The 51,903-nt window shown below is 40.3% G+C and carries 41 protein-coding genes, 1 other RNA gene and 1 pseudogene; 13 read left to right on the top strand and 30 right to left on the bottom strand.

The window, feature by feature from the left end; genetic code table 11:
* A pseudogene (locus RWP19_RS07765) lies at positions 1–542 on the top strand (hypothetical protein); the annotation flags it as partial.
* Positions 543–656: 114 nt separating this feature from the next.
* Here RWP19_RS07765 and RWP19_RS07770 read toward each other — a convergent pair.
* Complete coding sequence (locus tag RWP19_RS07770; protein WP_314357176.1) at positions 657–1,172, bottom strand: flavodoxin family protein; 516 nt, start codon at positions 1,170–1,172, stop codon at positions 657–659.
* 440 nt (positions 1,173–1,612) lie between these two features.
* Here RWP19_RS07770 and RWP19_RS07775 point away from each other — a divergent pair, with 440 nt between their 5' ends.
* Together RWP19_RS07775 and RWP19_RS07780 are read left to right on the top strand one after the other, a co-directional pair.
* Positions 1,613–3,895: a ribonucleoside-diphosphate reductase subunit alpha gene (locus RWP19_RS07775; protein WP_314357178.1), complete on the top strand. Its 2,283-nt coding sequence runs from the start codon at positions 1,613–1,615 to the stop codon at positions 3,893–3,895.
* Between the two features lie 74 nt (positions 3,896–3,969).
* Positions 3,970–4,998 (top strand): ribonucleotide-diphosphate reductase subunit beta, encoded by a 1,029-nt coding sequence (locus RWP19_RS07780; RefSeq protein WP_314357179.1) that lies wholly within the window; start codon positions 3,970–3,972, stop codon positions 4,996–4,998.
* Between the two features lie 82 nt (positions 4,999–5,080).
* Here RWP19_RS07780 and RWP19_RS07785 read toward each other — a convergent pair whose 3' ends face one another.
* The 3 genes from RWP19_RS07785 to RWP19_RS07790 all read right to left on the bottom strand — a co-directional run bounded on the left by RWP19_RS07785 (position 5,081) and on the right by RWP19_RS07790 (position 6,511).
* The gene (locus tag RWP19_RS07785; protein ID WP_314357180.1) at positions 5,081–5,719 is read right to left on the bottom strand and encodes a hypothetical protein; all 639 of its coding nucleotides are present in this window, start codon (positions 5,717–5,719) and stop codon (positions 5,081–5,083) included.
* A 113-nt stretch (positions 5,720–5,832) separates the two neighbouring features.
* Entirely contained in the window at positions 5,833–6,060 is a 228-nt protein-coding gene (locus RWP19_RS09440; RefSeq protein WP_399553582.1) for a hypothetical protein, read from the bottom strand.
* Between the two features lie 34 nt (positions 6,061–6,094).
* A complete protein-coding gene (locus RWP19_RS07790; RefSeq protein WP_314357182.1) occupies positions 6,095–6,511 on the bottom strand; it encodes a GNAT family N-acetyltransferase in 417 nt (138 codons plus the stop codon).
* A 478-nt stretch (positions 6,512–6,989) separates the two neighbouring features.
* Here RWP19_RS07790 and aroF point away from each other — a divergent pair, with 478 nt between their 5' ends.
* The 6 genes from aroF (at position 6,990) to RWP19_RS07820 (ending at position 14,157) form a co-directional block, all read left to right on the top strand.
* Entirely contained in the window at positions 6,990–8,003 is a 1,014-nt protein-coding gene (gene aroF / locus RWP19_RS07795; RefSeq protein ID WP_314357183.1) for a 3-deoxy-7-phosphoheptulonate synthase, read from the top strand.
* 74 nt (positions 8,004–8,077) lie between these two features.
* Complete coding sequence (gene aroB, locus RWP19_RS07800) at positions 8,078–9,130, top strand: 3-dehydroquinate synthase (protein ID WP_314357184.1); 1,053 nt, start codon at positions 8,078–8,080, stop codon at positions 9,128–9,130.
* Positions 9,131–9,236: 106 nt separating this feature from the next.
* Complete coding sequence (gene aroA, locus RWP19_RS07805) at positions 9,237–10,505, top strand: 3-phosphoshikimate 1-carboxyvinyltransferase (RefSeq protein ID WP_314357186.1); 1,269 nt, start codon at positions 9,237–9,239, stop codon at positions 10,503–10,505.
* A gap of 72 nt (positions 10,506–10,577) precedes the next feature.
* Complete coding sequence (aroC, locus tag RWP19_RS07810) at positions 10,578–11,672, top strand: chorismate synthase (RefSeq protein ID WP_314357188.1); 1,095 nt, start codon at positions 10,578–10,580, stop codon at positions 11,670–11,672.
* Complete coding sequence (locus RWP19_RS07815) at positions 11,659–12,798, top strand: prephenate dehydratase domain-containing protein (RefSeq protein ID WP_314357189.1); 1,140 nt, start codon at positions 11,659–11,661, stop codon at positions 12,796–12,798. Before aroC ends, RWP19_RS07815 begins: the two co-directional genes overlap by 14 nt.
* Positions 12,799–12,921: 123 nt before the next feature.
* Positions 12,922–14,157, top strand: a complete 1,236-nt coding sequence (locus RWP19_RS07820; protein ID WP_314357190.1) for a shikimate kinase — start codon at positions 12,922–12,924, stop codon at positions 14,155–14,157.
* A gap of 35 nt (positions 14,158–14,192) precedes the next feature.
* On the opposite strand, the gene aroD is transcribed toward RWP19_RS07820, so the two are convergent.
* The 3 genes from aroD to RWP19_RS07835 form a co-directional block, all read right to left on the bottom strand.
* Positions 14,193–14,987 (bottom strand): type I 3-dehydroquinate dehydratase, encoded by a 795-nt coding sequence (gene aroD, locus RWP19_RS07825; protein ID WP_314357192.1) that lies wholly within the window; start codon positions 14,985–14,987, stop codon positions 14,193–14,195.
* A gap of 319 nt (positions 14,988–15,306) precedes the next feature.
* A complete protein-coding gene (locus RWP19_RS07830; protein ID WP_314357194.1) occupies positions 15,307–16,539 on the bottom strand; it encodes an MFS transporter in 1,233 nt (410 codons plus the stop codon).
* A 93-nt stretch (positions 16,540–16,632) separates the two neighbouring features.
* Entirely contained in the window at positions 16,633–17,052 is a 420-nt protein-coding gene (locus RWP19_RS07835) for an Rrf2 family transcriptional regulator (RefSeq protein WP_024066769.1), read from the bottom strand.
* Between the two features lie 147 nt (positions 17,053–17,199).
* Between RWP19_RS07835 and RWP19_RS07840 the strand changes: the two genes are divergently transcribed.
* Positions 17,200–18,567: an NCS2 family permease gene (locus tag RWP19_RS07840; RefSeq protein ID WP_314357196.1), complete on the top strand. Its 1,368-nt coding sequence runs from the start codon at positions 17,200–17,202 to the stop codon at positions 18,565–18,567.
* Between the two features lie 158 nt (positions 18,568–18,725).
* Here RWP19_RS07840 and RWP19_RS07845 read toward each other — a convergent pair whose 3' ends face one another.
* Both RWP19_RS07845 and RWP19_RS07850 read right to left on the bottom strand, forming a co-directional pair.
* Positions 18,726–20,015: a hypothetical protein gene (locus RWP19_RS07845; protein WP_314357197.1), complete on the bottom strand. Its 1,290-nt coding sequence runs from the start codon at positions 20,013–20,015 to the stop codon at positions 18,726–18,728.
* Between the two features lie 240 nt (positions 20,016–20,255).
* Positions 20,256–20,768, bottom strand: coding sequence for a pyridoxamine 5'-phosphate oxidase family protein (locus tag RWP19_RS07850; RefSeq protein WP_314357198.1), 513 nt, complete (start codon positions 20,766–20,768; stop codon positions 20,256–20,258).
* A 281-nt stretch (positions 20,769–21,049) separates the two neighbouring features.
* On the opposite strand from RWP19_RS07850, the gene RWP19_RS07855 reads away from it, so the two are divergent.
* Positions 21,050–22,492, top strand: a complete 1,443-nt coding sequence (locus RWP19_RS07855) for an amino acid permease (protein WP_314357199.1) — start codon at positions 21,050–21,052, stop codon at positions 22,490–22,492.
* 33 nt (positions 22,493–22,525) lie between these two features.
* On the opposite strand, the gene RWP19_RS07860 is transcribed toward RWP19_RS07855, so the two are convergent.
* The 14 genes from RWP19_RS07860 to RWP19_RS07925 all read right to left on the bottom strand — a co-directional run bounded on the left by RWP19_RS07860 (position 22,526) and on the right by RWP19_RS07925 (position 42,211).
* A complete protein-coding gene (locus tag RWP19_RS07860; RefSeq protein WP_314357200.1) occupies positions 22,526–23,098 on the bottom strand; it encodes an immunity protein YezG family protein in 573 nt (190 codons plus the stop codon).
* Between the two features lie 253 nt (positions 23,099–23,351).
* Entirely contained in the window at positions 23,352–24,476 is a 1,125-nt protein-coding gene (locus tag RWP19_RS07865) for a cation diffusion facilitator family transporter (RefSeq protein WP_314357201.1), read from the bottom strand.
* A gap of 311 nt (positions 24,477–24,787) precedes the next feature.
* Complete coding sequence (locus RWP19_RS07870) at positions 24,788–25,792, bottom strand: RluA family pseudouridine synthase (RefSeq protein WP_314357203.1); 1,005 nt, start codon at positions 25,790–25,792, stop codon at positions 24,788–24,790.
* Positions 25,792–28,380 carry a 3'-5' exonuclease gene (locus tag RWP19_RS07875; protein WP_314357205.1) on the bottom strand — a complete coding sequence of 863 codons (2,589 nt, stop codon included), beginning with the start codon at positions 28,378–28,380 and terminating at the stop codon, positions 25,792–25,794. Before RWP19_RS07875 ends, RWP19_RS07870 begins: the two co-directional genes overlap by 1 nt.
* Positions 28,381–28,389: 9 nt before the next feature.
* A complete protein-coding gene (locus RWP19_RS07880; protein WP_314357207.1) occupies positions 28,390–28,644 on the bottom strand; it encodes a hypothetical protein in 255 nt (84 codons plus the stop codon).
* A gap of 1 nt (position 28,645) precedes the next feature.
* Positions 28,646–29,242 (bottom strand): recombination mediator RecR, encoded by a 597-nt coding sequence (recR, locus tag RWP19_RS07885; protein ID WP_004694915.1) that lies wholly within the window; start codon positions 29,240–29,242, stop codon positions 28,646–28,648.
* Positions 29,243–29,572, bottom strand: a complete 330-nt coding sequence (locus tag RWP19_RS07890) for a YbaB/EbfC family nucleoid-associated protein (RefSeq protein ID WP_008602262.1) — start codon at positions 29,570–29,572, stop codon at positions 29,243–29,245.
* 50 nt (positions 29,573–29,622) lie between these two features.
* On the bottom strand, positions 29,623–32,391 hold the full coding sequence (gene dnaX, locus RWP19_RS07895) for a DNA polymerase III subunit gamma/tau (RefSeq protein WP_314357209.1): 2,769 nt from the start codon (positions 32,389–32,391) through the stop codon (positions 29,623–29,625).
* A gap of 200 nt (positions 32,392–32,591) precedes the next feature.
* Positions 32,592–32,816, bottom strand: an RNA gene (gene ffs, locus RWP19_RS07900) — signal recognition particle sRNA large type.
* 20 nt (positions 32,817–32,836) lie between these two features.
* Positions 32,837–37,420 carry a glutamate synthase large subunit gene (gene gltB / locus RWP19_RS07905; RefSeq protein WP_314357211.1) on the bottom strand — a complete coding sequence of 1,528 codons (4,584 nt, stop codon included), beginning with the start codon at positions 37,418–37,420 and terminating at the stop codon, positions 32,837–32,839.
* A gap of 454 nt (positions 37,421–37,874) precedes the next feature.
* Positions 37,875–38,747, bottom strand: a complete 873-nt coding sequence (locus tag RWP19_RS07910) for an RluA family pseudouridine synthase (protein ID WP_314357213.1) — start codon at positions 38,745–38,747, stop codon at positions 37,875–37,877.
* Position 38,748: 1 nt separating this feature from the next.
* A complete protein-coding gene (gene eis / locus RWP19_RS07915; protein WP_314357214.1) occupies positions 38,749–39,942 on the bottom strand; it encodes a GNAT family N-acetyltransferase in 1,194 nt (397 codons plus the stop codon).
* A gap of 144 nt (positions 39,943–40,086) precedes the next feature.
* Positions 40,087–41,022 (bottom strand): DUF2156 domain-containing protein, encoded by a 936-nt coding sequence (locus RWP19_RS07920; protein WP_178885654.1) that lies wholly within the window; start codon positions 41,020–41,022, stop codon positions 40,087–40,089.
* Positions 41,023–41,074: 52 nt separating this feature from the next.
* Positions 41,075–42,211 carry an efflux RND transporter periplasmic adaptor subunit gene (locus RWP19_RS07925; RefSeq protein WP_399553583.1) on the bottom strand — a complete coding sequence of 379 codons (1,137 nt, stop codon included), beginning with the start codon at positions 42,209–42,211 and terminating at the stop codon, positions 41,075–41,077.
* A gap of 93 nt (positions 42,212–42,304) precedes the next feature.
* Between RWP19_RS07925 and RWP19_RS07930 the strand changes: the two genes are divergently transcribed.
* Positions 42,305–43,156 (top strand): aldo/keto reductase, encoded by an 852-nt coding sequence (locus tag RWP19_RS07930; RefSeq protein ID WP_296002656.1) that lies wholly within the window; start codon positions 42,305–42,307, stop codon positions 43,154–43,156.
* Positions 43,157–43,225: 69 nt separating this feature from the next.
* Here RWP19_RS07930 and RWP19_RS07935 read toward each other — a convergent pair whose 3' ends face one another.
* From RWP19_RS07935 to RWP19_RS07945, 3 genes are all read right to left on the bottom strand, one after another.
* On the bottom strand, positions 43,226–43,564 hold the full coding sequence (locus tag RWP19_RS07935) for a branched-chain amino acid transporter permease (protein ID WP_295209484.1): 339 nt from the start codon (positions 43,562–43,564) through the stop codon (positions 43,226–43,228).
* Positions 43,557–44,222: an AzlC family ABC transporter permease gene (locus tag RWP19_RS07940; RefSeq protein WP_314357216.1), complete on the bottom strand. Its 666-nt coding sequence runs from the start codon at positions 44,220–44,222 to the stop codon at positions 43,557–43,559. Before RWP19_RS07940 ends, RWP19_RS07935 begins: the two co-directional genes overlap by 8 nt.
* Before the next feature lie 100 nt (positions 44,223–44,322).
* Positions 44,323–45,489, bottom strand: a complete 1,167-nt coding sequence (locus RWP19_RS07945) for an iron-containing alcohol dehydrogenase (RefSeq protein WP_314357218.1) — start codon at positions 45,487–45,489, stop codon at positions 44,323–44,325.
* A gap of 261 nt (positions 45,490–45,750) precedes the next feature.
* Here RWP19_RS07945 and RWP19_RS07950 point away from each other — a divergent pair, with 261 nt between their 5' ends.
* On the top strand, positions 45,751–46,569 hold the full coding sequence (locus tag RWP19_RS07950) for a MetQ/NlpA family ABC transporter substrate-binding protein (protein ID WP_314357219.1): 819 nt from the start codon (positions 45,751–45,753) through the stop codon (positions 46,567–46,569).
* Between the two features lie 72 nt (positions 46,570–46,641).
* On the opposite strand, the gene RWP19_RS07955 is transcribed toward RWP19_RS07950, so the two are convergent.
* The 4 genes from RWP19_RS07955 to RWP19_RS07970 all read right to left on the bottom strand — a co-directional run.
* Positions 46,642–47,457 carry a nitroreductase family protein gene (locus tag RWP19_RS07955; protein ID WP_295209472.1) on the bottom strand — a complete coding sequence of 272 codons (816 nt, stop codon included), beginning with the start codon at positions 47,455–47,457 and terminating at the stop codon, positions 46,642–46,644.
* Between the two features lie 552 nt (positions 47,458–48,009).
* A complete protein-coding gene (locus RWP19_RS07960) occupies positions 48,010–49,563 on the bottom strand; it encodes a nitrite/sulfite reductase (protein ID WP_314357220.1) in 1,554 nt (517 codons plus the stop codon).
* Positions 49,564–49,845: 282 nt separating this feature from the next.
* Positions 49,846–51,237 (bottom strand): cation:dicarboxylate symporter family transporter, encoded by a 1,392-nt coding sequence (locus tag RWP19_RS07965; RefSeq protein WP_314357221.1) that lies wholly within the window; start codon positions 51,235–51,237, stop codon positions 49,846–49,848.
* A gap of 277 nt (positions 51,238–51,514) precedes the next feature.
* Positions 51,515–51,903, bottom strand: a 389-nt coding sequence (locus tag RWP19_RS07970) for a lactate utilization protein C (RefSeq protein ID WP_314357222.1), incomplete at its 5' end; no start/stop codon positions are given.

Raw genomic sequence — 51,903 nt, forward strand, 5'->3', positions numbered from 1 at the left:
CATTCATAGGCTATACAACGTATCGTGAATTTGTGACCTATACTAAAGTTGATGGCGAATGGCATGCAAGCCTACCAATAGTTGCTACCTTTGACCCTAACTTCACGGACTATGGCACACCATATTTTCCTGTAGATGATTTAAAACTGCCAGATACAAATCCAATAAACAGCAGACGAGTTGAATATATTAATTTTGATGCCATATCTGCACCAAAGGTTATTTCGATTGCAGGCTACGATAAATACATAGAAAATATCGAATTAATAGTCTACGAAAGAGACCTTAAGGAATACCAAGTAGAATCTGCCAACTTCGACTCCATCTCCTTCAAGTTCCTCAACAACGGCCTTGATTTAGAGGTATCTCTACCAAATGGTGTAACAGAGGTGCATCATATTTATGATAAGTTCCTTACAGTCGACAAAACAGCTGTCGATCCCGTTATTATAGAAGGCAATGGATATAAGCTATTGATTACGTCGTACTTCATAAACCAATTCGATACACGTAAACTTAAATTTAACGTACTATATAACTAAGATTCCATAATCATAAATATAATAAAGAAACAATATCTTATTGTAATAGTAGGCACAATATAATATTGTAATAGTACAAAAGCAGTACCCCGAAAGGGGTACTGCTTTTATTCATTATCCAAGTTTTGTAAGGATATCTTTAGCAAAGGCTTGGGCCTCTTTAAAATCGTCTTCATTTGGGTGTACTGCAGCTTGTTTGTGCCGTGCATCGCGATCAGCAGATTGGCCGTGGCTATGCCCTTTCGGGAACATCTTGTACATCATTTCGATAACCTTAGGATCTACCTTACCTTGGCAGATGAAGGTTCCTACAGGCTCTACGCCATCGGGTAAACAATTTGCTGCATTAAGTAAGCTCTCCTTAGCATGTGCCATTTGCGGTGGAACACCAGCCGTGGCAAACAGAGCAATGTGAGGGTTATGTAATGTGCCTAGTACATCACGAGCCTCTTTATTAGCGGTCCCTTTATCCACCCAAAATCCTACAAATACAAGATCATAGGATGATACATCGGGTGGCAACTCTTTCATAGATACGCAAAGTGTATCTGCTGGCAATACGCTAGTAATAGCCTCTGCCACTTGTTTAGTATTTCCCGTAAGGGATGAATATATAACAATAGACTTCATGTCTTACCTCCTATTTACTATATATCTATTATAGGACATGTATGACCTGCTTTTAATAAAATAAATCACAATAGTATATAGAATGATATAGAACGGAATTTTATATACTGCCACGTACTATTTTACTATTCTCAAAAGAGATACATCATTCAAAATCATCATATATGCTCTTTATATAATACTTTCTAGCATTTATAACTATATCGATAAATTTAAGCATTCTATATTTATAAATTTCTAAATGTCAATATTGAATGTATAGAATTTTTCCGCTATAATCGTAACATAATGTATAAGCTTAATAAGAAAACTACAACATATAGTAGTTTTCTTATTTTTCTGATTAGACTTAACTTAAAGATATTTTATACTTTTCAGTCTAATCTTATATATGCTTAGATTAACAGTTTTATTACTTTTAAGACTCAAGGGGAATAGTAATGGAGATTATGATCAAGAAACGGGATGGCCATTTCGAGCCGTTGTCCGTTGAAAAAACGAAACGTATGATTGCCTTCGCATGTTTGGGGTTAGATTCTTGTGATCCACTAGAATTGGAGTTGGATGCGAAGTTACAATTCGTTGATGGTATGACTACTAAAGAAATTCAAAAAACTTTAGTACAAACAGCTATCGAAAAGGTTATCTCTAAAAAAGACGACGGTTTTGGCAACCAAGTTAATAAAATGAACCAAGATTGGCAATTCGTAGCAGCCCGTCTCTTCTTGTTCGATCTCTATAAAGAAGCGGCTATCACTCGCCGTTACAAAGCATTCGGTTATGGTAACTTCCCAAATCTTGTACATATGCTTGTAGAAGAGAAAAAATACGCGGACTTCTTCATTACTGAATATACATCAGACGAATTGCAAGAGTTAGGTGATTACATCAAACCTAAACGCGACTATCTCTTCAACTACGAAGGTCTTAAATTATTGGCTGATCGTTACTTGGTAAAAGGCTTCAACAAAGAAATCTTTGAGTTACCTCAAGAACGTTTCATGGCTATCGCTATGCACTTGGCATTAGTGGAAGGCGAAAACAAAGTAAAATACGCTAAGAAATTCTACGATTTGATGAGCCAATTAAAAATGACAACAGCTACACCTACATTAGCAAATGCAGGTACACCATTCCATCAGTTGTCATCTTGCTTTATCTCCGGTGTAGATGATAACTTATGGTCTATTTACGATGTAAATAGCAAGTTCTCTCGCGTATCTAAGCACGGTGGCGCTCTTGGTATCTACCTGGGTAAAGTTCGTGCATTGAACTCCGATATTCGCGGTTTCAAAAACTCCTCTGGTGGTGTTATTCCTTGGATTCGTTTGTACAACGATACGGCAGTTGCAGTAGACCAATTAGGTAAACGTAAAGGCGGCGCTACAGTAACACTTGATATTTGGCACAAAGATTTCTACGAATTCGTAGAGCTTCGTACAAACAATGGTGATGACCGTCGTAAAGCACACGATATCTTCCCTGCTATCTCTGTTCCAAACATCTTCATGGAACGCATGATCGGCCGTGAAAACTTCACCCTCTTCGACCCTCATGAAATCTTGGCTGTAAAAGGCTATGCTCTAGAGGACTTCTACGACACAGACGATAACAAAGAGTTCACAAAACGTTACCTTGAATGTGAACAAGATCCTAACTTACACGGTATCGAAGTACCAGCATTAGACATGATGAAAAAAATCATGCGCTCCGCTGTTGAAACTGGTACACCGTTCATTTTCTTCCGCGACACTGTAAATGCTGCAAATCCTAACAAACATGCAGGTATGATTTACGCGTCTAACTTGTGCCATGAAATCGCACAAAACGTTGGCTTCACAAACCTTGCTGAAGAAATCATCAACGAAGATGGTACTATCACTACGAAAACAAATACAGGCGACATGGTTACATGTAACTTGAACTCCATCAGCCTTGGCCGTATTACTGACGAAGAATTGGAAGAAAACATTGCTCTTCAAATTCGTATGTTAGACAATGTTATTTCCATCAACCAAGCACCAGTACCAGAGTCTCGCATGACATCTGATAAATACCGCGCTATCGGTCTTGGCACTTCTGGTTATCACCACTACCTTGTAAACCACGATATCCAATGGGAATCCGATGAGCACATCGACGTAGCAGACAAATTGTTCGAAAACATCGCTTACTATGCCATCAAAGCTTCTATGGAATTGGCGAAAGAAAAAGGTGCATACCCTGCATTCAAAGGTTCCGAATGGGAAACTGGTGAATACTTCACACGTCGTGGCTACACATCCGATCGTTGGAAACAATTGGCTACAGACGTTGCAAAATACGGCATCCGCAATGGTTATTTGATGGCCGTAGCGCCTACAGGTTCTACTTCCAACATTGCGAACACAACGGCTGGTATCGACCCTATCTTCAAAAAATTCTTCATAGAAGAGAAGAAAGGTTCTTTCACACCAAAAACTGCACCAGATTTGAACAACAAAACATTCTGGCTCTACAAAGAAGCGCATACAATCGACCAACAATGGTCTATCAAAGCTTGTGGTGTACGTCAACGTCATATTGACCAAGCACAATCTTTCAACTTGTACATCACACCTCAAATGAAAGCGAAAGAAATTCTAGACCTTTATGTTGAGGCCTACAAACAAGGTATCAAAACAATCTACTACATCCGTAACCAATCCCTTGAAATGGATGAGTGCACAAGCTGCTCCTCCTAATACGAGATGTGTTTATAAATCTGATGACGACCTATAGTAGTATAGGTCGCATCGTTGTATAAAGGAGTCCTACTATGGAGAAAAAACTGATTTTCAACGAACATGGTGAACGTGGCACGCAATCTATGATTGGTGGCAACACAACAAACCTTCGCGAATGGAACCGTATCAAGTACGACTGGGCGAACCAAATGTACCGCACAATGCTCAACAACTTCTGGATTCCTGAGGAGATTTCCTTGAACGAAGACGTTAAGCAATTCCCATACTTAACAGATTATGAACGCCGTGCATTTGACAAAATTATTGCATTCTTGAACTTCCTTGATTCCATTCAATCTGAAAACTTGCCTAACTTGAGCCGTTATATTACAGCATCTGAAGTGGCATCTTTATTGAATATCCAAGCATTCCAAGAAGAAATTCACGCTCAAAGTTATTCCTACATTTTGGACACTGTAACAAATCCTATTACACGTGACAAAATTTATGACGAATGGCGTACAGATAAAACATTGCTTGAACGTAACCGTTTCATCGCCGATGCATACCAACGTTTCAGCGACGATCCTAGCGAAGCAAACCTTATCCACACAATCATCGCCAACTATATCTTAGAAGGTATTTACTTCTACTCTGGCTTTAGCTTCTTCTACACATTGGCACGCCAAGGTAAAATGACAGCTACATCCACTATTTTCAAATACATCAACCGCGACGAAGTAACTCACCTTGTATTGTTCCAAAACATCATCCGCGAGTTACGTCGTGAACGCCCTGACTTGTTCACGCCTGAACTTGAATCGAAAATTACTGACATGATTCGTCAAGGTGCGGAAAACGAAATCGCGTGGGGTCAATACATCACTGATGATAAAATCCTCGGCCTTAACAACCTTCTTATCGAACGCTACATCAAATACCTTGCCAATATCCGCTTAGAAGCTATCGGCTTGCCTCATCTATACCCTGAAATCAAGGACAATCCAATGGAATGGATTGAAAGCTTCTCCAACTTGAACAGCACAAAAACTGACTTCTTCGAAGCAAAAGTTACAAACTATACAAAAGCAGCGGCATTTGATTTCGATGATTTAGAATAATAAAAAAATGATAAAAGAAAAAGTGATTCTCACGGTGGGAGAATCACTTTTTTCATTATAAAGGTTATTCAGTTAATAACGATTAGCCAGCTGTATATGGGCTGAATCGACCTGCAAATAGATAGGAACCCATTTTACCAAGTTTGGCAGCAAAGATAGAAGCTACGATACCTAAAATAATCATAATCCATGCGTTATCAGCATTTACACCGTTAGTAATAGCGATGTAGGCTTGTACACAGGAAAGAATAAAGTAGATAACTGATAAGTAAATCTTTGTTTTAGGGATTTTAGATGTTCCTGTTTTGTAACGTAATTTACTACCAATATAACCAGAAATACCACCAATGATAACGAGAAGTGGTAAAATCATTGCTACTAATGTAATGGCAGGGAATAATACATTTGCAATAGATGGAATCAACAATGCAATAACAGGTACTAAGAAAGAAGCTGCTGTTGCTACGATTGGGAAATGTACCGCAATTGGATGTAAATGAAGATCTAGCAATTTTTCACGTTTTGGATCAATGCGACGTGGCTTGTAATCCATCCAAACTGTTGGAGGGAAACCACATGCTGGACAAGGTTGATCCCTGTACTTAGCTTCCTCAATATATCCGCATACACGGCAAATTATCCATTCGGTACCTTGTTCAGGTGTTGGTTTAGCTGCGGTAGAACTTGTTGCTGCCGTAGCTGCTTTTTGTTCTGCTGTCATAATGAAATCTCCTTACTTAAGAAATTCTATATAATTAAATAATGATTATTATTTAATTATATTATACCATAATTCACTAAGTAAAAAGTAAAATTTATATACTTATCAAAAAATTAAATATACCGTAGTACTAACGTACCTATAATCAAAGGTAGCGGTATTTGATTTCGATAAATTAGAATAATAAGAAAAAACATTATCATATAAAATATGAAATTTAGAGTTACACATTGATCTAATGTTTTTAAAAGCTCTTCAAGGTTCTCATTCGGTGCTTCCCCTTCTTGCACTAAACTATTTTTAGTCAAACGAAGCTCTAAATCGCTAATTTTATAATTCAAATCAGCTCACTCTTGTAATGATTCTGCTAGTTTCTTATAATACTTTTCGCATCATCACATGTGGACAGCCTTCATCAAGGTATTCTTCCCCTTCTGCTTTATAGCCAAGGGATTCGTAGAATGGTTTTGCCTGCACTTGTGCAGATAAGGAACACGTTTCATATCCATCACGACGAATAGCATTTTCAGCAGCCATCATAATCTTTGTTCCTAAATGTTGTCCTCGATATAACTTGCGTACCGCCATACGTCCAATATGCGCATCTCCAGCTACGTCACTAGGAAAATATCGGCAAGTCCCCGACGGTTTACCATCTATAGATAAGAGGACAAACTTTGCAGTCTCATCGATTTCATCGAACTCGTCTTCAAAACCTTGTTCCTTCATAAACACATCGATACGAATTTGTTTTATGTCATCAGTTATATGATCTAAGATTTGAATAATCATAGGTAATCCTTTCACAGAATAAGTATATTTATAAAAATCGATTCAAGCGTATTATGAAACATACTATAAACACTGAAAACTTTTTATTTTTATTATATCAAAAACATGCTTAATTCCAATAAACTTCTTAGACCCTATTAGTTTCCACAGCCAAAATATTTTAAAACTTCCATGAAATTCATTTTTAGGTATTGCATAATTTTATCATTTGGGTTTATACTATACCCATAATTTTTAGAAAGGAGCAACCAAAGATGACTAACCAAATTAGCACAGCTACAAAACAATACTTTTATTGGTTCTTTATCCAACGTACGGGTAAGGAACTATTTGTGGTACGCTAATTAAGATTTAGTCATTATTAGTTGCTTAGAATAGTAAAAGGGCTGCCCGTATTAAACTACGGGTAGCCCTTTTTTGTTTGCTATCCCGTATGGTGAGCCCTACTATTCACTGTAGTTTACAAGGAGGATTTATCATGATTATTACATTAAAACCAAACGCAGCAGAAGCAGAGGTATCTCGTTTACGAGGTGAATTAGAGGCAAAAGGGATCATCATCCATCCAGTAGAAGGTGCTCGCTACAATATCTTAGGTCTTATCGGTGATACTGCATCTCTTGATGCTCGTCAAATTGAATCCCTTGATTTCGTAGATAAAGTAACTCGCATTCAAGAACCATACAAAAAAGCAAACCGTAAATTCCATCCAGATGATTCTGTAATCAACGTAGGTGGTGCATTGATCGGTGGTGGTCACTTCGCAGTAATGGCTGGTCCTTGCTCCGTTGAAACACCTGAACAAGTATTAGAAACAGCAAAAGCTTGTAAAGAAGCTGGTGCCACAATCCTTCGCGGCGGCGCTTTCAAACCACGTACTTCTCCATACTCCTTCCAAGGCATGGGCCCTGAAGGTTTGGAATTGTTAGAGCTCGCAAAAAAAGAAACTGGTCTTCCTATCGTTTCCGAAGTTATGGATATTTCCCAATTACAATACTTCGATAATGTAGATATGCTTCAAATCGGCGCTCGTAATATGCAAAACTTCACACTTTTAAAAGAAGTAGGTAAATTAAACAAACCAATTCTTTTAAAACGTGGTTTATCTGCTACATACGAAGAATGGTTGATGGCGGCTGAATACATCATGTCCGAAGGCAATGAACAAGTTGTATTATGTGAACGTGGTATCCGCACATTCGAAACTAAAACTCGTAATACATTAGACGTAACAGCAATTCCTATAATGCACGAATTATCTCACTTACCAATCATCATGGACCCTAGCCACGCTGCAGGTATGAGCCGCATGGTTCGTCCACTTTCTCTTGCATCTGTAGGCGGCGGTGCAGACGGCCTTATGATCGAAGTTCATAATGATCCATCCAAAGCATTGTGCGACGGCCCTCAAGCATTACGTCCAGACCAATTCACTAGCCTTATGAAAGAAGTTATCGCATTGCGCCAAGCATTGGTAGAATGCACTAAATAATCTTAAATACCACACAAATAAGCTAGTATCCGTTATAATAGATACTAGCTTATTCTTTTATGAAAGGAACCGTTATGACTCGCATCCATATTAATGCGTCCACACCATACGATGTTGTCATCGAAGAGGGCGCTTTACAACGCATCACTGATTATATTAAACCATTAAAACCAAATTGTCGCGTAATCATCGTCAGCGACACCAATGTGGCACCGCATTATTTGGATTCTGTGAAAGCTAATATGGAACATGCGGGTTATACAGTTTGTGATTATGTATTCCCTGCTGGTGAAAGCTCAAAAAACGCTCACCAACTCATCGATTTAGTAGAATATATGGCAAGCCAATCGTTAACGCGTAAAGACCTTCTCATCGCCCTCGGCGGAGGCGTTGTGGGTGATATGGCAGGCTTTGCAGCAGCTACATACTTACGCGGTATCGACTATGTACAGGTTCCAACCTCTCTATTGGCAGCCGTAGATTCCTCTGTAGGTGGTAAAACAGCCGTAAACCTTGAGGCAGGTAAAAACTTATGGGGCGCTTTCAAACAACCAATCCTCGTTCTCTGCGATCCAACAACACTTAATACATTACCAGACATGGAATGGAAAAATGGATGTGGGGAAATTATTAAATACGGTTTCCTCGATGTACCCGGTTTATTAACTCAACTAGAAAAAAAGCCATTAATAAAACATCGTGATAGCGTGAGTACAGTCATCGCTCGCTGCGTTCAAGCAAAAGCGGATATCGTAGAGCAAGACGAACGTGAATCTGGTGTTCGTGCCCTCTTAAACCTCGGTCATACCTTTGGTCATGGCATCGAAAAGGCCAGCCACTTTGAAGTCCACCATGGCTACGCCGTTGCTATTGGCATGGTCCTTATGGCGCAAGGTGCTGTCAAACATGGAGAATTAGATGCAGAGGCGTTAGACAAATTAAAGGTCCTTATCGAAGCACACGATTTGCCAACCACTACGACCATAACAAAAGAAGAAATCCTAGCAGCTGCTAAACATGATAAAAAAAGCGAAGGCGCTACTATAAAAATCGTTGTACCTACTAGTTATGGTCATAGTGATCTCAAGATTGTTACCCACGAGGAGTTAGCAACCTATCTTGATTAAGATAACGTATCTATTACCATTAAGTTATCTAAGGTTTCTAGCACCTACAACCTGCATAATTGTTATTTGTAATATAAGGTTTACCTAATATTTAAAGGAGATTTATATGCATTCCGTAACAAACGCCATTCCTACAGGAACGATTGCGTCCATCCCAGCAAAGGCACATGCACACCGAGCTTTGATTTGTGCAGCCCTTGCTAACTCTCCATCTACTATACTACTAAGCCGTACCTCTAAAGATATCGATGCTACTATGGACTCCTTGCGAGGCTTAGGCGCTCACGTAGTATATGAAAATAAAGTTGTCACTGTTACACCAGGTCCTGTCCCAGCAAAGGGTAGTGTAGTTCCTCACGAATCAGGCACTACATTACGCCTTTTATTACCTGTAGCAGCATCTATCTGTAATAATGTAGATGTAGATGCCAAAGGTCGTTTACCAGATCGCCCTCTCGAACCTATGCTAGGCGAAATGAAAGCGCATGGCGTGACATTCTCCCAAGATAAACCGCCATTTGCTATGACAGGTCGTCTCCAAGGCGGTCAATTTAGTATGGTAGGCGATGTGAGCAGCCAATTCTTCTCTGGTTTATTGTTGGCAGCCCCTCAAATCGGCTTATCTACTATTACCTCTACTACACCACTACAATCTAGCGATTATGTAACACTAACTACTGAAACAATGCGAGATTTTGGTGTCGAAGTAGAACACACTTTACCAGACACAAACATCAATGAGGCTTTCACAGTACCATTTGGTGCGTCCTTCATAGGTCGTGATAATTACCAAATCGAAGGCGACTGGTCTAATGCAGCAATCTGGATGGTAGCCGCTGGTATGACGGGCAAACCAATTACGATTACAGGCATGAACAAAAATTCTGTACAAGCTGACCGCCGCATCATGCAAGTTATGATTGATGCTGGTTGTGATATTGTATGGGATGGTATGAATGTGACGGTCACAGGTCGTGCTTCCAAGCCAATCCATGCAGACCTAGAGCAAATGCCAGATATGTTGCCTGTTATGGCAGCTCTCGCATGCTCTATTTCTGGTGAAAGCGCCTTTATTAAGGGTGCCCGCCTACGCTTGAAGGAATCTGATCGTCTTGTAGCTGTTGCCAATCTCGTAAGAGATCTAGGCGGTACTGTTCGTGAAGAAGGCGATGACCTATATATCATCGGTAATGGTATACTTAAAGGCGGACACGGTGATTGCGTGAATGACCACCGCCTTGTTATGGCTGGTACATTGATGGCACTCATCAGTGAAAATCCAGTTACACTAAAAGATAGCGAAGCTATCACAAAATCCTATCCAGACTTCTTTGAGGACTGGAACTTACTGGGCGGTAATGTACAACCAGTTTAGATTTCTAATCGTATCTGGTTTAATCTAATAGATAATAGAAATAGTACGTACTATATAGTAGGAGTTAATATAATGGCATCTAATTTCGGTAAAACCATACAGGTATCTACCTTTGGCGCCTCTCATGGGTACGCTATCGGCGGTATTGTAGAGGGGCTGCCTTGTGGACATACCATCGATATCGATGAGTTAAAAGCCTTTTTAAAGCGCCGTGCGCCAGGGCAAAATCAATTAACAACACAACGTAAGGAAGCCGATACACCTGAATTTTTAGCAGGTTTGGTGTACGGCATGCTCAGTGGTTCCCCATTGGCATTTATGATTCGCAACACATCTCAACACTCTAGCGATTATAACAACTTACGCGATATCCCTCGCCCATCTCATGCGGACTTCACAGCTCGCATGCGCTACGGCGACAAGGTAGATATGCGCGGAGGTGGTCACTTCTCAGCACGCCTTACAGCACCACTTTGCGTAGCTGGTGGCATCGCTCTACAACTATTACGTGAAAAAGGCATCGAAATCCACGGACATTTAAAACAAGTGGGAACGATTCAAGATACTCCTATCAACATGGTTCACCCAGATATGAAAGCATTAGCTAGCATCGCTACAGAGCCAATTGCTATGGTTGATCCACAAAAACGTAGCGAAGTAGAAACCCTTGTTATGAACCTCAAAAAAGATGGGGACTCTACAGGTGGTATCGTTGAAGTCGTGGCTACAGGTCTACCAATTGGCCTTGGCAATCCAAATTTTGATGGCATTGAAAACCGCTTAGCTCGCGTAATCTTTGGGGTACCCGCCATTAAAGGCGTATCCTTCGGTGGAGGCTTTGACATGTGTGCTAAGCTTGGTTCCGAAGTGAATGATGCTTTCACCATGGACGGCGACAAGATTACAACAACCACCAATAATAGCGGTGGTATCCAGGGTGGTATTACCAATGGTTTACCACTCGTTATGCAAGTGGGCATCAAGCCAACACCATCCATTTATAAAGAACAACATTCTGTGTCACTTTCACAAAAAGAGGACACATTGCTCACAATCCAAGGTCGTCACGACCCATGCGTAGCGCTTCGTGCAGTACCTGTAATCGAAGCTGTTACGGCCCTTGTTATTCTTGATTTCTTAGGAGATATTGACCATGAACTTAGATGAAGTACGCGTTAAAATTAACGATATAAACGACCAAATGCTCGACCTCTTCAAGGAGCGCATGGAACTCTCCAAGGACGTAGCAGCAGCAAAAAAAGAAATGAACAAGGCTATTTACGATGCCAAACGAGAACGAGATATTCTCGACAAGGTCACAAAGGATGCAGGTCCAGATCTCGATTTATATGCACGCCGTTTCTTCGAAGCCTTATTCAGCTTAAGCCGTACCTATCAGTCAGAACAATTATTTCACGACAACGAGTTCACCGTAAAAATGAAAAAAGCTATCGAAAAATCGCCTACATTGCCACCACAACGTGGTAGCGTAGCTTGCGCAGGCGTATTTGGTAGCAATGCTCAAGTGGCATGTGATAAATTATTACCACTCAGCCAAATTCACTATGTAACAGGCTTCCGTGCCGTATTTGACGCTGTGGAGTCTGGTGAATGTCAATTTGGTGTATTACCTATCGAAAACAGCTCCAATGGTTCAGTAAAAGAAGTATATGATCTCTTAGAAGATCGCAAATGCTATATCGTGCGCGGTACACGTCTTTGGATTTCTCATGACTTACTCGTGAAAAAAGGAACGAAACTAGAAGATATTCACACTATCATCTCCCATCCTCAAGCGTTGGGCCAATGCAGCCACTTCCTAGAGAAATTAGAAGGCGTAGAATTACGCTCCTTCGATAACACGGCTCGTGCAGCACAGCTCGTAGCGGCTAGTGACGACCCAGGTGTGGCAGCTATTGCAGCTCCTCAATGTGCCGACTTATATAATTTATCTCCATTGATGCGCAATATCCAAAATAGCGATAACAACTATACGCGCTTTATCTGCATCAGCAAGGACTTCCATGTATACCCAGGGGCTAATAAAATCTCCGTGGTAACTACAGCAAGCCATGCTCCAGGTGGCCTTGGTACATTACTTACCAAGTTTGCAAACATCGGCGTAAATCTTACCAAACTCGAGTCTCGCCCGATTGTAGGCCATAACTTTGAGTTCTTATTCTACCTCGACTTAGAAGCATCCTTAGCAGATCCTAAGGTATTGTCTGTTCTAGCAGAGCTGCACACATCACAAGATAAATTCCGCTTACTAGGCAATTACCCTGAAAACTAATATACTTATATGTACTAGTCCCTATAAGAACATATATAGTACAATACATATAGTTATAAAACTTCAATGGCTAATAGGTACCAGCCTATTAGCCATTCTATGTATATTGACCTAGGAGGTCCTATGAAATTTGGTTTACTTGGCCGTACGTTAGGCCATAGCTTCTCCCCTCGCATTCACAGTGCACTAGGGAATACAAATTACGAATTATTTGAGCGCGAACCGAGCCAATTGCAAGAGTTCTTCGCGGATCCAGAATTACAAGGTATCAATATCACTATCCCATACAAGGTAAATGCCCTTGAAGCTTGTGATGTAGTAGACCCTCGAGCTGAACGCATTGGCTGCGTAAATACGATGGTTCGCAAAGATGGTAAATGGCACGGCTATAATACAGACTACGATGGTTTTGTATTTACTCTACAACATGCTGGCATTGATGTATCTGGCAAGGAATGTATTATCCTTGGCGATGGCGCTTCCTCCGCTACCGTTCACGTAGCTCTTGAAGACTTAGGAGCTAAGAACATAGTTCACCTCTCTCGTAAGACCGCACCATTCTATGGTGATGCGCCTAATTACTATGAAACAGCACAGATTATTATTAACTGTACACCTATCGGTATGTATCCTCATAATCCAGCTAACCTCATCGATATTACGCAATTCTCCAAATTGGAAGGCGTTGTAGATCTCATCTACAATCCACGCCGTACGATTTTACTGTTACAAGCAGAAATGATGGAAATTCCTCATTGTGATGGCTTGCCATTCCTCGTAGCTCAAGGCGTTGAGGCGGCAAACCATTTCCAAGGTGAAAGCTTTGGCACAAAGGAAGTTGAGCAAATCTTACGCGATATGCGCCGTGAAAAGGAAAACATTATCCTCATCGGCATGCCTGGCGTAGGAAAAACTACAGTCGGCAAAGCGCTCAGTGAAGAAATGGGCCGTACTTGCGTCGATGTTGATCAAGAGTTGGAAAAAGAAATTGGTGATATCTCTACCTATATTACAGAAAAAGGGGAACCAGCGTTCCGTGAAAAAGAAGCAGAAATGATTGCAAAGCTCGGCACGCAAACAGGCCTTATTATCTCTACTGGTGGCGGCTGTGTAACAGTGCCTAAAAACTACGCACACCTACGCCAAAACGGTCGCATCTACCAATTAACACAACCAGTAGAAAACCTATCTACCTCTGGTCGTGTTCTCTCCAGTGGTGGCATCGAACGATTACGCGAACTAGAAGCAACGCGTAAACCAATGTATGAAAGCTTCGCGCAATGCATCGTAGAACATAATCGTAATGCACCAGAAACAGTGGCGGCTATCCTAGAAGACTTCGAAGCAAACTTACTATAAACTACATAAAAAAAGTCGGCTCTCGCCGACTTTTTTTAATGCACTTTTACGCGTTTATGTTGTTGTTCATCGAATACGCCATCTACGTCAATGGTATCGAGGATTCGTTTTAGTTCATGTACATCGATTTGACCTGGTGCCGATGCTTTGCCAGCAGAGGCAAAAGTCATAGCATTACCAAATAATGCACCTGCTGCGCGTGTAACAACCCCCAATGGCCCCATGGCCATCGTAATGATTGGATCAGATGGATACAAGGCTTTAACTTCAGCTGTTGCTTCAAGGAGGGTTAATACATCCCCCGTTGTATGAGGCATAACGGACATCTTTGGTACATCGGCTAAGAATTCTTTCATTTGAATAAGACGATTTACAATAACCTCGCGACTAGGTGTGCCATGAAAATCATGATTACTCATAACTATAGTTACACCATGTACTTTAGCAAACTCAATGGTCTTGAGCATCCGATCTTGATCGAAGAATAACTCAATATCGATAGCATCTACCAATCCAGTTGGTATGAGCCGCTCTAGCATTGTAAAGTACTCTTTAGTAGAAATAGATTTTTCACCACCCTCACCTTTCGTGCGCCATGTAAATAACAAGGCCCGACCTTTTAATTGAGGCTTGATGAGCATTAATAATTCAATAATAGCGTCAATGGAGTGGGCCCGCTCGTAATAATCAATGCGTAGCTCCACTACATGACAGGGTGTATTACATGCAATCGCAGTGGCATCTAAAATTTCTTTCATTGTTGTGCCCACAATAGGAACACATATCTTTGTACCCTTTTCGCCGAGTACAGCATTACCGATACGGACCATAATAACTTCTTTCCGTCCCACAGGGTGAGACAAATGACTTACCTTAAACTAACTATATACCAATATTTTGGTAAAAGCAATCAATCTGCCTATATTGGATTGCTATTCACAAAAAATGTATGAAAGGCCGCTATTATGCACTAAAAACGTATTCTTAGATTAACGATTAACATTACTTTTTGTAATATCCTACTATCTTGCTTTTATGCAAGTTGTATATATTATTCAGACTATATAATGTTAGACCTGTAAAAAAAGATACCTTGTTTAACTACTAAAGCAGTTAACAAAGTATCTTTTAAATCACCATCTAAATATATTAATCATGTTGTACAGATAGCTTTCGAGATTGAAAGCCCATATAGAGTAATAACAAGCCTGTAATACTAAACACATAGGATATGCCAACATAGGTAGATACAATACTTGCAAATACAGGCCCTACCATAGAGCCAAATTGCTGTGCTGTAGTAGTCATACCGAACATGCGGCCTCTAAAACTTGGGTCTGTATTAAGAGTTACCGCTGCACTTAAGGATGGGTTAATACCTACAATGCAGGATCCAATTAATACTTGTAACACGCCAAACCACCATATACCAACAGGTAAGCTTTGAAGTAAGAGGACGATTCCACTCCCCATCATACAGTAGGAGATGGTCTTAAAATAACCACGGTGCTCTCCAAGTCGAACCCATAAGTTCGTCGTTAAGGAACCTGCTAAGCCGCCGATACTGAGAATGGTGCCAGAAATAATGGCCACCCCTTCCATGGTCCCTTGCATATCCCCTACATAGAGTGCCAAAATAGGTTGCAACATCATAATAGCGCATTGCATAAAGAAGAATATCCAGAGTAATCGTACTAATATAGGCTGTTGTTGAACCGCTTTAAAATCTTCACGTAAGGATGTAGATTTAGTATGATGAGCAGCTTGTTCTTTTCCATCAGCACCCACAGTATGTAATTTTGGTTCTTTCACAAAGAATAATACGGCCAAAGTCGCAATAAATACGGCAATACCAGATACATAAAATACAGGTCGCATCCCTACAACACTTTCAACGGCGCCACCTAGAAACGGACCAATGACATTGCCTAAGATAAGACCAGTTTGAAATATACCTAGTGCTCTACCAACCTGTTTTTCATCAACACTAAGGGACACCATAGTCATTGCCGCTGGATAGAATCCATTAGCAAAGCCAACAAGCGCCCGTCCCATAAGTAATTGATATTGGTCTGTAACTAAGCCAATTAATACATAACAGATAGCAATGGCAAAGCCAGCACGCAAGGCCATCCGTTTTTTACCTTTATTATCGGCAAGCTTGCCCCATATAGGAGCCATAATGCCTGCAATGAGAAAGGTAATACCGAAAACGAGACCCGACCAAAGAGCTACATCAGCCTTTGGAACACCTAATTCTAAGAGATAAATAGGCAAAAACGGAATGATCATGGTGTAACATATGGCTAGCACTGTCATGGCTGCCGTAATAATCCATACATTGCGCATACCGCCACGAGCATCATATGTAGTTGTACTCATTCGGTCCCTCCTTTCATATATAAAAGTATATATAGCAATATACTTTTACATTCTATATAAATAAGAGCCGCATATAATACGCGACTCTCTCATTTATTCCGTTGGAAACTTGTGATCCATTACATCCTGTAAGGATACGCGTTCCATAACGTGACGGAATTCATCTTGCAAGTACTGCCACAATGGAGCAGTCAAGCAATCGTTAAACATCGGACATGGCTCTACATCGTCTTCTAAACAAGATACAAGAGCAATAGAGTCCTCTGCAGCATATAAAATTTCATATACATTGTATTCAGCAGGTAATTTCACCAAGCGATATCCACCGTATTTACCACGTCCACTTTTAACGAGGCCAGCGGAGGACAAGCGAGAGACAATCCCCTCTAAGTATTTATCGGAAAATCCTTGACGTTCTGCAATCTCACGAATTGGTACATTTTTTTCTACCCCGTGTTCAGCAATATCCGCCAATATCCGTAGGGCATAACGCCCCTTAGTAGATATTTTCATAAGTTAACCTCTAAGTCATTCATAATATATTTATAGTATATCATAAATTCATACAAAAAATGGTGGGAAATATGGTACACTATATGTATATCGAAATATTTTCATTTAGATATAATTTTTAATTTCATATCGGGAGGGTATTATCTAATGTTAGATAAACTATTTCAACTCAGTGAGCGTGGTTCCACTGTTAAAACCGAAATTTTAGCAGGTATTACTACGTTTATCACGATGGCGTATATCCTATTCTTAGCGCCTAACATTCTTAGTCTTGCAGGGATGGATAAAGATGCAGTCCTCATCGCTACAGCCTTAGGTGGTGGCCTTGTAACGATTGCTATGGGGTTATTTGTAAACTATCCTATTGCCCTCGCTCCAGGGGTTGGCCTCTTAGCCTTTTACTCCTTTACTGTAGTTCTCGGTATGGGCGTATCCTGGCAAACAGCATTGGGTGCTGTATTTATCTCCGGTCTCGTATTCCTCGTATTAACGCTTACGTCCATACGCCAAATGATCGTTGAAGGCATCCCAGCCTCTATGAAAGTTGCCATTACTGTTGGTATTGGTCTCTTTATCGCTATCATCGGCTTAAAATTATCCGGTTTAATGGCTATCTCTATTAGTTTGTCTCCAAACTCTTTAGGACAAGTTGTGCAAACGCATGGTAATTTAGTACCTCCAGCATCCGAAACACTCTTAACGCTTGGTAATTTGCACAGTGGTGAAACATTGTTGGCTCTATTCTCCCTCATTTTTACAGCTCTATTAATGGCTCGTAAAATCCAAGGCTCTCTCTTGATTGGTGTATTAGTAACAACAATTGTATCCTATGTTACTGGCCTCTCCACAATGCCTGAGAACTCCACTGTATTAGCAGTGCCTGATTTCTCTAAAGCAGCATTTCTTCAATTAGATATTCCTAGTGCGCTTCATATGGGCTTAATCACGATTATCTTCTCCTTTACCTTCGTAGAATTGTTCGACTCTATGGGTACGTTGATTGGTACTGCTACAGAAGCGAAAATTGCAGATCCTAAATCTGGTAAATTCCCAGGTCTTGGTAAAGCGATGACTGTCGATGCTATTGGCGTTAGTGCTGGCGCATTACTTGGTACTTCTACGATTACTGCTTTCGTTGAAAGCGCTGCAGGTGTAGGTGCTGGTGGCCGTACAGGCTTAACCGCTGTTACAACAGGCGTATTATTCCTAATCTGCTTGTTCTTATCTCCATTGGTATCCTTAGTGCCAAATGCAGCCACATCTCCTGTTCTTATCATCGTTGGAGCCCTTATGTTAGGTGCTATTCGCAATATCGACTTCGATGATTGGACAGAAGGCTTCCCTGCATTCCTCGTTATCGTTTTGATGCCGTTCACATATAGCATCGCTAACGGTATCTCTGCAGGTCTTATCGCATACCCTCTACTTAAAATTATTGCAGGTCGTGCAAAAGAGGTTAACTTGATTATGTACGTATTGGCGATACTCGTTATCATCCGCTACGTATTCTTCTAATTAACGTATGCTCATAATCAAGCTATTATTGAAAGCTAACATTCGGTTCCTATAATCACTAATACGCTAAGAATAAAATATATGTAAATTACATATACTAAAAGAACCTATCTCCAAAGATATTACTAATATATCTAGGAGATAGGTTCTTTTTAGTATTAACGAATCGTTTTTACACCAATTAAATCTGTACGACTTGGATCGATATCTTTTAATGGCACTACATGATTTCTATAAAAGTCTGCTTCAGATGCTTTCACAGGCACTTGGAAGAACAAGAAATACGCCATATTATCCTTGTACCACGTAACACTGCGTACTAAGCCCTTATCTACATCCCCTGTATAGTGAACCTCCCCTATTGGAGTGGAGTCGCTCCACTGTACGTCATGGTACTCCCATGGAATATATTCTTCAGGCCATACAGTATCCATAGAGTAGCTCATGCGGAAGACCATAGTATGATTTACCCAACGACCGCTGCGCTCTTGATACTCTTCACCTTGCTTCCAATATACCGTTTCTAATACATCATTGTCATAAAAATGTGTAGCATAGTATGTATAGCCAAACGGTAAATAACTTGGTACAGATACGTCATAGGACATCTTATGAGATGCATTAATTACACCGCTAGGTAAACCGATGGTTTTGCTGGTAAGTATAGGCCACACAGAATTCGTATGTGTACGCAATGGCAACCCAATCGTTTCATAAGGAGGCCAATCAGGTTCAACATATGGATTATCATTTCGATTACCACGTAGTCGAGCATCATCAGCGGCTACGTTACTCAAAGGACCTACAGAGTCTACAATTTTGCTTACAAAGTTTTGGTTTCTTAAAGAAGCAAAGTAAAGCATATGAACTTTATTATCTTTTTCCCAATAAGCGATTTGAATAGCGTCTTTACTATAACCTAACGTATGTACAGAAATTCCATTAGGGGTAGTAAAGCTAACTGCATCCTTAGCATTATAATTTGTCTTTTCTAAAATAGGCGTTACTACGGTATCGATAGCCCACCCCATACGATATACAATATCTGTATTAGAGAAGGTTAATTTCGGACCATATTCTCCATCACGGCCCGTTTCTGTATATACGATTTCTAATACATCATGGTCCTTGGTCTTTACATCGCGTAGTGCATAGTCTTTAGGCATATAAGACGGCACTTGTAATGAATAATCAACCCTCCGCACGGCACTCTCAATATTAGTTTTAACTAAATCATTATCACCAATTTGATCATACCAGCGATAACGATCAATAAGTTTTTGATTATCATCGATGAGCTTTTTGTTATCTACATCTCGTTCAACAGGAACCGTATTGCCATTTTTATCTATTAATGGATATGTAGCACTAACTGGCTGCACCCCAAAGGTACTTACTGCCGTAGCCATCGCGGCACATAAAACAGCAGATGTTATTATTTTCTTCATATTCTCTCCTATTACAAAAATTTATAATATACTCCACACATATAATGATATATTTTCTTATTTATATCAAAAATAGGTACTCTGTTCTGTAGCTCTAGCTACTTCATAAAACTTTTATCTTTCCTTTTGTGAAAGCATAGTCATCAGACAATAATATCTCTACGGCTTATGAGTTTGATATATAAAAAAACATCCTACTGAGCGCTATATCATAATAGAGTTCAATAGGATGTTGTATCATTATTTAATTAATGGAGGCATAATAATATCTTGTTCAAGTTGTCTTCGTCGTTTTGCAGTATAGTCCACCACTTTAATTTGAACTACGCCCACAGAGTTTACCATAGCTTCCGTAAAAGCAAATTCACGCCCTGTTTGGTGTTTCATCAAGACTTGTAGCCCATGAGATTTTTCATCAATAGCCTCTAAATAGGTAGCCTCTCCACGACCCATCACACTAGAGTAAACCGAGCTATATTTACATGGTATATCTCCACCTGAAACGAGGGCTTCATCACTACCATCAATTTCAATAAATACATGTGGACTCGCTTGAATCAAACTAAACTTTTTCCCCTCATAATGGCCATGTACATAGATATAAAGTACCTCATCTATAAATTCATATCCAAAATGTAAGGGCACCACGTAAGGGTAATCATCGTCCATCAGACCTAGGTGAATGATACGAGTGCTACTTAAAATAGCTTTAATTTCATCTATATTGGTAACCATACGATCTTGTCGTCTCATAATAGTCTCCACAGTTTTACGTAAAAAATAATCTATGTATCATTATAGCAAATTTTCAATATCATATATGAAAAAGTATTATTTTGAAGGTAGAAACAACTACTCTTTATTTATAAATAATACTATTTTCAATATATGTCTACCCTATAAATACATTTGACTTTTTACAATAGATACTGTATTATAAGAAAATAGTTTTATAGATTCTATAGATTATAAAAGCTATGGTCATCCATGGCTTTTTATATTTGTAGATGGTTTGTAGAAAAGAGGTCTTTATTATGTCTGATACGCATCAGTTAAAACGGGGCCTTAAGAACCGACATGTACAGTTGCTCGCCATCGGCGGTGCCATCGGTACAGGCTTGTTCTTAGGCTCCGGCCGCGCCATTCACTTGGCAGGTCCATCCATCATTTTTGCTTACCTAATTACAGGTATTATATGCTTCTTTATCATGAGAGCATTAGGCGAATTGTTATTATCTAACTTGGACCATCACTCTTTTATTGATTTTGTAGAAGATTATTTAGGGGATCGAGCAGCCTTTATCACAGGATGGACATACTGGTTCTGTTGGCTTTCACTAGCCATGGCCGATTTAACAGCCGTAGGCCTCTATATGCAGTTCTGGATACCGTGGTTGCCTCAATGGATACCCGCCCTTGTCGTCTTAGTAGCATTGCTATTAATGAACTTAACAGCCGTAAAATACTTCGGTGAAATGGAATTCTGGTTTGCCTTGATTAAGGTAATTGCCATCATCTCCCTCATTATCATCGGTATCATCATGATTGTCACAGGTTTTACTACAGATGCAGGCGTTGCCGCCTTTAGTAATATGTGGAATTATGGGGGCTGGTTCCCGAACGGAACGATGGGCTTTATCTTATCCTTCCAAATGGTTGTTTTCGCTTTCACAGGTATAGAGCTCGTAGGTTTAACAGCTGGTGAAACAGAAAATCCTGAAAAGGTTATCCCTATGGCGATTAACAACATTCCATTACGCATTATTTTGTTCTATGTGGGCTCTTTAGCTATCATCATGAGCATTTATCCTTGGACAGCCGTCAACCCATCTGCTAGCCCATTTGTGGCCGTATTTACAGCAGTTGGTATTGCAGCCGCTGCAGGCATCGTAAACTTTGTAGTTCTTACATCTGCTGCATCTGCAACAAACTCTGGTATCTTTAGTACAGGCCGTATGATTTACGCCCTTGCTAAACGCGGTCATGCGCCAAGCTCTATGCGCCGCTTAACACACAGCAGTGTACCATACCAAGCAACTATTTTCTCCGCTGCAGTACTATTAATTACAGTTGTACTCAACTATGTAATGCCAGAAGCAGTATTCGTTATGATTACATCTATCTCTACATTCTGCTTCATCTTTATTTGGGCAATGATGGTTATTTGTCACCTTAAATATCGCAAGAAAAATCCTGAATTAGCGGCACAATCTAAATTCAAAATGCCTCTATTCCCAGTGATGAATTACATCATCCTTGCATTCTTTGTCTTCATTCTAGGTATTCTCGCCTTAAACGAAGACACTCGAATTGCCCTCTTGTTTACACCGATTTGGTTCGTTATCCTCTGGGCATTCTACTCCATGCTTAACACAGATGACGAAGACGCGCTCAGCGAAGAACTTATCGAAATGGCTGGTGTAAAAGAAATTTACAAAAAACCTAAAAAAGAAGATTCTGATGATTACATAATCTAACAAAAAGGCCCGTGCTATGCACGGGCTTTTCGTTTACTTCATAGTAGGGAAGTTTTGTTGTTCATATTGTTGTTGATAAGCTGATAGATTTCTTGTATCTTCACCATAGTTAAAGATTGTCTTAGTACGATATCCGCCTTGGGTAATGATAAGATCAATGGAGGATGGTACCTCTTGACCATTTTGTTGTAAATGATTTACTAATTCTTGTAGCGCTTCAACTTGTCGCAACGAACCAGTCATATATTTACCTTTGGATAGGCCTGTATTTCTAATGACTTGGCCATTATATACTTGACCATTTTTATCTGTGTAATAGAAACGTACAGCTGATTTATCTCCTGTAGGTACAGCTTTAATATAGATGGTTTTCCAATTTTTCTTAACCATCACTCTTGTAGCATCTGCTAACTTATTAGATAAACGTTGTGTCTCTTTATTAGTAGATTTGGATACACCATTAATTTGTTGAATTTCATCATTCATTGGCATTTCAATAGGTGACACCGCAGAATCTTGTTGTACCTTCTTCGCATCTGCAGGCTGAATCGCCAACACACCAACGGCCGCCATTACAGCTAACGTTATAAGAGCAAATTTCTTCATTATATCTCTCCTCAGATAGGATTCCCTAAACAAATTATATTTTATACAACATATTATATTCACTTAGAGCATAAATTTCAAGTCAGTCTATTTTCTATACTTGTATCCTTAATTCTCTGGTTTCATAGTAACATAGAATCCCCTCTCTCTTACTTATAGTATAACTAGCTCTCTCAACTAATAAAAGAAAAGGCTTCAACCGCTTCTCGTCAAAATATTTTCGTCGATTATTGGTTAAAGCCTTTTTATTCTATTAGTTACTAAAGTCTGTATCTACAATAGCAAATTGTGTATAATCTGGATAACGGTTATGAAGTTCCGCCTTAATCTTTTCTAATGTACCATGTGGATCTTCTTCGTCAAAGTTAAAGATAATATCATAATAGATAATCTTTTTATCTTCTCGTACGTAGAAGGCATGTACTTGTACTACATTAGTATATAAACTTACAACTTGATCAAGTGCTTTTTTGATTTCAAGAACTTCTACACTTGGTTGATTTTCTGCGTATACGCCGACAGTCATATTAATGCCAAACTTTTTATAAAGATGAACTGCGATTCCTTTAGTTAAAGGATGAACCTCGCCCACTGTCATCGTATCTGGCAACGAAATATGAACAGAACCAATCACTTCACCTGGTCCATAGCTATTTAGCACTAAGTCATATACACCGCCTACATTTGGATGTTGCGCGATAGTTTCTTTGATGTTTCGGATAAGATCATCATCGGCGCGAATACCAAGCAAATGATTATACATATCCCGCAAGATCTCATAGGCTGCTTTCAAAATTAATAGAGAAATTAAAGCCCCTACATAGCCTTGAATATCTACATTAAAGAAATATACAAGTCCAGCAGATACTAATGTGGCAAAGGTAATCACCGCATCAAAAAGAGCATCAATACCAGACGCTACAAGAGCATCGGATTTATATTTTTCACCTTGCGCCTTAATATAACGGCCCATTACAACTTTTACAACGATAGCGACGGCGATAATAGCCAAGCTCGGAATATCAAAGGTAGATACCTCAGGATGAAGAATTTTTTCAATAGATTCCTTGAGGGATCCAATGCCTGCACCAAGGATGATGAAAGCAATGACCATGGTAGTCATATATTCGATACGACCGTGACCAAAAGGATGTTCCTTATCAGCTCCTTTTGCGGCTAGTTTTGTACCTGCAATAGTTAGTACAGAAGACAACACATCTGTTAAGTTGTTTACCGCATCAAGTATAATAGCGATTGAGTTAGACGCAAGACCTACAATCATTTTAAAAATAACGAGAACGACATTACCTATAATACCTTTTATACTAGCAAGCGTAATCCCCCGATTACGTGCTGCACTATTTTCTTGCAAAATCATATTATACTACACCTCTTACATTTAATTCACTAAGCTATAAATCGAAGCCTATCGATTTATTTATATTACTATTATAGCTTATGGATTATCATTTGTCATTATATTTTTCAAAAAACTTTTACAAAATCATTGATTTTACTAAGTTATCAATCATTCTCATTTCTCAATTAGAATATTTGATATATTGTGACTTCGCAATCTATAGTATAGATCCATTGTTAACAAATTACGATCTGTTTATTAAGACGTAATACATATTACGCACTTTTTGATACTTACCTAGTGATAAGTATTGAAGTAATTAAAGGCTATTAGGCAGTAACCGTAATACGCTCTCCCGTGCGCATGTGTGTAAATACAACCTTTTGGGCACGCAATTGGAACGGCTGCCCCGTTGGCTGTGCACCATATAATGTATCCCCTACGAGAGGATGACCTATATGACTAAAAGCTACACGAATTTGATGTGTTTTTCCTGTGTACAAACGGACTAAAACCTCTGTATATCCACATTCTTGGGAGTTATACACAGATTTGTCCACATTTGCACCATGTTTATCCACATTTTGTAATTCTATATCCACATTTTTTGATGCTATATCCACAGAATTTTTAGACTTATTCACAGAGTTATCCACAGACTGTGATTGATGTCTACATAGGACGGAATAATCTGTACGAGTCTCTTTTCCCTTAGGATTGACTTCATAATGAATCCCATCAGCACTGCGTTCCATGGGGAATACTAAAGTATCTTCATCAGCTTCTACGATGCCTTCCACAGTGGCCATATACCACTTTTCAAAGGTATTATCATCCATTTGCTGTTGATAAAGACTTTGGGCTAAGCCACTTTTAGCAATCACAATACAGCCCGTTGTATCTCTATCTAAGCGATTCAAGAAACGTACCTTACGCTTAATACCATGTTCTTTAAAGTAATACGCCACACCATTAGCAAGGGATACTTGGTCTTTAGAGTTTACGGTCACACCTGCTGGCTTATCCACAATAAGGAGATCATCATCTTCATATAGGATATGTAAGTCCATTTCCATTGGTTCGTAATCGATTTTTTCCTTCGCCATAGCAATCCAAATCTCGTCACCTTCGGAGATAATATCCTTTGGCGTTGCTTTATGGCCGCTAATATAGATTAGTTTTTCCTCAAATAACTTTACTAAAGACTTACGAGGATATCGAGTATCTAGTACTTCACCTAATGTAACATCTTGTTTTTCAGTACATGCAGCATCTATATCTGTAGCAGTTACGGTCCACAAAATATCGTCAGGACGATGTGTTTTTCTTGCCATCAGTATCTCCTTTCTACGAGTTCATTATCTCGTGGCATATAGTTCAGTAGCGAGCTCGGTTGAACAGCCCGGCCACGTATATTCGTTTGCTCAAAGGTAATAGTCAGCTCTTGCTTAGGCCGCGTTATGGCCACATAGAACAAGCGTTTTTCTTCGTCTTCACGACCTTCTGCAATGGCAAAGGGACTTGGGAAAGTACCTTCGTTGAGACCAGCTAAGAATACATGGTCAAACTCGCTCCCCTTTGCTTGGTGAACGGTAATGATAGGAATGCGATCTTCATTTCGTACTTGTTGAGCTGGTTCACCTGCGGTAAGGGCCGCCATTTGCAAGATTTGATTTAATCGGGCTAACCCAGCTGGGCCCTCATATGCAGCATCTAATTTTTCCATAATGCGATATAAATCCCGTATATGCTCTACCTTTGCCGCTTCTCCATGGGATTTATAGTATTCTAGAACCCCCATTTGATTCATAATGTACGCCAATAACTTCGTTGGTAATTCCGTATAGGCCTTTCTACGTAATGTCGCCATTTGGGACGCAATATTGGTGAAAGCCGCTTTATACTTATTGATTGCCACCATACGACCAGTCGTTGTAGGCACGATATTTTCTTTCACTGCATAAATTAAAAGCTGTGCAGTGGCCAAGATATCGTCCATCGCATTGTGCGTAGGCTCATGATGGATAGGAAACTCTGATGCTAGGAAGCCCAGTTTATGATTTGGCAAATTAGGATAGAAACGACGATAGATGTCGAGTGTATCATAAATAGCCTTGAACTCTGGATTACCTAAATTATGGCGTGCTAATTCATTAGTAAAGATGGTCACATCGTAGTTTACATTGTGGCCTACGATAATAGCATTCTTGGAGAATTCCTTAAAGGCTTGCAGCACGATAGCTGGCTCTTCGCCGTGTTCTTCTAAATACAAATCGGAGAAGCCATGTACCTCTTCGGATTGACCCACAGGAATACCTGGGTTGATAAAGCGTTCAAAAGTCTCTAGGACCTGTCCCTTTTCATCGATGCGGATAGCCGCAATTTGAATAATACGATCCTGGGACGTATCAGTACCGGTACTCTCGACGTCATACACCACAACCTCATGGTTTTCTAAACCACTGACAAGCTTCGCATAAGGCTCTGCCTCAAAGATAGGCATATCCATAAAGTCTGTCAATTTTAAGCCCACTTGACGCGTCTCAGGACTTTCAATGGCTGCAATACGCGCATCACCGATACCAGCAACATAGCGTTTTATAATGCGCTTAGCGCTAACCGAGTCATTCGGGTTCATAAGCAGTTTAAAGTAAGCCATAACGTCTTTGATTTCTTGACGTCTAAAGAATTTAAACTCGTCAATAATCATAAAGTGACGGCGTTCGTCTTCAGGTTTTTCATTGTTGAGGCGTTCAAAGGAGTCGCTCAATCGTTGTGCCTTTTTATTATCCCGTACTAAAACGCCAATATTGGTATCCTTTGGCAAGGCACAAATAGCTTCATAGATATATCGCCCCTCAATATAGCTGTTTTTACAGCCTTTTATAAGAACAGGCTTGCCCTTTCTTTCACTATTGGCGCGAGGCAACTCAGTATAGATAGAGCCTACGAGATCAGGGAACATATTCTGTAATGTTTTGAAAGCCATCGTAAAAAGCGTCCAGTTAGATCGGTAGTTTTCATAGAAGATAATTTTTAAAGGCTTGAAATCCGCATCAAACTGCTTAAGCAAACGGAATGGATCAGACCCACGCCATTCGTAAATGGTTTGGAAATAATCCCCGCATAATAGGACGTGATTACCTTCCCAAAGCATTTCAAGTACCTTGTACTCTAATACGCCTGTGTCTTGCATTTCATCTACAGAGATATAACTATAACGGCTACGCCAGCGCTCCCGAACTACAGGATCTTGGAATAGGCGATGAACACCGCAAATGAGATCTGTGAAATCTAGACCATGTACAGATGCCAAGCTTTCATCATAGGCGGCAATCCATTCGTGACCATGGTTCAAGAAGTCATGGAGTTCACTATAAAGAACATTCCCAAAACTCGAGAACTGCTGCTCAATTGCGGCACGTTGTTCCTTCTGCAAACGCTCAATAGTTCGTTTATAATCGCCTACGAGATCATCAGAATAAAAGCCATATAAGGAGCGATATTCTTTCACCATACCGATGATGTTAGCAAAGGACATTTCTCGTAATTTACCTGGACGATACGGTTCAGACAATTCCTTGCAATCCTCTTCATCAAAGATAGTTACATCCGTATACAAGGTTTCATTGCGCTTCCCCTCTTGTTGGAGCACGAAAAAGCAAAAGCTGTGGAATGTACTAATCTCCACAGCCTTTGCAGGACTGCCTACGAGCGATTGAATGCGGTCTTTCATCTCATTTGCTGCCTTGTTCGTAAAGGTCATGCACAAGATATTCTCCGCCTTCGCATAGCCGCCCTCGATGAGGTGCGCCACTCGATAAGCAAGTGTATTCGTTTTTCCCGTCCCAGCGGACGCTAACAAGAGGATATTTTGTTCAACTTCATCAATAACGCGTTGTTGTTCACGATTGATAAGCATGATATCCTCCTATTTTAAAAAGCCGTACCATCCGGCTGCAATGAGCATTGGAATAGGGCCTAGAATTGCTGTTAAAGCCCATACGCCCAAACCAATATCCATAGGAATATTGAGGATATGAACGCATACTAAATACGTCAAAATACCAGTTACTGCATTCATAGCCACTCGTTTAATGGTGAAAAATGCTACTTTGAAAGCAATGTAGGCTACAGCAACGGATACAACCGCCGAAATAATCGGTGATGCTAATAAAGCTTCCATATTATCCTTTCATTTCTTGGCGGTTCACTACAGCACCGCCTAACGTTAATTCATCGGCATATTCGATATCGCCACCTACAGGAACACCGCGGGCAATACGCGTTACCTTAATGCCACTTGGACTTAATAAACGCGCCAAATAGAGAGCTGTCGCCTCCCCTTCTACGTCTGGGTCAGTAGCAAGGATAACTTCTTGTACGACACCATCCCGAAGGCGGGCAATCAATTCTTTTACGCGAATATCGTCAGCACCGATGCCCTCCATAGGGGACAAGGCACCTTCCAATACGTGATATAAGCCCTTATAGTCACCACTGCGCTCGATAGCAATCACATCACGAGAGGTTTCAACGACCATAATTGTCGTTTGATCACGGTTCGGATTGCTACAAAATTCACAAGGGTCTTGCGCTGATAAGTTAAAGCAAATAGAACAGTGACGCGTAGCCCCCTTCGCTTCTACGATGGTTTCCACGAGACGGTCTACCTCTTCCTTCGGCATTTCTACCAAATGATAGGCCAAGCGTCTAGCCGACTTGGAGCCGATACCCGGCAAGCGGCGCAGCTGCTCTACGAGCCGTTCTAAAGCGTTTGTCATTTAGAATAAACCTGTTGGCAAGTTAAGACCACCAGTTACTTTGCCCATTTCTTGAGCCAAGAGGTCGTCTACTTTTTTGCTAGCTTCGTTTACAGCAGCCATCACTAAATCTTCTAACATTTCTACGTCTTCAGGATCAACTGCAGTTGGGTTCAATTTCAAAGACTCGATGATTTTTTCACCGTTCATTACAACTGTTACAGCACCGCCACCAACGGAAGCCTCTACTGTACGAGTTTTTAATTCTTCTTGCATTTTCTTCATATCTGCTTGCATTTTTTGAACTTTTTTCATCATGCCAGCCATATTGCCCATACCTTTACCAAACATTGTAATTCCTCCTTTTAGGATCTACGTCCTATACTCATATTCTAATTAATTTATTCTTCGATGACCTCGACGATGATGTCGTGATCTTCAGATAGTTTCTCTAATGTTTCTGCCAAGAGAGGATTGTTTCGTTCCTCTTCTGTCATATGCTCTGGATCCCATTCATATTCACGAGCTACCGTCACGCTATCGATAGGCGCAACTTCAATAGGTGCTTGTGAAAGCATTGCATGTCCATCACTTTGATAAGGGGTTCCCTGTTGCTGTTCGCCCCCATTAGACTTTGGGACAGCTTCTACCTCTATATGTGCACCGCTATCCATAGGGCGTTCTAAGACTTCCCCATCATCGCTAATAACAGTGACGCTATCTAATGGGTGTGGTGGTATATCATCTAAGGATGATACATAAGATTCCTCCATATCCTCTACAGGCACATCATCAAAGGAATGAACTGGAATATCATCACCTTCAATAGAACCTGCTAGAGACTCGATAGGGATTTCTCCATCTGGAACTGGTACAGACGGACTGCCATCAAAGGATGTAATCGGTACATCTCCATTAGATGGTGATGTTTCTGCTCCGACCTCACTCGTATCAGCACCAGTTGTAGCACTTACAGCAGCACCGCCCGTTTTCTTTGCTAAGAATGCTAAGGCTGCCGCCTTTGCCGCATCTACCGCTCCGGAATCAGGCTTACTTGATTGCTCATCAGTTGTAGATCCTCCAACCTGTGCGATAGGTTGTTGAGCTTGTGACGCGCTACTACCTTGAGCTCTATTAGCTCCTGCTGAGCTATTTCCCACTGGAGCATTATTAGTGCCTTGTGGTGCTGATGGATTTGTTAAATCCATTTGCGTCGATTGACCTCCAGAGGTCTTCTGCACATCAACCATTGGTTCTGGTGGACGTTGTGGCGCTTTCACTTGGTGCTGCGTCGTACTACCAGAGGCCTTTTTATAGTCTTTGTAAACTTGTGTGAGGGCATCAACAATTTCCACATGTACTGGATAGCCCAGTGTATAGGTGAAAGCATCTGCTGCTTCTGCCAAGTTTACTTCGTTGGTCATTACATTGAGGTGCAATGTATTTTTGAAGGCCATAACAGCTTTGCTTTGGTCTACGTACACGAGCTGACCTTGGCCGATAACGGTAGAGGTCATATTTCGATTGCTATCCTTCAAGTATTTAATAACATTAGACTGTACATTGCGATACTCTTGAGCCGACAAGATTTGATCACTAATGATAGCTTGTGTACTAATACCTTTTTTACCACGTCCCGTAGGTTGCTTCCTTGCAGGTCGTTGTGGGGTGCCCCCAGTACTTGGTGGTGGCGCCATACCAACACTGCCTATTGGAGGCGGAGCCATGCCCACTCCATTCATAGGAGGCAGTGTACTACCTGGTGCACCCAGCGGTGGAGGTGTCATACCTACACTCGCAGGCGGTGGTGTCATCCCCACGCTACTTGAAGACGGCACAGTACCAACAGTACTATTTTGAGTGCTGCTCATAAAAGTATTCTGTACAGCAGCATTATCTACAGAAACAAAGCTATTGGCATAACCACCTGGCGGTCCAAAGGAATTAGCACCATAAGCAGGTACAGTTGCGACAGCTGGGCCTCGTTGTTCTAATTGAGCCATGCGGTTCAATAAGTCGTTGCGTTCAGATCGTTCTGAAGACTCTAATGCATACACACGGTCTTCTAAGCTTTCATCAACAGAACCTAATTTAGCACATAAAACGAGTAAGCCCATTTCGATGATAGTTCGTGGATTATCCACCTGTTTTGCATCATTCATGATGGATTGCGCACTACGCACATACTGGTTAAGCTCATTAAAATCTATGCTTTCAGCTTGAGCTAAAAACTCATCCTTAAAGGCATCGTATACCTTGAGCTCGTCTGCATCAGCTGCGACCTTACCAACTAGTAAGGCCCGCACGTGCTGAATGAGGGCTTCCATAATCTGCGTCGCATCACGACCTTCTGCTAAGGCATCGTGGATATAGGACAACAATTTTGGACCATCCCCGTTGCGCAACGCATCTAGGAAGTGAATAATCCATTCTTTGCTAACAAGACCGATGAGTTCTTCTACTACTTGCGGCGTAATAGTACTTGTTGCCATACCGGCACATTGGTCTAAGATACTCAACGCATCGCGCAAACCGCCATCTGCATGTACAGCGATGAGCTGCGCTGCTGCAGGATCTAAGCCAAAGCCTTCTTTTTCCGCTACATAGGATAAACGCTGTGCGATATCATCAGACGTAATGCGTCTAAAGGTATAGCGCTGACAACGAGATACGATAGTAACAGGCAGCTTTTCAATTTCTGTAGTAGCGAAGATAAACATAACGTGAGCTGGTGGCTCTTCGATAGTTTTTAAAAGCGCGTTCCACGCTTCTGTCGTAAGCATGTGGGCTTCGTCGATGATAAATACCTTTTTACGGCCTTCAACAGGCATAAATTTGACGCTTTCACGAAGGGCACGCACCTCATCGATACCACGATTGGATGCAGCGTCGATTTCAAGAACGTCCATGGACTGACCACTCAAAATCGATTTACAAGCACTACACTCGTTACAAGGATGATCCGTTGGCCCATGCTCGCAGTTGATAGCGCGCGCGAAAATCTTGGCCATACTCGTCTTACCAGTCCCTCGCGGACCAGCAAACAAATACGCATGAGCTACCTTATCCTCGCGGATAGCGCGCATCAATGTATCTGATACCTGATGCTGACCGACCACATCGGTAAACGTCTGCGGACGGTACTTACGATATAACGCAATATATGCCATTGGAACACCCCCTTTTCCGTAAATTACAATACTATATTATACCATATTCATAGAAATCTTACTCATTTTATAGAGTTCCCCGCATAATTCTAAGATAATATTTTTATTTACAAATAATGTCGATACTTACTAGTCAAAAGAGCATCTTACTATCCTCAACAAACTATCCTAGACCTTAGATTAGGCATAAAAAAAGCGGCCCCTTAGGCCGCCTTGCAATATTCGATCACGACAGCCCCCGGGTTCCCCGTGGCACATGAGGGTTACCGCTTAGTGCTGCTACCTCTCAGTCCTGACACGATTCACAGGCCCCCATTGCACAGGCCCGAGAACTGCCATGATCCAATATTGCAATACAAATATTATACATGAAAATGCCTCTATAGTCAAAACTATAGAGGCATTTCATATGTCTTATCTAAAGGATATTCAATTAGATTAGAAATTATTTTGCATATTTTTCTTTAAATGCAGCCAATTGAGCTTCTTCCAAGGATAAGCCTTGTTCTTTATAGCGTTCAATAGCAGCATGCATTTCTTCATATGCTACAGGTACAACTTTTGTAAATCTGTTTACAAAGTTATTCCAGTTTTCAAGGATATGACGGCCTCTAGCAGAGTTGGTATGTAATACGTGTTGTTCTACTAATTCTTTAATCCGTTTAAGGTCATCATTATTAGCAGGACGTAATTCTACAAGACCTGTATTAACATAGCGTTCATCGCAATCAAGGATGTACGCATAGCCGCCGGACATACCTGCTCCGAAGTTACGACCTATTTTACCAAGTACCAGAACTTCACCACCAGTCATATATTCACAACCATGGTCGCCTACACCTTCAACAACGGCAGTGATACCACTGTTACGAACAGCGAAACGTTCACCAGCTACACCATTAATGTAGGATGTACCAGATGTAGCACCATAGAAGGCAACGTTACCGATGAGGATATTTTCATCTGCTTCGAAGATAGATTTCTTAGGTGGATATACAGTAATGGTACCACCAGACAAACCTTTACCGAGATAATCGTTTGCATCCCCTTCAAGTTCTAATGTCATGCCTTTAGGGATGAAAGCACCGAAGGATTGACCAGCAGAGCCTTCGAAGTTTAACTTGATTGTGTTATCTGGCAAGCCGCTTTCACCATAACGACGTGTCACCTCAGAACCAACCAATGTACCTACAACACGGTTAATGTTGTTGATAGCCAATTTAGCGCGAATTGGTTTTTGGTCCTCAATGGCAGGACGGCACATACGCAAGAGCTTGGACATATCCAGTGTGCGTTCCAATTCGTGATCTTGGTCAACCATATTCATATGACCTACAGATGCATCGATATATGGGTGGAACAATACTCGTTTAAGGTCTACGCGAGACAATTTGAAGTTATCGTCTTGAGATTTTTGGCGAACAAGATCGATACGACCAACGAGTTCAGCTACGGAGCGAATGCCTAAGCGAGCCATGATTTCACGCAATTCGCGAGCGATGAAGATCATCAAGTTTTCTACATACTCAGGTTTACCTGTGAAGCGAGCACGCAATTTTTCATCTTGTGTAGCAACGCCGTAAGGGCATGTATTGAGGTTACATACACGAGCCATTTTACAGCCTACAGCAACGAGTGGCAATGTACCGAAACCGAATAACTCAGCGCCAAGCATAGCCGCAACAGCTACGTCGAAACCAGTCATCAACTTGGAGTCTACTTCCAATTTAACGCGATCACGCAATCTGTTGAGCATTAATGTTTGATGAGTTTCAGATAAACCTAATTCCCAAGGTACACCAGCGTGTTTTACAGATGTACGACCTGCCGCACCTGTACCACCATCGTAACCAGAAATTAAGATATTATCTGCTTTTGCTTTTGCCACACCAGCAGCGATAGTACCAACGCCGGCTTCAGATGTCAATTTAACAGAAATACGAGCATCTTTGTTAACGCATTTCAAATCGTAAATCAACTCAGCCAAGTCTTCGATAGAGTAAATATCATGATGTGGTGGTGGAGATACGAGCTCTACACCAGGAGTGGAGTGGCGGGCTTTCCCGATTTCAGGGTATACTTTTTTACCTGGTAATTGACCACCTTCACCTGGTTTTGCACCTTGTGCACATTTAATTTGCAATTCTTTTGCATGAATGAGGTAATTTGCAGTTACACCGAAACGGCCAGATGCAATTTGTTTTACTTCAGAGTTCATGCTGTCACCATTTGGCAAAGGTTTGAAACGAGCTACATCTTCGCCACCTTCACCAGAGTTAGATGTAGAACCAAGACGGTTCATAGCAATAGCAATCGTTTCATGAGCCTCTTTACTGATAGCACCATAACTCATAGCGCCTGCTTTAAAGCGTTTTACGATAGATTCTTCAGGTTCAACCTCTTCGATAGGAATACCGCCACCTACAGGGTAATTTAATTCCATCAAGGAACGCAATGTTACGTGATAATCGTTGCGGATAGCTTTAGAGTATTCTTTATATTTAGCATAGTCGCCATTGATGAGGGATTCTTGTAAAAGCTCAATTGTTTTAGGATTGAATAAATGTTCTTCCCCATCTTTTACAGGACCATACCAACCACCTGGTTCAAGTACAGATTCATCAGATTTGAAAGCGCGGTCAAAACGAGCCAATGCTTCGTTAGCAACGCCTACAAGGCCAATACCACCAATACGTGTCGGTGTATTTACAAAGAACTTCTTAATGAAGTTTGTATTCAAACCTAACGCTTCAAAGATTTGCGCACCATGGTAGGAACGAACTGTGGAGATACCCATTTTGGACATAACCTTCATGATACCGCCTACAGCTGCTTTGATGTAGTTCTTTTCAGCTTGTTCAGGTGTAGTATCACCAAGTCGTTTACGAGCTTGTAAATCGCGTACAGTTTCAAGAGCCAAGTATGGGTTAATAGCTGTTACGCCATAACCAATCAATGTACAGAAGTGATGTACTTCGCGAGGTTCACCAGATTCAAGGATAAGACCGATTTCTGTACGCAATACTTTGTTAATCAAATGATTGTGAACAGCTGCTACAGCCAATAAGGCAGGAATTGGTGCATGATTTTCATCAACACCACGGTCAGATAGAATCAATACATTTTGATCTGTACGTGCTGCTTCTTCTGCTTTTTCACATAATTCATTCAATGCATCACGCAAACCATCTGCACCCTTAGATGGGTCGAAGAGGATTGGCAATGTAACAGATTTCATACGACGGCAGTCAAGCGCCTTAATGGATGCCAACTCTTGGTTAGTAAGGATTGGTGTACGCATGGACAACGCATAAGTACCAGCTTTGTTAGGATCTGTTAAGTTACCAGAATTACCAAGCATAACACGTGTAGATGTAACCATTTCCTCACGAATGGAATCAATTGGAGGATTGGTTACTTGCGCGAACATTTGCTTGAAGTAGCTATATAACAATTGTGGTTTATCAGACAAGATAGCAAGAGGAGCATCCGCACCCATTGCACCTACAGGATCTTTACCATCTTTAGCCATAGGCACAATCATACGTACAAGGTCTTCTTGAGTATATCCAAAAGCTTGTTGTTTTGTGAATAAATCTTCTACTTTTGGAATATCACTTTCATCAGCTTGTGTAATTTCAGATAAGTGAATAACGTGTTCTTTGACCCACTCATTATATGGTAATTCAGTAGCAACGCGTTGTTTGATTTCTTCGTCAGAAATAATACGCTGTTCTTCCGTATCAATGAGAAGCATCTTACCTGGTTCCAAACGACCTTTAGCGCGAATATTTTCAGCATTTTCGTTGACTACACCTACTTCAGACGCCATAATAACGCGATCATCAGTTGTTACATAGTAACGAGCAGGACGCAAACCATTACGGTCAAGTACACCACCGATAACAGTACCATCAGTGAACCCCATTGCGGCAGGACCATCCCATGGTTCCATCATGAAACTATTAAACTCATAGAAATCATGTTTTTCTTGGCTCATAAGGTTATTGCGTTCCCAAGGTTCAGGAATCATCATCATGATGGCATGAGGCAAGGAACGACCTGTCATGTGCAAGAATTCCAACGTGTTATCAAACATAGCAGAGTCAGAACCGCTGTCGTCTACTACAGGGAACACTTTTTTGATATCCGGGAATAATGGGGATTCTGCTTTACCTTCACGAGCATTGATCCAGTTTACATTACCGCGAATAGTATTGATTTCACCATTGTGAACCAAGAAACGGTTAGGATGTGCCCGAGCCCAACTTGGGAAAGTATTTGTACTAAAACGAGAGTGGACCATTGCCAATGCAGATGTAAAGTCAAGGTCACTTAAGTCAAGATAGAAGTCTCTCAATTGACCAGGTGTCAACATACCTTTATATACGATTGTTTTAGAGGACAAAGATGCAATATAGAAATCGCTAGATAATTCTTTGCTCAATGGAATGATGCGTTTTTCCGCTAATTTACGGATGATGTATAATTTACGTTCAAACTCTTTGTTATTTGTAATGTCTGGGCCTTTACCGATGAGGATTTGAATCATCCATGGACGAATCGCAGCAGCTTCATGACCAACTTTAGTACCATCTACTGGTACTTCACGCCAACCAAGGACTACTTGCCCCTCTTCGCGTACAACCTCTTCAAAAATACGTTTTTGCTCGTTACGGAGGCTTTCATATTTGTGAGCGAATACCATGCCTACGCCATACTCTCCAGCTGCAGGTAAATTGATACCAAGCACTTCGCATTCGCGTTTGAAGAACTCATGAGGAATTTGTACCAAAATGCCGGCACCATCCCCTGTGTCCTTATCAGCACCAGCGCCGCCGCGATGCTCAAGACGCTCTAAAATGCGCAAGCCATCATCGATAATATCATGGGATTTTTTCCCCTTAATATTAACGACAAAACCCATACCACAAGCATCTTTTTCAAATTGGCTGCTGTACATACCATTAGCTTCAAGTCTAGCTTGTTCTAGACGTTGTTGCTCGATTGTGCTCTGATTCATATCCATAACGTGCACTCCTTCATATCACTTGATCACTCCAAGCACTGCGGCATCGTTCCGTTCGGTCTTGGTGAAAGTATAAACTATAAACTATTTCTAAAGAACCTTCTATATAGTGCAATTATCAATTAATTACAATCAATAATATCATCTAAATTTTAAATTCTATAGAATTTTGTCTATACATAGTATACTCCTGTCCACTGTGTATTGAAAATACAAAAAAAACATAGTCTATGACTTTAAGTCATAGACTATGATTTTTTATCACCATTGTTTTTTGTATACATGAATACACAATCATCAATGGGTATGTCTTTTTATCATCGATTGAGCTTTTTTTATTTCACGTGGCACGCTCTATGTCCACATCTAGCAATTGAGCTTTCTTTATTTTACGTGGCACGCTCTATGACCACATTATCATATAAATTATAATTGATAGAATTTATAAATACAATCAGGACTTTTCACAGCCAAAATTATCCCCTACTTCGCAGTTTACTGTGATAGGCTCATCCTTACCATAGGGTATAAAGGTGATTTCTGATGCATGCAAGCATTGGCGCGTGTATGGTTTATTACGCGTACCATACATGGCATCACCAACAATAGGGTGACCTATATGTTCCATGTGAACACGGATTTGATGTGTTCGTCCAGTTAACAGCTTGAATTTTAACAGTGTCAGACCGCCTTCATGACCTAGAACTGTATATTCTGTCTGAGCCGGTTGTCCAAATTCATCAACTACACGGCGGTTATCAAAGACAGGATCCACTCCGATAGATTCATCCACAATGCCATCCCCGTCAATTTGACCCTCTACAAGCCCCGTATAAATACGGTCAATACGACCAGCTTGTAGTTCATCTGTATAGTATTGTTGCGCTTCCTTTGTTTTACCGAAAAGAATGCAACCCGATGTATCTCGGTCAAGACGATGCACCGGACGTACCTTGTGTACTACACCTTTTTTCGCATAATATCCAGCTACATAGTTACTCAATGTACCAGATTTAGTTTGTCCCGCTGGATGAACAAGCATGAATGGAGCTTTATCAACCACCAAGGTATGGGCATCTTCGTAGAGAACTGTAATAGGACCTTTTTCTACATCGACGCCATAGTCCTTATCCTGTGGTAATTCCAAAGTTAATACATCACCCTTTTTGAGGGAGCGCTGGGAATGGGCTACACGACTATTTACTTTCACCCGTTTCTTGCGGAACATCATTTGAATATCTCGAGAGGATAATGAAAAGCGTTCCTTTACATATTTAGAGACCGTCAATTCTGTTGGTTCTTTCACTGTATACGTTTTCCAGCTCATATTACCACCATTCGTTAATATATGTTTTTTGTTCAGGATACAAGATATCAAAGAACTCTAGCCATTCCTCATTAGCTGAAAATTTACCTTCAAAGGCAAGATCACGAGCGATTAATGTGCCCATTAAGAGTTGGCTCAAAGCACCGACTTCAACAGTAATATCTACGTCCCCTTCTAATGTGTCAGACACCTTTTTCACAGATGGTGTCAATGCGCCGCCATATTGGACTTCATAGCACCCTTCATTCCACTCACAAAGGCTATCTTTTACACCAAAGGTCATTGTAATCGGCATCATCAAAGCCTCTGGGTTTACAGGAATGGCTTCGAAGGCAGCTTTCACATCCACAATACGGCTCATCATGTACGGCATTGTGGAATGTCCGCTTTTACCATCAGGATAGAAACGATAGTATGTATCGTGAAGGCCCTCATTCCAGCGAATAGTTGTACCTTGGGAGCGATGATTGTAGAAGTAATTGAGCAATGCCCGTTGGGCACGACGTGTAGTATAAACTAATTCAGAAACAGGAATTTCTGGTTGACCTAAACGATACACCGCATATCCTTCGATAACACCTTCATCATTGCGCACTACAGCGATATTCACGCCTTCCGCAAAGAAGCTGCCGAGCAAGCGTTTCCATTCCTTTTCACCGCGCTCGGCATAACCAGAAAGACGGGCTGTATATGTTTTATATATAGGATCAAGCAATGTCCATTGGTCAACGCTATTAAGTAAACCAAAGCTCAAGGATTTATCCGTCATAGGGCGCAAGTCCTCAAGAGACATAGTGTTCACCCATTGATGAGCATAGAGTTCCCAACCATATTGTTGGTAGAATGCAGCCTTGGAAGGCATCAAAATCGTCAATGCTTGACCTCGGTTGCGAAGTTCTTTAAGAGAAGCCTTTAACAACGCACCACCTACGCCACCACGACGAGCCGCTGGATGTGTGGCTACGCCAACCATATAGCTTGTAGGCAATACAGCACCACGAACATTGATATTATATTGACGCAAATGAACGGTACTCAATAATTGATCTTGTTCAAGACCAACCATTGTATTTTCTGGTTCATAGCAATTTGTAAAATAATATTGGAAGAATGGATCTTCCTTTGGTTCAAAGCAGTACGCCCATAGATTTTCCACATGTGGCGTATCTTGAGCTGTTGCAATTCTATATTCCATAAGTATATCCTCGTTATAGTATAAAAAACACTCTCTATCTGTGGCATCACTATGATGATACAAAATATAATCAAATAGATAGGCTAACACTTCTATTATAACAAAAATGAGCTATGAAGCACATCGGCTTCATAGCTCAGATTTTTATTTACCGCCTGTTGCATTATCTGCTTCATTAGCATATACTGCGTCATATTTTTCAGCAAAATGATCTGGATTGTAAGATTCTTTTGCTTGGCGAAGACCAGGCAAGCCCATGTCTTCTTCACGGTTGATGAATTCTACTTCGCTAAATTCATGACGAATGAATTCATTATTGATTGCTTGATACAAACCACGGATATCTGGATTTGCTTTTTCAATGTGAATCAACGCCATTTTATCATTCAATAATTCACCGATACTGAAAGCTTCAACGCGGCCAAACAATTTGATGGCGCCACCTTTAAGCCCTAGTGTTTCCCAATTATCGAATAATAAGTTAATAGCAACCAATTCATCTTCGATACCTTCTTCATGATGAGTTTCTACCCAAGATGCTGCTGTTTCGCGGCACAATGGAATGATATCTTCAGTGATTGGCATATATTCATAGTTAGAATATTGCATGCGGAATTGGTTCAAATGATTTTTCTTTTGACGGAACTTCTTACCAGATAAGTTGATAAGATCTTCAGATTTGTAAATGTATTCGTAGTTGTCGCGGTCAGGTGTAAATTCATAACGACCAGGACATAACTCTTCCATACGCTCTTTTACAACTTTGCTAATACCTTTGAAACGGAATGGCAAATTATTTTCTACGAACCATTCTTTAGCACGTAACAAACCATCAAGGAACTTTGCATCTTTACCGGCAAACGGAGGCAATAGGAATGGTTCACGTTTACCGCCACCTTGGATGTACAATACACCGTTTTCCTCAGCCCAACGAATACCATACGCATCTTGCCACATAAATAATGTAGTAAAGCAATTATCAGATGCTTCGTAATGATGTTGTTCAAAATATTTATCGATTAATGGTTTGTCTCTTAGTTCAAAACGTTTAAATTCTAAAATAATAATCCCTCCTATCAAATTCCTCGGTCGAGGTGTTTACCATGGGTACCTATAACCACATGGTTCTTCATTATAATTTAACAGATTCACCTAATTCAAAGTTTCCGTCGGTTGTAATTACCTTATCACCTTCGTTTAGGCCTGAAATAATTGCTACATCATCGTCTTCTGTCATACCGACCTCAACGACACGTACGTCAACCGTATTATTTTCAGTCAATACATATACGTATTTGCCGTCTTGGTTTTCGCGAACCGCTTTGCTTGGTACAGTGAGCATCTTCGCTTTTATATCTGACTCGATGATGAGCGTATAGAATTCGCCAGCCTTAATAAGGCCTTTGTCATTGTTGAAAGTAGCTTTCACAAGAACACTTGGCACATTTTCTGGCTGAGTCACATCTACATATGTCAATTCACCTGGTAACTCTTGGTCACCTACCTTGAGGAGTACCTTAATACCCTTTTTAGCATCTGGTGTACCCAATTTCATCGCCGCATCACGAGGGATGCTAAGAGAAGCTACCATTGGTGTAGATTGTTGAATCATCATGAACGGACGATCTGCAATGGCCATTTGACGATCTTCATTGTAAATAGCAGTCACTGTACCAGCTATAGGCGCTACGATTGTAGATGCTGCCATTTGTGCAGATACTTGAGCAATTTGAGCTTGGATGGCTGCCGTATTGGCACCACCACCGCCACCACCAGTTGTTACTGTCGTAGTTTGTGGCTGAGACCGCTCTACAATGCGATCATATTCTTTTTGAGTAATCATACCCGCTTCACGCATCTTTTGAGCTTGTGCTAATTGACCACTATCTACAGATGCTGCCGTCGTAGTTGTAACGGATGTCGCATAGGACTGAGCTTGCGCTTGTGCTAACTGACCTTGTAAGGATGCTAGCTGTTGCTGTAAAGCCGATGTATCTACAGTGGCCAAGGTTTGACCTTGTTGTACTTGATCGCCTACTTTTACAGCATACGCGACCTGCCCTGTCAACGTCGGTGTTACCGTCGCCTTGTTAAGAGCGGTTACATTGGCATCATTATGGATCTGTAGCGGCATATCCTTGTATGTTACATCAGCAACGGATACAGTTTTCGTACCGCAACCAGCGATAGCCAAGACCATCATCACAACACCAAGCATAGCAACTACAGAATAAATTCGTTTTAATTTCATTCTGTCACTTCCTGTCATATTGATTTTTATCAATACCTTAGTATATCATAAAATCAATTAGAATTGTATGAAAGCTAATTCCTTTAATTTATGGATATAACGGAGGTTCTCATGGAAGAACGGATGGACTTTAGAATATTAAATAACGGCAGCTTTATTCCTTCTATCGGTTATGGCACTTATAAAACAGGCACCGAAGGAGAAACGGAGCAAGCCGTTGCTAATGCACTTGGCGTAGGTTACCGCTTGCTCGATACAGCCGCTTACTACGGTAACGAAGAGGCCGTTGGTAGAGGTATCAAAGCATCTGGCGTTAATCGTACAGATATCATTATTACTACAAAAATTTGGCACACCGATGCAGGCTATGATAATACAATGCGTGCTGTTGAAAGCTCTCTAAAGAAATTAGACACTAATTATATCGACATTATGCTCGTACATCAACCCCTTGGCGACTATTATGGTTCTTGGCGCGCCATGGAAGAGTTATACGATCAAAACGTATTGCGTGGTCTAGGTCTATCTAACTTTTACGAAGATCGCCTCATCGACTTGCTATATCACTGTAATGTAAAACCTGTGGTGAACCAAATCGAGTGCCACCCGTTTAACCAACGTCAGTCCTTATTACAATTAATGCGTAAGCATCAAGTAGTAGGCATGGCGTGGTCTCCATTTACTCGTGATCGCCAACCAATTTTCGACCATCCTATCATTAAAAGCTTGGCTGAAAAGTACGGCGTTAGTAAACACCAAATCATCTTACGTTGGCACATCCAACGAGGCATCATTCCATTGCCAAAGGCAAATAACGTAAGCCATATGGAAGCTAACTTTGATGTATTTAACTTCAAGCTTACTAACATCGACATGGACGTTATGGAATTATTGGATCAACAAGACTTCTTGGAAGATCATCACACTGCACCAGGCCTTGAAAGACTATTACAACTTAAATAAAATATAAAACAAAACCACTTATATCATCTCCTTTTAGGAATAGATATAAGTGGTTTATTTTATTGTAGTTTATTTAGACACATTAAAGACGGCTTGTATAAGTATCATATAAACTACAGTGCCTGCCCCAATAGACATGAACATATTTCGCTTCCATAGGTGCATGCCAACGGTTACTAATAAAGCAATAAGTTCTGGAATGCCATAAGGATAGGAAAGCACAATTGTATCTTTAAAGGTATATACAACAAGCATACCCATAACAGCTGCAGGCAATGCCTTACCTAAATACTGTACAAAATCTGGGGCCTTTTTACCAGGTGGAAAAATAAGAAAAGCAGAGAAACGTGTAAGTAATGTAGCTGCTACGACAATAGCAACGGTAATGACCATTTCAAAACTAGTCAAGATGTACACCTCCCCATTTATACGCTATATAACATACTACGAGCATACACCCCATAGAAGCAAGCATAAATAAGGATTTTCCCGTCAACAGAAGCATTACTACTGCTACAACGGCTCCAATAGCACCAAAACCTCGAATATTATTACTCTTAGCATTAAATAACATTTCAAGGAATATAACAATAAATAAGCCAGGTAGTACAAAACCAATACCACGCAAATCTACAGATGCTAATAAATCGCCGAACAAGCCCCCTATAAAGGTACTCACCACCCAAAAGGTATAATTAAGCCACGATACATGGAAGTAAAACCATTTTTCATCCACATCATCGGGCAACTTTGTAGATACATTAATTGCAAAGCTTTCGTCACACATCCAGGCAACAGTAGGAACCCATTTCCACCCCATATTCACATATCTCTGTAATGCAGATAAACCATAGAAAAAATGACGCCCATTAACAAACAAGGTCAACATAAAAGCATTTACAGGATCAAAGCCTGCCATCAGTAGCCCAATAGTTACGAACTCCATAGAGCCTGCAAAAATTGTACTAGCTAAAACAGGGGCGGTCCACCAAGGTAATCCCTGACTGGTAGCATACAAGCCAAAACCTAATCCAAGAAAGAAGAAGCTAAGCCCCATAGGGATCATTATAGGAAGCGCAACAGAAAATGCACTTCTATGTTTTATTTCATTTATAGAAATTGCCTCCTTTCTATATTATACAAGCTCAAACTGTTAATCCCATGCATTATAAAGCACGCGTTAAAATTTCACGAGCTACTTCTGGTGTTACATCACCTTTTTCACCAAGTTGTGTCATACCATGGGCTTCTAATTGTTTCACAATTTTATCAACTGCTTCTTCGCCAAGACCATAATCTTTCAAATGTGTAGATACGCCTAATGACTCAAAGAATTCACGAGTTTTAGCAATAGCTTTGTTTGCTTTTTCTTCTTTTGTACCTTCTGTAACATGCCATACCCGTGTAGCATATTGTGCCAATTTATCAAGCTTATCTTCTTTTTTCACTTCTAACAATGCAGGCAATACGATAGCCAAGGTAATACCATGATCAAGATGGTACGCCGCTGTCAATTCATGACCTATAAGATGTGTCGCCCAGTCTTGTGGCACACCAGCACCAATCAAACCATTTAATGCCAAAGTAGAGGCCCACACATGGTTAGCACGAATATCGTAATTTTCTGGATTCTCTACTGTTTCTTTGCCGATTTCAATCATAGTTTTCAAAATACCTTCACTGAAACGATCTTGAATACGGCCCTCTACAGGATATGTTAAATATTGTTCTGTAGTATGTACAAAGGTATCAATAACACCATTCTTAACTTGTTTTTCAGGCAATGTGAAAGTCAATGTTGGATCGAGCATGGAGAATTTAGGGAATACTAAGTTACTGAACACAGGATATTTACCATCACCATAAGTAATAACGGCACCATTGTTCATTTCGGAACCAGTAGCAGGAAGTGTCATAACTGTACCAAATGGCAATGGATTTGGCACCATGTCTACCGGAACCGCTGGTAAACCCGCTTTCATAACATCAATAACAGGTCCATCATAAGTAGCCCCCAATACGATAAGTTTTGTAGCATCTACTACAGAACCGCCACCTACAGCAAGAACAAAGTCTACGTCATGTTCTTTAATGAACGCAACGGCACGTTCACACGTTTCAAGGGAAGGGTTTGGCTCAATACCACCGAATTGCTCTACCTTACGGTTACCAAGAGCTTTCACAACACGATCAATAAGACCACTGCGCACAGCGGATCCACCACCATAAGTAATGAGCACCTTTGCATCCTTTGGTACCAATGTATCTAGTTCAGATAAACGTTCTTTACCAAATACGATATGTGTAGGGTTATAAAAATCAAAATTAAACATAAATCCTCCATTATTCCGACATATAGATATATAAATCTATATAAGAATTATACAAAAATATTTAAAAAATATAACTTTGCTACCTAACATTCACACGCTTATATAACATAGTAATCAATATATTATGTTGTATTGTATTATATATGAACTAAAATTTCATCATAGTTTTAATCTATAAATAACTGATATGTTTTTATTATATACAAATTCCCCCATCCATGATAGGATATAAATATTATAAAAATAGAAAGGGATGGTTATATGAAATTAAAAACATTATTAGCACCATTACTTATCGGTGCTCTTGCATTTGCTATCGCTGGTTGTGGTAGTACATCAAATCAAGCAACGCAAACACCAAAAGAAATCAAAATAGGTGCTACATCTGGTCCTCATGCACAAGTAGCTGAAGCTGTAGCAAAAGAAGCTAAAAAACAAGGAATTGATCTTAAAGTAGTTGAATTTTCTGACTATGTAACACCTGATAAAGCCCTTGCAGATGGCGACATTCAACTAAACGCTTATCAACACGTACCATTTATGGAAAACTTTAATAAACAAAATGGTTCCAACTTAGTAGCAATCGGTAAAACCATTTTAGTACGTATGGGCTTATATAGTAATAGCGTACACAGCGTACAAGACGTACCTGAAGGCGCTACTGTTTCTATCCCAAATGACCCTACAAATGGTGGTCGTGCATTAGCATTATTAGCGAAAGCTGGATTAATTACCTTAAAAGATGGTGTTGGCTTCAAGGCAACAGTTGCGGATATCACATCTAACCCAAAAAATATTAAGATTCAAGAACTAGAAGCAGCTCAATTACCTCGTAGTCTAGATGATGTAACAATTGCAGTTATTCCAATGAACTATGTACAAAGTGCTGGTCTTAGTGTAGAAAAACAAGGTTTCTTCTTTGAATCTAAAGATGAACCACTAACAGTTATTGTACTTGCGGTACGTAGTGAAGACAAAGACAACGAAACTTACAAAAAAATTGCAGACATTTACAAATCTGATGCTATTAAACAATACATCGACGAAACATTCAAAGGCACTATTACAACTGCCAACTAATATAATTTATAGCGTCACTGTATAGCTAAAAAGAGATACTCCAATGATTACAATCATTGGAGTATCTCTTTTTTACTCTTCTGTATCAAATGTAACATCTAATGGTTGACGCTCTACAATATTGCGATATCGTACTTTAGGATACCCCATAAGAAGGCCACCAGCTACAATTTTGTCATCAGGTACACCTAATTCATCTAATAATGGTTGGTATTCAGCTTCTCCAGCATGCTCAAAGAAGCCAGCCCAGCAAGTACCCAGCCCTACAGTAGGTGCATAAAGTTCCGCATATGCTAAACAAGAATGACCACTATCATGTGTACGATGAATATCCTTCTTAGAACCAATTGCAACGACCAATGCAGGTGCATCACGTAAGATATATTCTTTTCCCTTATCGACTTCTGCTTGTGCAGCACGAGCATACAAGCGCATAATAGGAACGGTTTTAGCCGCTATATGCATCCATTCGAGAACAAGATCTGCAATACGATGTAATCGTTTTTTATCACGAATTACAATATATGAAATTCCTTGTGTATTAGTTGCTGTAGGAGCCATTCGTGCAACATTCAATACTTTACGAATCAGTTCCACAGGAACAGGTTTATTTTGATAGTTACGGATAGAACGGCGACTACGTAAAAATAGCTCAGCTTGTTCTGCCGTTAATTTCGGTTCTTTAGTAACATCGATTTGCTCATTGCGAGGTGTCATATCACTATCCAAAGCAAGCGTAGGGCATATAGAAACACAATGCCCACAAGAGATACAACCTCCCTTGCCAGTTACAGGTCCATTATCGGACATCACTAGTAACCCAGTTGGACAGTCGGCTACGCAAAGACCGCATCGTGTACAGACTTCTGTATTGACGGTAAATAACATCTGATAAATCCTCCAAAAACCACTATAACGCTTATTATAACACAATCAATCAATGGTTATCTAGGCTACATATACTTTCATCGGTTATTAATTCTATTTTGATGGGGCCCGGTTCTGTTTCGACAACCTAGTAAAAAAGTACGAATATACTTGCTTGCTCCGTCCTTCGTAAAGTCGCTGCACAAGTATATTCGTACTTTTTTTACTATATTTATAAAGACGTCCCATCAAAATAGGTATACTGACCATTAAATACGTAACCCCTAGATAACCTAATTAACTCCTATAAAAAAGCTTTATAGGAGTAGCGCCACGCCCACCGTACAAGAAGAACTAGCCTACGGCTAGTCTTTCCCACCCTCGCCCCACAAAAAGCAGATTGAGTAAATATCTGATGTAGCTTGTGATGGGACTAGTTAATAGCAGGCGCTCAAATAATAAAAAGAGTTCCCTATGCAGCGACTTTGCGAAGAACGGAGCAAAGAGGGAACTCTTTTATTATTTATTGAGTTGTCGCAATCTAACAGGGCCCCATCACAAGCGAAAAAGCATTTACTCAAATGCTTTTATGAGTTTCATGTATTCTGCTTTGTGTGTTAATCTCCATGTTCCAAAGTCTGGTTCCGAAGATTCGTTTAAAATATTTGCCAAGGTTTCTAAGAATTCTGGAATTTTTGTAGCTACGATATTACCTGCCATTTTACCAAAGTTTTCAGAACCCATATGTTCTGAGCCTCCGTCCACAAGAATAAACGCTACTGTAGGTTTTTTATCTACTAGTTTTACAGCGCCGTGAAATCCAATTTCGCCTATTTGGTGTGTGCCACAGGAGTGCGGACAGCCAGAGATGTGTAAACGGGGTAACTTTCTAGTATCTACACCCTTTTCTTTAAGATGTCCGAAGATGTCTTTCAAAAGACCATTAGAGTCTTGCATACCAATTTGACATACTGTGGAGCCCACGCAGGATACGGAACGGCGAAAATCATTTTCTGCACTATCATCAGTTAATTCTGCAATTTTACGAGCCTCATCAGCCGTAAGATTAATGAAGAACATTGCTTGATCTGGAGCAATACGCGCTTCTACTTGGTCGAGACCCACTGCATAATCAAGAGCTGCTAATAGATGTTCTACATTAGCATCGCCCCCCATTGGATGATATTCTACATAGTATAAACCTTCTTGTTTTTGACGATGAATACGATCGTTTTCCACAGAATCATCACGCTTACCAGTTTTTGTAATTTCATAAGCATAGTCAGTAGGATTAATAGTTAATTGTTCAACTTCTTTCACCATTGCCAATGTTTCTTCATAGGTTTTGATGAAAGCTTCAGCCCCACCCATTTCAGCCGGCATGTAACGGGTACGAGCCTTACCGCGATTTTTAAAATTACCGTGGTTAGCAAAGACCATGAGCATAGCTTTTACATGGTATAAAATATCCTCAGGCGCTACATCATGTGCAACAGGAATTCCAATACGAGGATTTGGACCAATACCACCACAAGCGTATACATCAAAGGTATTGTGTTTTGTTAAATTAAAACCAAGGTCCTTAAAGGTAGCATGTGGCGTACTATCAAAACCATTATCGATGCCCATCTTGAACTTGCGAGGAATTTTTATGTAGAACATTTGCTCTAGAAGGAACTCGCTAATAGCCGTCGCATATGGCGTAATATCTAACGTTTCACGAGGATCGATACCACGTAGGATACTAGCTACAACATTAGGGTTATCACCACCAGCACCTCTGTTATAGATACCGTGGTCATAGCATTCTTTATAAAGATTTAAAATTGTATCACCATCAAGGCCATGCATTTGCAAGCATTGACCGGTAGTAAAATGTACATGTTGCAAGTTATATTTACGAATGGAGTCCGCTAAAAATTGCATATGCTCACGCGTCATACGCCCCCCATTGAAGCGCCAACGACTCATACTAGAACTAGCCCCACGTTCAGCATAACTACCATAGGCACCAGATTGACCCTTATAATCTGCAATAGACATTTCTTTCTTATAGAATTTATGCGTCATATCTTCAAACTTTGGATAATCTGCAATTAATCGATCTTTCAATTCTTGTGTAATCATACTATTACCCTCTTGGCTTATATCTATTAAGCATACTACAAAACTTTGTATTGCTAAGTATACCATACACGCACACGTATGTTAGTAGCTACGCTCACAATTTTAATATCAATTACAAATAATATGCTTTACAATCTGTAATAATAATTATTTTTAATAAAATATTGTATCAATATATAGTAGATTTCAAAAAAAAAGAACAGTCCTAAGACTGTTCTTTTTTATGATTAGTTCTGAAATTGTAATGATGATACTTTTATATGAAATCCATAACGTAAGAATTTATACATTACCTTCATTAGGATTGTTATAGGCATCTTTATCAATAGTGCCCATGATTTTATCTACTACAAGCGCATTTGTTAAAGAACCAGATACGTTCAAGCATGTACGGCCCATATCGATTAATGGATCGATAGCAAGAATTGGGCTAATAGATGTAAAGTACGCACCAAGGCCTGTACCACTAAGGGATACGGATGCAGCCATTGTAGCAGTACCAGGAACACCAGCAATACCAACAGAACCGATAGCGATAACGATAACACTCATAATGTACATAGTCAAATCAAATGGAATATTGGCTACATTAGAGATATATACAACAACAAGTGCAGGGAATACACCGGCACAACCTTGCATGCCCGCAGTAGTACCAAAAGATGCTACTGTATTAGCTGTTGTAGCATTTACACCAAGACGTTTTGTTAATGTTTCCACAGTTAGTGGTAGTACGCCCATGGAGGAACGAGATGTAAAAGCCAATAAGAGCGGAGCTTTTGCTTTTTTGAAATATGTAATTGGATTGTATCCAAAGCTAGCAATCAAGATAGCTTGAACAACGAACATAACCAAAAGACCAACGTAAAGCAATACTACGAATAGACCCATGTCTAAGATAGCTTGCAAGCCACGTGTTGCCAATGTAGATGCCAACAATGCAACTACGCCGTATGGCATAAGACCAATAATGAAGTCTGCTACCCAAGAAATTAATTGATGAAGTTCATCAAATAACTTAGTGAAGATTTCCATGCTATTTGTGCCTGTTTTCTTCAACAAACGAGCAACGCTACCCAAGATAATAGCAAATACTACGATGCCAATAACATTAGTTTCAGCAGCTGCTTGAATTGGATTACTTGGAATCAACGCACGGAATGTATCAACCATTGGTTTAATTTCGCGAATCTTTTTACCAGATTCGACAACATCGAAACCTTGACCTAACCCAAAGGCATTACCCAAGATAAGGCCAACTATAGCCGCAACAGCTACCATACCAAGGTTTGTAGATACCATAGCAACTACTAACTTTTTAAGGTTAGCACCCGCCTCCATGTGCAAGATAACATGGACGATGGAAATAAATACAATAGGAATAACAAGCATGCGGATCAAATCGATGAAGCCGCCCCCCACTAGAGAGAACCACTTAGTACTTTCCTTGATGTAAACCACTTTAGATGGATCATCTGGGAAGCCTGCAATAATTTGAATAATAATACCAAGTACGGCACCAACAATAGTACCAATAATAACGAGATTACCAAAGGATGTACCTTTGCGTTGCAAAGCATAAACACCGATTAATGCGAGCACAAACACTACGATAATACCGATACTTAATGGATTGCTTAGCATGAGGTAATCTGTAAAAAATGGAATATTCATAATACACCTCTTTAATTCATATCACAATAATAGGTTATGAATTAAGTATAGCATATATCGAAAATTTTACAAGTAAAACAATTCGAATTTTACAAGTTTATCTATGCCGAATCTGCAAGCTCCATAAACACGTTAATCTCCATAGCTCTACAGATGCCTATATAGTTCCAAGAGAGCTCTACATCATAATAGGAATCAACACATATAAAAAAAGGTGACCTTCCTAAGGAAGATCACCTTTAAAGTGATTCAGTTATAGCTATACCTAGTTAATGTATTAGCGCTTAACCAAAACGTAAGTTACTTGGATAGGACCATGAGCACCATCTACAGTTACTAACTCAATATCAGCTGTACGGGATGGACCAGAAATCAAGCAAACGTTTGTAGGGAATTTAGATGGATCGTTATGATAACGTTCCGCCAAATGTTCCATAGTTTGAGTCATACGTGGATTGATTGTATCAGTGTACAATACAGCAATATGTGTTGTAGGCAACAAGCTGATAGCACGGCCAGATTCTTCACCAGATGCTTGTACTACAGTAGCTGTTTCAGCAATACCACAATATGGGAATGTAATACCGATATCTGCATTGGCAGTGTTGGAGATACATTCTTCACGGCCTTTAGCTGGGTCCCATTGGAAGTATGTACGAGTGCCGC

The sequence above is a fragment of the uncultured Veillonella sp. genome (assembly GCF_963522475.1).
Lineage (GTDB): Bacteria > Bacillota > Negativicutes > Veillonellales > Veillonellaceae > Veillonella.

What these genes read in the sequence shown, in the direction of transcription:
- RWP19_RS07890 (WP_008602262.1), bottom strand. Translation starts at nt 29,572, where the DNA reads ATGTTTGGTAAAGGTATGGGCAATATGGCTGGCATGATGAAAAAAGTT.
- RWP19_RS07930 (WP_296002656.1), top strand. Translation starts at nt 42,305, where the DNA reads ATGGAAGAACGGATGGACTTTAGAATATTAAATAACGGCAGCTTTATT.
- RWP19_RS07960 (WP_314357220.1), bottom strand. Translation starts at nt 49,563, where the DNA reads ATGATTACACAAGAATTGAAAGATCGATTAATTGCAGATTATCCAAAG.
- RWP19_RS07850 (WP_314357198.1), bottom strand. Translation starts at nt 20,768, where the DNA reads ATGAGACGACAAGATCGTATGGTTACCAATATAGATGAAATTAAAGCT.
- aroB (WP_314357184.1), top strand. Translation starts at nt 8,078, where the DNA reads ATGACTCGCATCCATATTAATGCGTCCACACCATACGATGTTGTCATC.
- RWP19_RS07780 (WP_314357179.1), top strand. Translation starts at nt 3,970, where the DNA reads ATGGAGAAAAAACTGATTTTCAACGAACATGGTGAACGTGGCACGCAA.
- RWP19_RS07840 (WP_314357196.1), top strand. Translation starts at nt 17,200, where the DNA reads ATGTTAGATAAACTATTTCAACTCAGTGAGCGTGGTTCCACTGTTAAA.
- RWP19_RS07925 (WP_399553583.1), bottom strand. Translation starts at nt 42,211, where the DNA reads ATGACAGGAAGTGACAGAATGAAATTAAAACGAATTTATTCTGTAGTT.
- RWP19_RS07835 (WP_024066769.1), bottom strand. Translation starts at nt 17,052, where the DNA reads ATGAAAATATCTACTAAGGGGCGTTATGCCCTACGGATATTGGCGGAT.
- aroA (WP_314357186.1), top strand. Translation starts at nt 9,237, where the DNA reads ATGCATTCCGTAACAAACGCCATTCCTACAGGAACGATTGCGTCCATC.
- RWP19_RS07845 (WP_314357197.1), bottom strand. Translation starts at nt 20,015, where the DNA reads ATGAAGAAAATAATAACATCTGCTGTTTTATGTGCCGCGATGGCTACG.
- RWP19_RS07830 (WP_314357194.1), bottom strand. Translation starts at nt 16,539, where the DNA reads ATGAGTACAACTACATATGATGCTCGTGGCGGTATGCGCAATGTATGG.
- RWP19_RS07815 (WP_314357189.1), top strand. Translation starts at nt 11,659, where the DNA reads ATGAACTTAGATGAAGTACGCGTTAAAATTAACGATATAAACGACCAA.
- RWP19_RS07865 (WP_314357201.1), bottom strand. Translation starts at nt 24,476, where the DNA reads ATGATTTTGCAAGAAAATAGTGCAGCACGTAATCGGGGGATTACGCTT.
- aroF (WP_314357183.1), top strand. Translation starts at nt 6,990, where the DNA reads ATGATTATTACATTAAAACCAAACGCAGCAGAAGCAGAGGTATCTCGT.
- aroD (WP_314357192.1), bottom strand. Translation starts at nt 14,987, where the DNA reads ATGGTCCGTATCGGTAATGCTGTACTCGGCGAAAAGGGTACAAAGATA.
- RWP19_RS07860 (WP_314357200.1), bottom strand. Translation starts at nt 23,098, where the DNA reads ATGAAGAAATTTGCTCTTATAACGTTAGCTGTAATGGCGGCCGTTGGT.
- RWP19_RS07790 (WP_314357182.1), bottom strand. Translation starts at nt 6,511, where the DNA reads ATGATTATTCAAATCTTAGATCATATAACTGATGACATAAAACAAATT.
- RWP19_RS07880 (WP_314357207.1), bottom strand. Translation starts at nt 28,644, where the DNA reads ATGGAAGCTTTATTAGCATCACCGATTATTTCGGCGGTTGTATCCGTT.
- RWP19_RS07785 (WP_314357180.1), bottom strand. Translation starts at nt 5,719, where the DNA reads ATGACAGCAGAACAAAAAGCAGCTACGGCAGCAACAAGTTCTACCGCA.
- gltB (WP_314357211.1), bottom strand. Translation starts at nt 37,420, where the DNA reads ATGGATATGAATCAGAGCACAATCGAGCAACAACGTCTAGAACAAGCT.
- RWP19_RS07770 (WP_314357176.1), bottom strand. Translation starts at nt 1,172, where the DNA reads ATGAAGTCTATTGTTATATATTCATCCCTTACGGGAAATACTAAACAA.
- dnaX (WP_314357209.1), bottom strand. Translation starts at nt 32,391, where the DNA reads ATGGCATATATTGCGTTATATCGTAAGTACCGTCCGCAGACGTTTACC.
- recR (WP_004694915.1), bottom strand. Translation starts at nt 29,242, where the DNA reads ATGACAAACGCTTTAGAACGGCTCGTAGAGCAGCTGCGCCGCTTGCCG.
- eis (WP_314357214.1), bottom strand. Translation starts at nt 39,942, where the DNA reads ATGGAATATAGAATTGCAACAGCTCAAGATACGCCACATGTGGAAAAT.
- RWP19_RS07950 (WP_314357219.1), top strand. Translation starts at nt 45,751, where the DNA reads ATGAAATTAAAAACATTATTAGCACCATTACTTATCGGTGCTCTTGCA.
- RWP19_RS07875 (WP_314357205.1), bottom strand. Translation starts at nt 28,380, where the DNA reads ATGCTTATCAATCGTGAACAACAACGCGTTATTGATGAAGTTGAACAA.
- RWP19_RS07775 (WP_314357178.1), top strand. Translation starts at nt 1,613, where the DNA reads ATGGAGATTATGATCAAGAAACGGGATGGCCATTTCGAGCCGTTGTCC.
- RWP19_RS07945 (WP_314357218.1), bottom strand. Translation starts at nt 45,489, where the DNA reads ATGTTTAATTTTGATTTTTATAACCCTACACATATCGTATTTGGTAAA.
- RWP19_RS07820 (WP_314357190.1), top strand. Translation starts at nt 12,922, where the DNA reads ATGAAATTTGGTTTACTTGGCCGTACGTTAGGCCATAGCTTCTCCCCT.
- RWP19_RS07855 (WP_314357199.1), top strand. Translation starts at nt 21,050, where the DNA reads ATGTCTGATACGCATCAGTTAAAACGGGGCCTTAAGAACCGACATGTA.
- RWP19_RS07965 (WP_314357221.1), bottom strand. Translation starts at nt 51,237, where the DNA reads ATGAATATTCCATTTTTTACAGATTACCTCATGCTAAGCAATCCATTA.
- RWP19_RS07910 (WP_314357213.1), bottom strand. Translation starts at nt 38,747, where the DNA reads ATGAGCTGGAAAACGTATACAGTGAAAGAACCAACAGAATTGACGGTC.
- RWP19_RS07955 (WP_295209472.1), bottom strand. Translation starts at nt 47,457, where the DNA reads ATGTTATTTACCGTCAATACAGAAGTCTGTACACGATGCGGTCTTTGC.
- aroC (WP_314357188.1), top strand. Translation starts at nt 10,578, where the DNA reads ATGGCATCTAATTTCGGTAAAACCATACAGGTATCTACCTTTGGCGCC.
- RWP19_RS07870 (WP_314357203.1), bottom strand. Translation starts at nt 25,792, where the DNA reads ATGGCAAGAAAAACACATCGTCCTGACGATATTTTGTGGACCGTAACT.
- RWP19_RS07940 (WP_314357216.1), bottom strand. Translation starts at nt 44,222, where the DNA reads ATGATCCCTATGGGGCTTAGCTTCTTCTTTCTTGGATTAGGTTTTGGC.